Source organism: Rhizobium sp. ERR 942 (assembly GCF_007828395.1).
Lineage (GTDB): Bacteria > Pseudomonadota > Alphaproteobacteria > Rhizobiales > Rhizobiaceae > Rhizobium > Rhizobium dioscoreae.
Genome location: NZ_VIUA01000015.1, coordinates 1 through 53,999 on the forward strand (window position 1 = coordinate 1; position 53,999 = coordinate 53,999).

Annotated in this window: 48 protein-coding genes and 4 pseudogenes; 16 read left to right on the forward strand and 36 right to left on the reverse strand. The window is 57.0% G+C overall.

Annotation, left to right across the window (positions count from 1 at the left end):
• Nucleotides 1-170 precede the first annotated feature (170 nt).
• A complete protein-coding gene (locus FBZ97_RS33030) occupies nt 171-908 on the forward strand; it encodes a hypothetical protein (protein WP_145324425.1) in 738 nt (245 codons plus the stop codon).
• A 6-nt stretch (nt 909-914) separates the two neighbouring features.
• On the opposite strand, the gene FBZ97_RS33035 is transcribed toward FBZ97_RS33030, so the two are convergent.
• Nucleotides 915-2,336, reverse strand: a complete 1,422-nt coding sequence (locus FBZ97_RS33035) for an ISNCY family transposase (RefSeq protein WP_145324423.1) — start codon at nt 2,334-2,336, stop codon at nt 915-917.
• A 227-nt stretch (nt 2,337-2,563) separates the two neighbouring features.
• On the reverse strand, nt 2,564-2,743 hold the full coding sequence (locus FBZ97_RS33040; RefSeq protein ID WP_145324421.1) for a hypothetical protein: 180 nt from the start codon (nt 2,741-2,743) through the stop codon (nt 2,564-2,566).
• Between the two features lie 238 nt (nt 2,744-2,981).
• Here FBZ97_RS33040 and FBZ97_RS33045 point away from each other — a divergent pair, with 238 nt between their 5' ends.
• Both FBZ97_RS33045 and FBZ97_RS33050 read left to right on the forward strand, forming a co-directional pair.
• Entirely contained in the window at nt 2,982-3,296 is a 315-nt protein-coding gene (locus FBZ97_RS33045) for a helix-turn-helix domain-containing protein (protein ID WP_246661935.1), read from the forward strand.
• A gap of 47 nt (nt 3,297-3,343) precedes the next feature.
• Nucleotides 3,344-3,583, forward strand: coding sequence for a hypothetical protein (locus tag FBZ97_RS33050; RefSeq protein WP_197044240.1), 240 nt, complete (start codon nt 3,344-3,346; stop codon nt 3,581-3,583).
• Between the two features lie 13 nt (nt 3,584-3,596).
• On the opposite strand, the gene FBZ97_RS33055 is transcribed toward FBZ97_RS33050, so the two are convergent.
• The gene (locus tag FBZ97_RS33055) at nt 3,597-4,682 is read right to left on the reverse strand and encodes a zinc-binding dehydrogenase (RefSeq protein WP_145324417.1); all 1,086 of its coding nucleotides are present in this window, start codon (nt 4,680-4,682) and stop codon (nt 3,597-3,599) included.
• A 103-nt stretch (nt 4,683-4,785) separates the two neighbouring features.
• Between FBZ97_RS33055 and FBZ97_RS33060 the strand changes: the two genes are divergently transcribed.
• Complete coding sequence (locus FBZ97_RS33060) at nt 4,786-5,556, forward strand: helix-turn-helix transcriptional regulator (RefSeq protein ID WP_145324415.1); 771 nt, start codon at nt 4,786-4,788, stop codon at nt 5,554-5,556.
• Nucleotides 5,557-6,245: 689 nt separating this feature from the next.
• On the opposite strand, the gene FBZ97_RS33070 is transcribed toward FBZ97_RS33060, so the two are convergent.
• Entirely contained in the window at nt 6,246-7,172 is a 927-nt protein-coding gene (locus FBZ97_RS33070) for an alpha/beta hydrolase (protein ID WP_145324413.1), read from the reverse strand.
• A gap of 127 nt (nt 7,173-7,299) precedes the next feature.
• Here FBZ97_RS33070 and FBZ97_RS33075 point away from each other — a divergent pair, with 127 nt between their 5' ends.
• Together FBZ97_RS33075 and FBZ97_RS33080 are read left to right on the forward strand one after the other, a co-directional pair.
• Nucleotides 7,300-8,199 (forward strand): LysR family transcriptional regulator, encoded by a 900-nt coding sequence (locus FBZ97_RS33075; protein WP_145324411.1) that lies wholly within the window; start codon nt 7,300-7,302, stop codon nt 8,197-8,199.
• 223 nt (nt 8,200-8,422) lie between these two features.
• Nucleotides 8,423-8,617 (forward strand): annotated as a pseudogene (locus tag FBZ97_RS33080) (IS6 family transposase); the annotation flags it as partial.
• A gap of 527 nt (nt 8,618-9,144) precedes the next feature.
• Here FBZ97_RS33080 and FBZ97_RS33085 read toward each other — a convergent pair.
• From FBZ97_RS33085 to FBZ97_RS33100, 4 genes are all read right to left on the reverse strand, one after another.
• The gene (locus FBZ97_RS33085) at nt 9,145-10,926 is read right to left on the reverse strand and encodes a methyl-accepting chemotaxis protein (RefSeq protein ID WP_348642397.1); all 1,782 of its coding nucleotides are present in this window, start codon (nt 10,924-10,926) and stop codon (nt 9,145-9,147) included.
• Nucleotides 10,927-11,374: 448 nt separating this feature from the next.
• Nucleotides 11,375-11,722, reverse strand: coding sequence for a metalloregulator ArsR/SmtB family transcription factor (locus FBZ97_RS33090; RefSeq protein WP_186449590.1), 348 nt, complete (start codon nt 11,720-11,722; stop codon nt 11,375-11,377).
• A gap of 230 nt (nt 11,723-11,952) precedes the next feature.
• Nucleotides 11,953-12,429: a chemotaxis protein CheW gene (locus FBZ97_RS33095; RefSeq protein ID WP_145324407.1), complete on the reverse strand. Its 477-nt coding sequence runs from the start codon at nt 12,427-12,429 to the stop codon at nt 11,953-11,955.
• Nucleotides 12,429-14,369, reverse strand: a complete 1,941-nt coding sequence (locus FBZ97_RS33100) for a methyl-accepting chemotaxis protein (RefSeq protein ID WP_186449593.1) — start codon at nt 14,367-14,369, stop codon at nt 12,429-12,431. Before FBZ97_RS33100 ends, FBZ97_RS33095 begins: the two co-directional genes overlap by 1 nt.
• Nucleotides 14,370-14,813: 444 nt before the next feature.
• Between FBZ97_RS33100 and FBZ97_RS33105 the strand changes: the two genes are divergently transcribed.
• Together FBZ97_RS33105 and FBZ97_RS33110 are read left to right on the forward strand one after the other, a co-directional pair.
• Nucleotides 14,814-15,119 (forward strand): cytochrome P450, encoded by a 306-nt coding sequence (locus FBZ97_RS33105; RefSeq protein ID WP_145324432.1) that lies wholly within the window; start codon nt 14,814-14,816, stop codon nt 15,117-15,119.
• Nucleotides 15,120-15,318: 199 nt separating this feature from the next.
• Nucleotides 15,319-15,609 carry a hypothetical protein gene (locus tag FBZ97_RS33110; protein WP_145324403.1) on the forward strand — a complete coding sequence of 97 codons (291 nt, stop codon included), beginning with the start codon at nt 15,319-15,321 and terminating at the stop codon, nt 15,607-15,609.
• Nucleotides 15,610-15,811: 202 nt separating this feature from the next.
• On the opposite strand, the pseudogene FBZ97_RS34950 reads toward FBZ97_RS33110, so the two are convergent.
• The 3 genes and pseudogenes from FBZ97_RS34950 to FBZ97_RS33125 all read right to left on the reverse strand — a co-directional run.
• Nucleotides 15,812-16,017, reverse strand: a pseudogene (locus FBZ97_RS34950) (flavin reductase family protein); the annotation flags it as partial.
• 41 nt (nt 16,018-16,058) lie between these two features.
• The gene (locus tag FBZ97_RS33120) at nt 16,059-16,814 is read right to left on the reverse strand and encodes an SDR family oxidoreductase (protein ID WP_145324401.1); all 756 of its coding nucleotides are present in this window, start codon (nt 16,812-16,814) and stop codon (nt 16,059-16,061) included.
• A gap of 170 nt (nt 16,815-16,984) precedes the next feature.
• Nucleotides 16,985-17,587 (reverse strand): TetR/AcrR family transcriptional regulator, encoded by a 603-nt coding sequence (locus FBZ97_RS33125; protein ID WP_145324399.1) that lies wholly within the window; start codon nt 17,585-17,587, stop codon nt 16,985-16,987.
• Nucleotides 17,588-17,708: 121 nt separating this feature from the next.
• Here FBZ97_RS33125 and FBZ97_RS33130 point away from each other — a divergent pair, with 121 nt between their 5' ends.
• Entirely contained in the window at nt 17,709-18,749 is a 1,041-nt protein-coding gene (locus tag FBZ97_RS33130) for an aldo/keto reductase (protein WP_145324397.1), read from the forward strand.
• Between the two features lie 601 nt (nt 18,750-19,350).
• On the opposite strand, the gene FBZ97_RS33135 is transcribed toward FBZ97_RS33130, so the two are convergent.
• Entirely contained in the window at nt 19,351-19,626 is a 276-nt protein-coding gene (locus FBZ97_RS33135) for a hypothetical protein (protein ID WP_145324395.1), read from the reverse strand.
• 417 nt (nt 19,627-20,043) lie between these two features.
• Between FBZ97_RS33135 and FBZ97_RS33140 the strand changes: the two genes are divergently transcribed.
• From FBZ97_RS33140 to FBZ97_RS33145, 3 genes are all read left to right on the forward strand, one after another.
• A complete protein-coding gene (locus FBZ97_RS33140; protein WP_145324393.1) occupies nt 20,044-20,484 on the forward strand; it encodes a response regulator in 441 nt (146 codons plus the stop codon).
• A gap of 837 nt (nt 20,485-21,321) precedes the next feature.
• Nucleotides 21,322-21,489 carry a hypothetical protein gene (locus tag FBZ97_RS34580; protein ID WP_156090778.1) on the forward strand — a complete coding sequence of 56 codons (168 nt, stop codon included), beginning with the start codon at nt 21,322-21,324 and terminating at the stop codon, nt 21,487-21,489.
• A 320-nt stretch (nt 21,490-21,809) separates the two neighbouring features.
• Nucleotides 21,810-22,211 (forward strand): PRC-barrel domain-containing protein, encoded by a 402-nt coding sequence (locus FBZ97_RS33145; RefSeq protein ID WP_145324392.1) that lies wholly within the window; start codon nt 21,810-21,812, stop codon nt 22,209-22,211.
• 456 nt (nt 22,212-22,667) lie between these two features.
• Here the strand turns inward: FBZ97_RS33145 and FBZ97_RS33150 are convergent, their stop codons facing one another.
• The 5 genes from FBZ97_RS33150 to FBZ97_RS33170 form a co-directional block, all read right to left on the reverse strand.
• Nucleotides 22,668-23,726, reverse strand: a complete 1,059-nt coding sequence (locus tag FBZ97_RS33150; protein WP_145324390.1) for a response regulator — start codon at nt 23,724-23,726, stop codon at nt 22,668-22,670.
• Between the two features lie 8 nt (nt 23,727-23,734).
• Entirely contained in the window at nt 23,735-24,298 is a 564-nt protein-coding gene (locus FBZ97_RS33155; RefSeq protein ID WP_145324388.1) for a chemotaxis protein CheB, read from the reverse strand.
• Nucleotides 24,298-25,095 carry a CheR family methyltransferase gene (locus FBZ97_RS33160; protein ID WP_145324386.1) on the reverse strand — a complete coding sequence of 266 codons (798 nt, stop codon included), beginning with the start codon at nt 25,093-25,095 and terminating at the stop codon, nt 24,298-24,300. The genes FBZ97_RS33155 and FBZ97_RS33160 overlap by 1 nt, the downstream gene beginning before the upstream one ends.
• 38 nt (nt 25,096-25,133) lie before the next feature.
• A complete protein-coding gene (locus FBZ97_RS33165; protein ID WP_145324384.1) occupies nt 25,134-28,568 on the reverse strand; it encodes a response regulator in 3,435 nt (1,144 codons plus the stop codon).
• Between the two features lie 1,214 nt (nt 28,569-29,782).
• Complete coding sequence (locus FBZ97_RS33170; RefSeq protein WP_145324382.1) at nt 29,783-30,745, reverse strand: glycosyltransferase family 2 protein; 963 nt, start codon at nt 30,743-30,745, stop codon at nt 29,783-29,785.
• A 241-nt stretch (nt 30,746-30,986) separates the two neighbouring features.
• Between FBZ97_RS33170 and FBZ97_RS33175 the strand changes: the two genes are divergently transcribed.
• On the forward strand, nt 30,987-32,486 hold the full coding sequence (locus FBZ97_RS33175) for a hypothetical protein (protein WP_145324380.1): 1,500 nt from the start codon (nt 30,987-30,989) through the stop codon (nt 32,484-32,486).
• Nucleotides 32,487-32,538: 52 nt separating this feature from the next.
• Here the strand turns inward: FBZ97_RS33175 and FBZ97_RS33180 are convergent.
• Nucleotides 32,539-33,155: pseudogene (locus FBZ97_RS33180) on the reverse strand (GAF domain-containing protein); the annotation flags it as partial.
• Here FBZ97_RS33180 and FBZ97_RS33185 point away from each other — a divergent pair.
• The gene (locus FBZ97_RS33185; protein ID WP_246661936.1) at nt 33,127-34,353 is read left to right on the forward strand and encodes an AraC family transcriptional regulator; all 1,227 of its coding nucleotides are present in this window, start codon (nt 33,127-33,129) and stop codon (nt 34,351-34,353) included. The pseudogene FBZ97_RS33180 and the gene FBZ97_RS33185 overlap by 29 nt on opposite strands.
• A 33-nt stretch (nt 34,354-34,386) precedes the next feature.
• Here FBZ97_RS33185 and FBZ97_RS33190 read toward each other — a convergent pair whose 3' ends face one another.
• The 16 genes from FBZ97_RS33190 to FBZ97_RS33265 form a co-directional block, all read right to left on the reverse strand.
• Complete coding sequence (locus tag FBZ97_RS33190; protein ID WP_145324376.1) at nt 34,387-34,569, reverse strand: hypothetical protein; 183 nt, start codon at nt 34,567-34,569, stop codon at nt 34,387-34,389.
• Nucleotides 34,570-34,849: 280 nt separating this feature from the next.
• On the reverse strand, nt 34,850-35,830 hold the full coding sequence (locus FBZ97_RS33195; RefSeq protein ID WP_145324374.1) for an alpha/beta hydrolase: 981 nt from the start codon (nt 35,828-35,830) through the stop codon (nt 34,850-34,852).
• Nucleotides 35,831-35,967: 137 nt separating this feature from the next.
• Complete coding sequence (locus FBZ97_RS33200; RefSeq protein ID WP_145324372.1) at nt 35,968-37,425, reverse strand: alginate export family protein; 1,458 nt, start codon at nt 37,423-37,425, stop codon at nt 35,968-35,970.
• Nucleotides 37,426-37,427: 2 nt separating this feature from the next.
• Nucleotides 37,428-38,324, reverse strand: coding sequence for a glyoxalase (locus tag FBZ97_RS33205; RefSeq protein ID WP_246661937.1), 897 nt, complete (start codon nt 38,322-38,324; stop codon nt 37,428-37,430).
• A 2-nt stretch (nt 38,325-38,326) separates the two neighbouring features.
• On the reverse strand, nt 38,327-38,773 hold the full coding sequence (locus FBZ97_RS33210; protein WP_145324370.1) for a DoxX family protein: 447 nt from the start codon (nt 38,771-38,773) through the stop codon (nt 38,327-38,329).
• Nucleotides 38,774-38,784: 11 nt separating this feature from the next.
• On the reverse strand, nt 38,785-40,671 hold the full coding sequence (locus FBZ97_RS33215) for an amidohydrolase (protein WP_186449591.1): 1,887 nt from the start codon (nt 40,669-40,671) through the stop codon (nt 38,785-38,787).
• A 25-nt stretch (nt 40,672-40,696) separates the two neighbouring features.
• Nucleotides 40,697-40,963 carry a XapX domain-containing protein gene (locus FBZ97_RS33220; RefSeq protein ID WP_113420376.1) on the reverse strand — a complete coding sequence of 89 codons (267 nt, stop codon included), beginning with the start codon at nt 40,961-40,963 and terminating at the stop codon, nt 40,697-40,699.
• 30 nt (nt 40,964-40,993) lie between these two features.
• A complete protein-coding gene (locus FBZ97_RS33225) occupies nt 40,994-41,701 on the reverse strand; it encodes an alpha/beta hydrolase (RefSeq protein ID WP_145324366.1) in 708 nt (235 codons plus the stop codon).
• Nucleotides 41,702-41,824: 123 nt separating this feature from the next.
• Nucleotides 41,825-42,481 carry a hydrolase gene (locus tag FBZ97_RS33230; protein WP_145324364.1) on the reverse strand — a complete coding sequence of 219 codons (657 nt, stop codon included), beginning with the start codon at nt 42,479-42,481 and terminating at the stop codon, nt 41,825-41,827.
• A 241-nt stretch (nt 42,482-42,722) separates the two neighbouring features.
• Nucleotides 42,723-43,523, reverse strand: a complete 801-nt coding sequence (locus FBZ97_RS33235) for an AraC family transcriptional regulator (protein ID WP_083258178.1) — start codon at nt 43,521-43,523, stop codon at nt 42,723-42,725.
• Between the two features lie 178 nt (nt 43,524-43,701).
• Nucleotides 43,702-44,430 carry an AraC family transcriptional regulator gene (locus FBZ97_RS33240; protein ID WP_246661938.1) on the reverse strand — a complete coding sequence of 243 codons (729 nt, stop codon included), beginning with the start codon at nt 44,428-44,430 and terminating at the stop codon, nt 43,702-43,704.
• Nucleotides 44,431-45,618: 1,188 nt separating this feature from the next.
• Complete coding sequence (locus FBZ97_RS33245; RefSeq protein ID WP_113420342.1) at nt 45,619-46,245, reverse strand: isochorismatase family protein; 627 nt, start codon at nt 46,243-46,245, stop codon at nt 45,619-45,621.
• 309 nt (nt 46,246-46,554) lie between these two features.
• Complete coding sequence (locus tag FBZ97_RS33250; protein ID WP_145324360.1) at nt 46,555-46,968, reverse strand: hypothetical protein; 414 nt, start codon at nt 46,966-46,968, stop codon at nt 46,555-46,557.
• Complete coding sequence (locus FBZ97_RS33255) at nt 46,965-47,633, reverse strand: M17 family peptidase N-terminal domain-containing protein (RefSeq protein WP_113420340.1); 669 nt, start codon at nt 47,631-47,633, stop codon at nt 46,965-46,967. Before FBZ97_RS33255 ends, FBZ97_RS33250 begins: the two co-directional genes overlap by 4 nt.
• Before the next feature lie 152 nt (nt 47,634-47,785).
• Nucleotides 47,786-49,012 carry a low temperature requirement protein A gene (locus tag FBZ97_RS33260; protein WP_281406143.1) on the reverse strand — a complete coding sequence of 409 codons (1,227 nt, stop codon included), beginning with the start codon at nt 49,010-49,012 and terminating at the stop codon, nt 47,786-47,788.
• Between the two features lie 6 nt (nt 49,013-49,018).
• Complete coding sequence (locus tag FBZ97_RS33265; RefSeq protein WP_145324356.1) at nt 49,019-49,690, reverse strand: DUF1275 family protein; 672 nt, start codon at nt 49,688-49,690, stop codon at nt 49,019-49,021.
• A gap of 882 nt (nt 49,691-50,572) precedes the next feature.
• On the opposite strand from FBZ97_RS33265, the gene FBZ97_RS33270 reads away from it, so the two are divergent.
• Nucleotides 50,573-50,836, forward strand: a complete 264-nt coding sequence (locus tag FBZ97_RS33270; protein WP_113420337.1) for a hypothetical protein — start codon at nt 50,573-50,575, stop codon at nt 50,834-50,836.
• Between the two features lie 520 nt (nt 50,837-51,356).
• Here the strand turns inward: FBZ97_RS33270 and FBZ97_RS35105 are convergent.
• Together FBZ97_RS35105 and FBZ97_RS33280 are read right to left on the reverse strand one after the other, a co-directional pair.
• Nucleotides 51,357-51,491 carry a hypothetical protein gene (locus FBZ97_RS35105; protein ID WP_281406144.1) on the reverse strand — a complete coding sequence of 45 codons (135 nt, stop codon included), beginning with the start codon at nt 51,489-51,491 and terminating at the stop codon, nt 51,357-51,359.
• 143 nt (nt 51,492-51,634) lie between these two features.
• Nucleotides 51,635-51,810, reverse strand: a pseudogene (locus tag FBZ97_RS33280) (IS5/IS1182 family transposase); the annotation flags it as partial.
• A 391-nt stretch (nt 51,811-52,201) separates the two neighbouring features.
• On the opposite strand from FBZ97_RS33280, the gene FBZ97_RS33285 reads away from it, so the two are divergent.
• Complete coding sequence (locus tag FBZ97_RS33285) at nt 52,202-53,629, forward strand: diguanylate cyclase (RefSeq protein WP_145324354.1); 1,428 nt, start codon at nt 52,202-52,204, stop codon at nt 53,627-53,629.
• Nucleotides 53,630-53,999 lie beyond the last annotated feature (370 nt).

The following is a 53,999-nucleotide window of genomic DNA, read 5'->3' on the forward strand; positions in this document are numbered from 1 at the left end:
GCAAGGTGGCTCAGACCATGGGTTCGATACAAAATCGAAAAGGCAAGCTATGAAACTATGATTGAACTTGACGGCGAAATCCTCATGTGAGCTTTCTCAGTAGCAATTCTTCTATCGCCGGCTGATACTCGTTTGCACCGCATGGGGCGAGTAGGGATCAAAGCGCAACGATGCTTCCGGAAATCAAGTTGCAGGGTGACGTCGATGTCGCCGCGCTGTCGCCACTTATTCGCGGCATGCTTCTTGCGGTTGCCTATGCTGACGGTGAGGGTGGCATAGGATTGACGGCGACCGGCGCCATGAACCGCAGGTTCGTGCATTGGGCCGCCGTGAACTTCCTCTGGCCAGGGTTCACAGCCGAAGACCTCTACAGCATGAACAAAGTGCTGAACGAAAGCGACATGCCGCCGCTCTGGGTCGTGCGCGACATGACCCGTCATCTGAAGCTGCTTCGCCGGAAAAAGGATGTGCTGCTGCCAACCAGACGTGGCCGCGAGTGCCTGATGAGTCCGCAAGCCTTCTTCGATCGCGTCGCCACGGATTATCTCTATTCCTATGTCCACGCCACCGAGCGCAAAGAAGAGGTCCAAGCTCGGTTACGTTGGTGGCGCATGTTCCTCAATCTTCTCAATATCAAGGCGAGAGAGGGCTGCACGCCATTGGAGGTCGTGAAGATCCTCTATCCGGACATGGCACCTCTGTCCGACACCGAAATGACCCTGGAAGCCTGGGAGCTAAAATCCGATCTCCAATATGGTGTCCTTCGGCGCCTGTGCTGGCTGGGCCTGCTTTATGAGGCACGAGAAGGGCTCACGCTTCTTCAAGACGGAGCCTTCCACAAGACGCCGCTTTGGTCCGCCTGCCTGCAGCTGGAATCAGATACACAAAGCGACATCGGCGTGCACTGACGATCTTTATTCCGCCGTTGGTTGCCGCAACAACGCTTTCTCTCGCCGCGCAATCACCGCCGGATCGTTCATGTAATCTGTCCTCGGCTTGCGGCCTCGCTTCTGATAGCCGTTGGCTGTGCTGCCGTCCCGAATGCCGAACATATGATCCGTCTGTCCGGTGCGGCGAGGGCCGCTCTTGCTCCGCTGCTGTTGTCGTCCAGCCTGCATCTCGGCGACGATTGAGAGCATGTCGTCCAGACGCTTGTTGTCGACGACTTCCGGCCGATGGACCGACCGCAGCTTGTCAAAGGTTCTGTAGGGTAGGGCAAAGCTCTCGTGCATGATCTCGAGGCGACCGTCCGGATAATCGCAAACAATCACCTTTTGGCCGGCCAAGGGTCTGGAAACGTCGGTCGGATCGAGAATGAATAGCACCTTGTCGTAGCGTAGCGTCAAAGCCTGCGACAGCGTGCGGACTTCCTTGCGGCACATGGCGCCATCAAGGTTCTCGTGATCGGCCAACGGCCGGTGCATGTCCTTCGGATTGCGCGGCTGTTTGCCGAAACGTGCGTTGAAATCCGTAATGAACTCAGCCGCATAGCCGTTGGCTTCCTCGATCGTGTCGATGCCGCGAAGCCGCATCTCCTTGACCAGCCGATCCTGCAATGTCTGGTTCGCACGTTCCACACGGCCTTTGGCCTGCGGGGTATTGGCACAGATGATGTCGATGTTCAGCTCATAAAGCGCCCGGCCGAATTGTGTCAGGCCGCTCGTCCGGTCCTTCTCCGACGCATGGGTCGAACGAAAGACGCCGTGCTTGTCACTGTAGAAGGCCAGCGGTTTGCCCCATTGCTGCAGATAAGCCTTCGTCGCATGCAGATAGTCGAACGTATTCTCCGAGCCAGCAAAGCGAAGATGTAAGAGCTTTCCAGTGGCATCGTCGATATAGACGAGTAGGGCGCATTTGGGGCCGCGGTTCTCGAACCAACAATGATGAGACCCATCGATCTGCACCAGTTCGCCAAAGCAATCACGTCGGCCGCGTGGCTGGAAAATCCGTTTTTTGCGTTCTCTGCGCGAGACCCAGATACCAGCCTCCGTCATCCATTGTCGCAGCGTCTCCTTGGCGACAGAGATCCGATGCAGCTCGATCAGCTTCTCACGTGCCAGCGTCGGACCGAAATCCAGATAGCGTTCGCGGATCAGATCCAGCGCCGCATTGCGAAACGCCTCGCTATGGCGCCGGTTGCTCGGGCGCGATCGCTTCTTGGAAACAAGGCCAGCCGGACCATCCCGGTCATAGGCCTGCAGCAGCCGATGGACCTGACTTCGACTGAGGTCGAGCTGTTCGGCAGCCTGGGCAACGCCCAGGCGTTCGTCGCGGATCTTCTGGATGAGTTCGAGGCGATGCAATTCTTTCTGCGACATGGTGATCATAAAGGCCATGACGACTCCGACCGCTCATGGTCTCGACCAGGCTGAAGGTCGTCATCCTTGCTCCCGACGTTGGCTTTGACCAGTGCGTCGAGAGGCAAGACTGTCGCATCTCTAACTGGCCCAACTGTCGCATTACTAAATAGCCGCTACAGGCCTTGGTGTGGTAATCCAGTTTATGGAACTTTCGGCCCACTGACACCGACGCAATCGACAACCGACACTCCGAGTCTCGTTGGTCAAATTTTGGTGGTCCCCATATCACGCAGAAGCTTCACCAACATGCGTCCCGCGTCCTTTCGGTAATCCTGGTGGATTTTCTGCGCCACTTCCGGCTGCGCCGTCGCGATGGCCTCCACCAAAGCCTGGTGCTCCCGGTTGGAATTGACCGGCTTTGGCCGCATTCTGAGCGTCAGCATGCGGGCCCGGTGTTACTGCTCCCAAAGCTGCGAGACCATGTTGATCAACCGCCGGTTTCGGCTGTATTAGACAAGGCGGGGATGGAATATCTCATCGGCTGCCGCCCAACCAATGAGCTCATTCCGCTCGAGCGCACGTCCATAGCATGCACGGCCTCGTCGAGCGTTTTCTTCTCCTGGTTGTGCATGCCTCGCTCGGCACGATATAGGCGGCCTCCCCTTCCAAGGCCGTCAGCACTTGGTAAATCTCTACAAATGGACGGTATTGATCGTCCGCGTGCTTGGGCGTGGGCCATGGCGCTTGAATACGCTTCGCCGCGAAGTGGGTGAGATCAGCCAGAAGGCGCTTGTCTCCACTCTGCGCGATCTGAAAGAGAACGGGCTCGTTTCGCGGACGGTCACGCCAGTCGACCCGCCCCAGGTCGAATACGCGCTCACCGACCTTGGTCGCGATTTCCTGCGTCCGATCCGGGGACTTGCAGAGTGGGTGCTTGAGAACGGCGCCCGTATCGAGGCGGCTCGCGCTGAGTACGCCACCCGCGCTTCAGGTTGAATGATGCGACAGGCGTCACGCCGCCACTAACAGCATCGAAGGCAATTATGATGGCGGAGCTAGCCGCCGTCGCCTCAGACGTGATGGGACGTGAGGTGCGACACATCACCATTTCCGATGAGGAATGGAGCCGAGCGAAGATCGCAGCAGGTATGCCCGCCATTTATGCCGAGATGCTGTTGGGCACGTTCCTGGCGACTTCGCCACCACCACCGATCCCGCGCTGGAGACGCTGCTCGGGCGCACGCACGGCGATGCGCGACGTGCTCAGCGCGTCTGGACTATGAAATCCATGGCAGGCTACGGCGCCGGTCGCAAGACAGTGAGTTTGAAGGGACCGGCGTTGGCCGCCGCGTGCGCGACGGCTTTATTTGCGTCCTCAAGGGCGAATTCCGTCACAGCATAGTGATCGAGATCGAGAAGGCCGCCGCGGATGAGGCCGACCATTCCCGTGACGGCTTCCGGCCGGTACATCCATTGGCCCAGGAGCGCGATGTTGTTGCGCATGATCCAGGGATAGGGAAGGGCAAGATCTTCGCCGCCCAACATGCCGACGCCCCCCATCAGCACGGCGCGGCCATACGGCCTGACCGTCATGATCGCCGCGCGTGCGACACTCGCCGGGACGGAGGGAGGCAGAAAGTCGAGCACTGCGTCGATCGGAGCTGGGGAAGTCCGCCTCATTGCCTCGCTGTCGCGATTCGCATTGCCGGAGAGTTGCATCGGCACGAGCCGATCACCGAACCGGCGCTTCAGATCGTCGAGGATAGCTTCGTTCCGACCCGGAGCGATTACCGAGCGGGCGCCCATCGCCAGTGCCACGGCGACGGTGGCACTGCCGAAGTTGCCCGTAGCGCCGCTTACCAGCAGCGTCTCGCCCGCCTTGAAATCCATCGCGAGCAGGCCGCCATAGGCGATCAGCAGCGTGTTGATCGCGCACCAGCGGCCAGCTTCGGCGGGATCAAGCTCGCCGATAGGAATGGCGTTTTCGGTCGGTATGCGGATGCGCTCAGCGAAGGGACCGTCCCGGAAATACTCCTGGAGTTTCTCCCCGCCATCTCCCCGGGCGCTCCAGCCCTGAAGCGTGATATCGGGCATCACGGCATTGTCGCGTGAGCGCACGGTCGGGTCGCAGAACACCCAATCGCCGATCTTCAATCGCGTGGCATCCGGCCCGACTTCTTTCACTCTCCCGATCGCCCCGCAGCCAGGCACGACCGGCGTCGGGAGCAGATATTTTCGTGCGCCACTAAACACCTCGTCGGCATAGGACAGGACCGGCGCCGCCGCCACATCTACGATGACCTCACCCGTGCCGAGCTCCGGATCGGCGACGTCCTCGATCACCAGCGGTGATCCGAATTCTTTCAAAATTGCTGCTTTCATGACGGGTCTCCACATTGTGGTGTTGACAGACTGCGTCTTCGAAGAAACTTGACCAGAGCTGGTATGATACTAGTATCCATGGCTACTACGCTGGAGATGCGGCATGGAGGCCAATCAGGAACTGGCAGATTTTCTGCGCTCGCGCCGGTCGCGGCTCCGGCCCGACGGTATTGCGCTTGCCGCCCATCGTCGCCGACGAACGCCGGGACTTCGGCGCGAGGATGTGGCCCAGCGCGCCGGTATCAGCGTCGAATGGTATGTGAAGCTGGAGCAGGGCCGCGCCGTCTCGCCGTCAGACGAGACACTCGATGCCTTGGGTCGTGCCCTCGAGCTCGATGCAGTCGAGCAGGCGCATCTGCGTTCGCTCGTGAGGAAGGCGAAAGGTCCACCCTTCACCCGCGAGGTCGTGCCGGCATCGATCCGGCGTCTCGTCGAAAGCCTATCGCAACCGGCCTATGTTACGGGCCAGCGGTGGGACATCTTGGCTTGGAACGCTGCGGCCGTAGAACTCTTTGACGATTTCGCGCAAATATCAGTCAAGAGTCGCAACATCCTGCTGTTCGTGCTCACCGATCCGAAGGCGCGACGCCTGTTCGGCACTGGCTGGGCGAAGGAGGCCAAGCGCATGGTGTCGCTCTTTCGCGTGGCGCATGATCTCTGGGCCGGCGACGCAGCCTTCGCTGCACTGGTAGAGCGGCTGCGAACGGGGTGCCCCGAGTTTGATAGCTGGTGGCGGCCCCACGATGTCGGCGCGCCGCTGTCCGGCGCCAAGATACTGTATCATCCGGTGCGTGGGCCACTGCAATTTGAATATGCCACCTTCCAGGCCAATGACGATCCGCGGCTGAAGCTGGCCATCTATCTCGAACGCTGACCGCCATGGCATCGGCATGCGGGCTGGTCGGACAGCTTCATATTCCATCGCCGGCATCCCAACGATCGCCGTGAGGGGCCTGCGAGATAGACTTCGAATGGTGATCCTTTTTTCCGTTACGCTCGCGACTGGACGAGAACGGGGAGCTGACACTGGACGAGCCGTGCCTGGAGCTCGCCGGACGCGGTGTCATCGTGCATCGCTCCAATGTCGCTCGTCTTCTGCATCGGCTTGGGCTCAGTCATAAAAAAAGCCTGCGGGCAAGCGAGCATCAGCGTCCACAGATCGCGCGGGCGCGTGAGTTGTGGATCGGACGGCGCCGGCGCTTCTTCAACAAGGCATTGGCGCGCCTCATCTTTATCGATGAGACATCGACCAATACGCAGCTGTCCAAGCGCTCAGGATGATCGCAAAGGGGCCGACGCTGATGAAGATGGCACTATGTCTACGCCATAACACCTGTAACGCGCTATGGCTCGGTTGTACCGGCAGCCTCGCCGATGACGCCGCCGACCAGCCGGCCTGGAAGGACGGTCGGCCCATCCTGCGCGGCGATCGCTTCGCGGGTAGCGGTGACATCGTCGCCGAGCGAGGTCCGCGGTGATGACCCTGTCCCAGTCGGAGGCGTCCACAAAAGTGCTATAAATGAGCACGGCAGTCCGAGCCGGTTGGCCTGAAGCGGCGAGGCCTTAGCTCCGGTGAGCGACGATGAAGCTCGCAGCGTCGTCGAGGGCACGCCGGGCGCTGGGCAAGGCGTTCACCGACGACTGGAAGACGTGGTGCAGGCCCTCGAACACGTCGAGCCGCACCTCGCCGCCGCGCATGGCCGCGGCCTTCGCATATCGGCGCGAGTCGTCCAGCAGGAGCTCATCCTCGCCGACTTGGATAAGGATAGGCGGCAGGTTCTGGGGAATCTCATAGAGCGGCGAGGCGCGGCCATCCGTCGGGACCGCGCCCGCCAGGTAAGCGTCGGCACCGCTCCGCAGGATCTCCCGCGTGAGGATGGGATCTTGGGTTTGTGGATCGATGAACGACGGGCCGGTGAAAGCTAGGTCGAGCCAGGGCGAGAAGGCCACCACCGAAGCAACGTTCGGCGCGTCCGGCCCGCAGAGGGTCAAGGCCGCCATTATCAGCGCGCCGCCGGCGGAATCGCCAGCTAAGGACACTTCGGTGACGCCCTGAGCGGCGAGCCAGCGCAGCGCAGCCGCCGCGGCGTTCGGAGCCGCGGGAAAAGGATGTTCGGGCGCCAGTGGGTAGTCGAGGACAAAGACGGCGACGCCCGCGCGGACCGCGAGCTGGCTTGCCAGGCCACGATAGGCGTGCGCCGACCCCAACATGTACACCCCTCCGTGGATGAGCAGGATGACCCGGTTCGCCGGTGCATTGGCCGGACGCACCCACACACCCGAAACGCTGTCCTGTTCTACGTGTTCTGTCACGACGTCGTCTTCGATCGGCGTCCAGCCGTGCATGGCGGCGTAGGTCTCGCGCGGAGTGCCGGTGGAGGTGTGGAAGTGGTCAACGATTTTCGCCACGACGCCTTTTTCCAGCTCACGTTCGGCGGCAGAAATCGGATGGCGGATCTGGGTGAAGTTGGGGTGGTCGGCGTTGGTCATGGATCTGATCTCTGGAGGGGGCGCGTGAGCCGTGTGAATGAACACAGTCCTTTTATCAATTCCGGAACATTGCAATAAGGAGGACGAAAGAATAGCATCAATTCCCGTCTGGAATTGGTGAGGCGCCATGGACAGGTTGGATGCGATCAGGCTTTTTATTCGGACGGTGGAGAACGGCAGCTTTTCGAGCGTGGCGCGCGAGGCGGGCGTCGGCCAACCTGCGGTCAGCAAACAGATCGCTGCGCTTGAGGCCTACTTGGGCGCCCAACTTATGCGTCGCACATCCCGCAAAATGACACTGACCGGCGCTGGCCAAAGCTTTTATGAAGCGGCTGTGCGCCTGATTGAGGACTTTGACGAGATCAAGTCGTCGATAGGCAAGGAGCAGATCGCTTCGTTGGGTCTGGTTCGAGTGACAGCGGCACCGGTCTTCGGCCGGCTCTACATTACGCCGAAGCTCCCGGATTTCTTTGCTATCTATCCCGGGATTTCTGTGGAGCTTTCAGCCACGGATCGCACCGTAAATCTGGTGGAGGAAGGTGTGGATCTGGCGATCCGAATAGGCGACCTCACCGACTCGTCGATGACCGCGCGCCGTGTCGCCTCAACGCCGATCTTGACCCTCGCGACGCCGGCCTATCTGGATGCGCGGGGGGCACCCACGATGCCCGACGATCTCCAGCAGCATTCGTGCATCGTTTTCGACGTGAGGCAGGAGCCCCGCCTCTGGACCTTCACCAAGGAGGGCCGCACCTCGTTCCATCATCCAGTAGGGCGTTTCAGAACTGCCGATCCCGAGCAACTGCGAGCTGCGGTTTTCGCCCACTTGGGGCTTACCCAGGCGCCGCGCTACCTATTCGCCGATGCGATCCTTGCGGGCAAAGTACAAGTTGTGCTGGAGGACTACGACCAAGGAATTTTGGCCATCAGCGCAGTCCATCCGGCCGGTCGGCGGTTGCCGACAAGAACACGGGCCTTCATCGAATTCCTAGCGGATGGATTCGCGAACGATCCGGCCTTCGCATGAGCCTAAACGTGACGTGCTGCAGGTGAAAATCCAGGGCCAAGCCGCCGGGCTGTTTTCTATCGCAGCTCTGACGGCCAGCACCACGGTCGCCAGCGGGCCGCACAGCAGCATTCGGTAGCCGTCGAAGGCCAGGGGTAGAATGGAGGTCATACCCGACCGAGAAGCCGACGCGGTGGCGTCGCCTTAAGCGTCTAGTTGGGATCGAGTTGATATTCGGATTGTCATGACCGAAGCCTCGCCCACCCGCTACCGACGCCACTGCTTTCCCACTGAGATCATTGCCTATGCGGTATGGCTCTATTTTCTGTTCCCGCTCAGTCTCCGCGATGTCGAAGATCTGTTGATGGCTGAGCGCGGCATCGACGTCTCATTCCAGACAGTCTCCGAATGGGCGGCGAAATTCGGCTCAAAATTCTCATCGCCAGCTTCGCGCCAACGCAATCAGCATCTGGCGGGAAATCGCTTTGTCGATTCACGCCTGAATTTCAGGCCGAGGATACTAACGCGTCCCAAGCCCGGTTAAGGCGACGCCACCTATCCGACTGACGTGGGCTCAGCATCGCGTTGGGCGAGATTTTTAGGTCTGGCTCATTCGCCCGCGGGGCTCGGCGGGGAGTTCACGGAAGCGGATCGATTGCCCTGGATTGCGCCTTCACAACGTTCAGCACGGCGGACGCCGTTCTTCCTGCGCGCATTCTGGAACCTCAAATCCTGTTCAGCATACTGACGAGACTATCGAGAAACTTGGCGACTTCCCTTAGTCGATAACCCCGTTGCGCGTCGACCGTTGTTGCTGGAAGGCTATCGGTTTGGCGGGCCTTCATCTATGCATCCGCCTCGCTACGAGTTGCCGAGCGCGCCGACGCTGAGCTTCGCGTGGCGGAGGCGGCTGGTAAGCGGAAAGCGCGTGGCCGTAAAGCCGCCGTCTCAGGACGAGCGAGTTTGTCAGAAATCCTCCCATCCCTGGGGCTGAAGGGCTGCATTGCCCGCACTAGCACGGCGGCGAGTTCGCGCTTGGCGCCCAGGCGCGGTATCTTGACGCCACGATATGGCCGGAGCGGCCGTAGCCACGGACGGCCGGGAGTTATCCCGCAGTTGAAATTGCGCCACCATTTCCCGCAGCTTCGCCGTCTCCTTGGCGAGCGTCGCGCTGGCGGCGGTCGATTCCTCGACCATTGCAGCGTTTTGTTGCGTGGTCTGGTCCATCTGGTTGACGGCGGTGTTCACTTCCGCGAGACCCGTCGCCTGCTCTTTCGCCGAGCTGGCGATTGCCTGCATATGGTCGTTGATGGACACGATCTGCTGCTGGATGATCTTGAGCGCCGACCCGGTTTCGCTGACAAGTTTCACACCCTTTGCAACTTCTTCCGACGAATTGCGAATGAGTTCCTTGATTTCCTTGGCCGCCTGCGCCGAGCGCTGGGCTAGCTCACGAACTTCCTGTGCAACAACCGCAAAGCCTTTGCCCGCATCACCTGCACGCGCGGCCTCAACACCAGCATTCAAAGCCAGCAGATTGGTCTGGAATGCAATCTCATCGATAACCGCGATGATATTTGAGACCTGGCTCGAGGAACGCTCGATTCCGGCCATCGCCTCGACCGCTTCGGCGACGATCCTGCCGGAGCGGGCTGCGCTCTCGTCGGCGGTCTGAGTTGCAGACCGAGCTTCTTCGGCGCGGCGCGACGCATTGGTGACGTTGGCGGTGATTTCGTCGAGCGCGGCGGCGGTTTCCTCAAGGGAGGCAGCCTGCTGTTCCGTTCGCCGGGATAGATCGTTCGCGCTGTGACTGATTTCGCGAGAATTGCTTTCGAGAAGATCGCTCGATTGTGAAACGCCACTCAAGGTGCCGTTCAGCTGTGCAAGCGCGGCATTGAGGTTACTCCGCAAAAGCTCGAAATCGGGTGCAAACGGGTTCGTCAGCTCAAATGAAAGATCCCCCGCCGCCATCCTGGTCAAGGCATCGCCGATGGTGTCGACCGCATGAACACGTTCCGTCACCACGGTTGCGAATTTCACGACTTTAGCCACGCGTCCTTTCTCGTCCAGCACCGGATTATAGGATGCATTGATCACCACCCGCTTTCCGCGCTTGCCTAGACGTACGAATTCAGCCGCTTGTACCTTGCCGGCGCGCAATTGGGTCCAGAAATCCTGGTACTCCTGCGAGGCTGCATAATCGGGATCGACAAACATGCGATGATGCTGACCCTTGATCTCATCGAAATGGTAATCAAGGGCGTCGAGGAAGTTCTGGTTGGCCGACAGGACTTCCCCATCGGGCGTAAAGGCAATTATGGCCTGCACACGACTGATTGCCTCCATCTGAGCCTGATAATCAAGATTCTGCAGGCGCGCCCTTGCGTCTGCCCATTCGACCACAAATCCGGCAACGGCTTGGCCCTGCTTTAGCGGCGTTACGATAAGATCAAAGCTGTGGTGCCCCACCGAGATGGTGGCGCGATGCTGGATTGTGAGCTTTGACAGCATGCCGCGCTGGTGGGACGGGTTCTTATGAAAGATATCGATGTTGGATCCGACAAGCTTGTCGACGTCGAACCGCGGCAACTCCTTCTTGAGATCGCTCTCGGCCTGCTTCAGCAGCTGGCGGGTCGCATCGTTCATATAAGTGATGTTGAGCTTGGCGTCGGCGATCATGATATTGGCGCTGATTGTATCGAGCGCTCGCAGCTTCGCCTTCTCATTATTGTCGAAGAATCCCAGCACGAAAATAGCTCCCCTTCATAAAATCTAGTGGCGGAAATTGGTAAGGCGACAATGTCGAGCGGATTCTCGATCGAGAAAATTGTTATAAGCCAGTAAAACTCTAGTCTTCCTTGGATAAAAAATTGTTAAAGGCGCACAAGCGCGGGATGTAATATGGATAATATTTATTATTTAGTGCTGACACTTAATTGCATACAGCGCAAAGATGCCGCAATGCATTAAAGGCGCTGCTATCGGGCCGAAAGACTTCCGCAAATTATGGTTGTCTGACGTTGGCCAAAGTTTCTCGGGCTCGGCCTTGCCCAGAGGAGAAGCTAAGATCCGTTTCCGCCGGATCCCAGGGCGCTTGGCAACGACGATGCCCACAACCAAACGGCATTTCGCAGCGGCTCTCAATTCCCTGCGCAACTCTCACCGGCCATCAGAACAGGAGATCACCTGTTAGGCGTCATTTTCGATCTAGATTGCTCGAATGGCGGCCAATGGGAGCTCCTCCACCGGCACCATGAATGTCCCCTAGTGCCACAAGCAGCCTTTCCGCATCCTGTGATGCAAGACGATAAAAGATCATCTGATGCACCCTGCGCGTTTTCACGACGCCCTGCTCGCGGAGCCGTGCCAAGTGTTGCGAGATGACCGACTGACTCAAGCCACAAATCTCGCAAAGCTCACCGACGTTAACTTCCCGCGTGCGAATGGCGTTCAGAATTAGAAGGCGAGCTGGATGCGAAAACGCACTCAGGAGGCCAGCATGCATTTCGGCACGTGCCTTCCCCCCATTTCTCGTAGAATACATGGCTGAGCCTCCACGGCAAAACAGGAGAAATACATACAAGATTTCGTCTTGCCCCGCTACGGCAAAGGCGCAGCGGCGAATTGGTCGTTAACGGAGCGTGACGGGCGTTCGTAATCATCAAGCAATTCACGTCCGACATGATCAGTATGATACGCCGGCAATTCTTAGATAGCGGGGCTTATAGGCTGCCGACCGCATATACGACATCGCGGCCGGCCTTACGCCCAAGTCTAGGCGACATCCTCCCATGCCTCGGCCGCGTTTGAGGCGAAGATCCCATCGAGATTGAGGAAGCAGATCATGTCTTTGCCTCGAGCGAAAATACCCTCTGCGCAGCCGGATGTCGAAAGTCCGGCTGCTATTGGCACAGGCTGGAGGTCGGATGTCGATACCGTCAAAATATCGGAGACTCGGTCGACCATAAGGCCAATGGTCCTACCCCGGACATGGGTGACGACAATGGCACTGCGTTCGGTCGTTTGTGCCGGCGGCATCCCGAGCTTGACCGCAAGGTCCACGATCGGAATGACTGAGCCGCGCAGGTTCATCACGCCCATGACCTCCGGTGGAGTATGAGGTAGCGGCGTAACGGGCCCCCAGCCGCGAATTTCTCGTATGGAGACGGTACGCACGCAGAACTGCTGATCATGCAGCATGAACGCGATAATCTCCAGAAGCTGGTCATCGGATCTGAGTGAGGTGTCCATTAGAATTCCTCCCATTCTCTGCTTTTAGCATCGATGGCTGCATTGCCGGAGAAAGCCGAAGCTATCTTGCGTCCGAGCGCCTTGACAGGAGAGCCGATCGGCTTGTCATGCGGGGAGGCCATGCGGACAGATATTGCCTGTTGAGGAGTCGCCTCACCGAGGCTGAACTGGCCAAGCAATTGATTGAGCGATATGACCTCCTTTGCCAAGCTGTGGCTTGCGGCTGTCGTCTCTTCGACCATTGCGGCGTTCTTCTGTGTATCCTGGTCCATCTGATTGACAGCCGTGTTGATCTGCTGAAGCCCGGAAGACTGCTCCTGGGCCGATTCCACGATCGCCGACACGTGGCGATTGATTTCCTGTACCTCGGCCACGATCGTCTCAAGAGCCTTGCCGGTATCGCCGACCAGCTGCACACCCTGCTGAACCTGAGCATTGGAGGTGGTAATCAATGCCTTGATTTCCTTCGCCGCATGGGCGGATCGTTGGGCAAGTTCGCGGACCTCTTGCGCGACGACGGCAAAGCCCTTTCCGGCGTCACCTGCCCGCGCCGCCTCGACACCGGCATTCAACGCGAGAAGATTTGTCTGGAAAGCGATTTCGTCAATGACGCCGATGATGTTGGAAATTTCTCCAGACGATGTCTCGATCTGCTCCATGGCGGCAACGGCGCGGCGTACAACCTCCCCTGATTGCTCCGCTCCGGTCTTGGCGCGTGACACAAGCTGTCCCGCATCTTGGGCGCGCTGCGCGGAATTCTTGACGGTGGTTGTAATCTCCTCTAGCGCGGCGGCGGTCTGTTCTAGAGCCGCCGCCTGCTGCTCTGTTCGCTTGGCGAGATCGTCGGCGGCTGATTTTATTTCGTTGGCGCCGGCATCGATGCCGCGAGCGTTCTGGGCAACATTGCTCAACGCCACCTGCAGCTTGTCCGCTGAATTATTGAAGTCGTTGCGAACGCCATCGAGCGACGCCGCGAAGGGCTGGTGGATACGGTAGGAAACATCCCCCACCGAAAGTTTCGATAGACCGGAGGCGAGGTTATCGACGGCAAACTGCACGTCCGCGGCTTCTTGGGCCTTTTGTTTTTCCCGCTCGATGCGCTCGCGCTCGCTCATCGAGCGGTTGGCTTCAGTCTCCCGTTCCAAACGAACCCGCTCGATGGCATTCTCGCGGAACACTTCCACCGCTGCCGCCATCTCGCCTACCTCGTCTCCGCGCTCGATGTGGGGTATTTGGCTGTCGCGATCCCCCTCAGCGAGCCTCCGCATGGCAGTATTGATGTTCTTGATCGGCTTTACCACGAAGAAATAGATGAGCCACAAAGCTGTAAGCGACAACACGATCGTTAAGCCACAGCTGACATAATTGCTAAAGGCGGTGGTTTGTGCAGCTTGCTTGGCGTCCGTATTGCGCTTTTCAAGTAACCCTTGCTCGTCTGCCGCCATTTCAGTAACTTTGGCACGGATCGCGTCCATGTACTGCTTGCCAGCTCCTGATGCCTCCAGTGCGCGAGCCTGATCCTGCGAACCGGCGCTACGCATAAGAGCGATTTCTTTTTCCAAGACCTTTCCAGTCCAATCGGACACGAAGCCGTCCAGAGCGACAAGTCGGGACTGCTGAAGAGGATTGTCAGCGGTCAAAGCCTTAACGTCGCTTAGAGCCTGGCGATAGCTTGCTTGACCTGCCTTTTGAGGAGCCAGAAATGCATCGTCCCCAGCGATGAGATAGCCTCTGAGGCCAGTCTCCTGATTGACCATCGATGCCGTGATGCGATCCAGCGTCGACAGTACTTGGTAGGTATGTTCAGTAATGCCGACGGCTGCATTCTGTCGCGCCAAACCGCTCAGATTGATAGCGCAGGCAGCGATACTCAGCAGGATAAGCACGATGAACGCAACAGATATTTTAGTGACGATTTTGAGATTATTGAAGGCGGACAAGGTCAATCCTCTCGGTCCAGCGAAAGTCGAGCAAAGAACCGCCTTCATCGCGGCGCCGTGAGGTGAGCGGCCAGTGTTCCAGAGGATAAGAAGTGCATACGTCTAGCTTGCCGAAGGCGGAAAGCCTCCATGCTCGATTACTCACTACTACCCAATTTTGAGCTCGTGTATCTAAATTCGAACGTCTGGCTGACAGGGAGTTCTTTGCCATCATGGAAAGACCCTGTGGCTCGAATAGTCGAATAACTTCCTTTATTTTTTGATAATACCAAGAAATGTTTTTGTATTATAGGTTTTTATCGCGCAATGATCGAATATATTCGAAAGATACACTGAGAAGTATATATTAGATATTGGATAGATACACGCGCCGTTACTTATCGAGTAGTCCGCGGCCTATAGCCCCTGCTAAAGCCTGGGTCCTGAACGCGCGGCGATTATACCATCCCGGCCGGAACGGTGCTGATCGTACCGATCTACGCGGTGTATCACCAAACTTCTCTGTGGTCGGACCGCGAGGCGTTCAATTCGGATCGGTTCACTCCGGAGGCGGCCAAGGCTGGGCATCGATATGCATGCATGCCATTTGGAGCCGGGCCGAGGGTGTGCGTCGGCAATGCCTTCGCGGTTATGGAAGCCGTCGCCATTTTCGCTGTGCTGCTCCAGAAGGTCCGGCTTGGGGCGATTGCGCCTCAACCACCGAAGCCCATCATGAAAGTACATTGCGGCCCAATAGAGCGCTGCTCATGAAGCTCATGTTGCGCTAAAGCAGAGCCTCAGCAGGGGCAGCTCGCTTCTGATGCGAAACCAGACTTCGAAATTCACGAATGCCCGCCTCGTCAGGATGGTAAGGCTGGATATCCCGGTCATGGGCGTCCCAGCGCGGAATATATGCACTTCCCGACCCGTAGATGCCCACCTTAGCCAGTTTCCCGACCGGCGCTCAGTCGTGCAGTTCATCTTTCCCGACCAGCCGGCAGGCGAACGTCACTATTGGCTGATCGTGCGGCCGGGCTGCGACACCGACCTATGCCTCAGCGATCCGGGCTTTGCCGTCGACCTGTTCGTCGAAAGCCCGCTGAAAACGCTCACCAGCGTGTGGATGGGTTGGTCGCCGATCAGGCCTGCACTCGAAGGTAGCGAGATCTATGTTTCCGGCGACGCCGCATTGAAGGTCTCGATAGAGCACTGGCTAGTCTTGAGTAGCTTCGCCTCGCATGCGTGCGACGTGGCGGAGTGACTGCTCGCTTGAGTGGACGCCGTCCGAAAACAAGACTGGTTCACCTATTTAATATGAGCGAGCACCAGCGGCCCTTGTTCATAGAGGTTTTCATCAATATCGGCAGAACGCTAATCTTGCGAATTATGCTCTTGAAGAGATATGGACTATCGGCCCGGCTTCCGTTTGCCAGGCGGGAGGTTGGCTGTATCACAGGTATCAATCATAGCTTCGGAGTCAACATGTCGAAACGATCACGGATCGTCGAACATGTATCGCCGCCAAGGCGAGTGGTGGCATCGATACCGGCAGGATCGACATGCAGGTTCTCGTCGACAACTCCATCCCGATAATGAGCGAAGACTAGGTCTCCCGTGATGATCCGACGGGATCTGCTAGTTCGAACGTCGCGTGACGCCGACATTCAAAGTGGCAGGCGATGAACGCACCTGGCGCTCCAGCAAATACCGTCAGATTTGAGCGAAACCGCCATCAGCCTGAATATCTGCCCCTGTGATGAAGCTGGACTGATCGGAAGCGAGAAAGGCGATGACGTTGGCGATCTCGTTCGGGTTGCCGACGCGGCCGGCTGGAACATGCTGAGACAGCGCCGCGAGGTAGGCGTCAGCCGAAACTTGCGCTGGGGCGCCGCCCTTAAGACCGGGCGTCTCGATCGGCCCGGGGCTAACGACGTTCACGCGAATACCACGCGGCCTAAGGTCGAGAATCCAGTTCCGAGCAAGAGCGCGAATGGCGGCTTTGGTCGCGGCATAAACGCTGCTGCCCCCAGGCAGGCCCTTGTTCGCGACAACCGACGACGTCAGCACAATCGACGCACCGTTGTTTAACAGTGGCAATGCCTGTTGGACGGTGAAGATCGTCCCTTTCACGTTCACCGACAGCAAACGATCAACCATGCCCACGGAGATTTCGCCGAGTGTCGCCTTTTCCAAGATGCCGGCGTTTGCGACGAGGATATCTAGCTTTCCCTTAGACGCTCGGATCTCCTCATAGAGACGATCAAGATCGCCCACATGGGACGAGTCGGCTTGGATAGCGGTAACCCCAGTGCCGATTTCGGCGACTGCTTTGTCGAGCTCGGCCTGGCGCCGGCCGCTGATGAACACGAATGCGCCTTCAGCAACCAGGCGCCTCGCAGCGGCCAACCCGATACCGGAACTGCCGCCCGTCACAAGCGCGACCTTGCCTTGCAAATTCTGAGCCATGATTTCACTTCTCCATATGGTGGCAGGTGCGTGTTCGAGAGTGGTGAGTGTCAGTCATTCGAGCTCCTTCCGATTGGTGTGTTCAGCGCAAGAACCATCGGTCGCGCGCTGATAATCAGCGCCCGCTGTCAGTGCTGGGCGTGAATGCGGCTGCGCGCTCGCGCAGAGGGTTATTTAGATCGCGTCTTTACGACCTCGTAGGCGTCAGCGAAGGCGGCTCGAACAACTTCAAGCACCTCATCCGATAGCGAAGGGTCTGCCTTGGCCACAGCTCTCGAAATGGCGAGAGCGCCGATCTCAGCGGCAGTAGCGGCGAGCGCAAGTCTTCGCCGGTCGCCCTCGGGGATCGAAGCTTCGAGAGACGCTTCGTTCATTGAGGCCCAAGCCAGGAATGCACTGGTGAAACTCTCGCTGACGGCCTCGTCATGGTGGCTGATTTCACTGACGGACGCGGCCATTGGACAACCGTCAGACACCTTCTCGCGCATATAGGGAGAAAGGTATCCGTCGAGCAGTTCCTCGAACGCCAACTGTCGGTCGCCGATCCATTCACGCGTGGCCTCCATGTTGGCGGCGAAGCCATGTGAAAACGCCGCGGCGGCGAGCTCATCCTTCGACTTGAAATGCGCGTAGAGCGCGCCGTGCGTGAGCCCCGCTTCCTTGGCGACCTCTGCGACGCCCACTCCATCGATCCCCCGCTCCCGAAAAAGACGGCTGGCCGCGCAGAGAAGCGCGTCGCGGTTCTCCGCCGCCCTCTCCTTCGAAACACGCATGAAAAACTCTCCGGTTCAAACTGTCGAATTTTTTAGTTGCGATCACAATTAAAGTCAAGTAGTGCTGCCAATCGCGATACATTGCGATCGCAATTAAAAGATCCCAACAGGAGAAACAGGCATGCGTTACAAACTTTTCGGCCAGCACACGGGTCTGCGCGTTTCCGAGCTGGTGCTCGGCACCGGCATGTTCGGCACGGGCTGGGGCTATGGTCAGGAGCGCGGCGAGTCCCGTCGCATCCTTGACGCCTATGCAGATGCAGGCGGCAACTTCATCGATACGGCCGGGGTCTATCAGGGCGGTCAATCGGAAGAAATCATCGGCGACGCGCTAGTCGGCCGCCGCGACGATTTCGTCGTCGCCACCAAGTACACGATGCCCGCCGGCGCCAAGGGCGGCATTCTCGTCACCGGCAATAGCCGCAAGGCGATGGTCGTTTCGGTTGAGGACAGCCTGAAGCGGTTGAAGAGCGACTACATCGACATCCTGTTCGTCCACATGTCGGACGGGGTCACCCCGGCGGAAGAGATCGTGCGCGGTTTCGACGATCTCGTGCGGGGCGGCAAGGTTCTCTATGCTGGTCTGTCGAACTTCCCCGCGTGGCGCGCCGCGCGCGCCGTTACCATCGCCGAGTTGCGTGGCGCGGCTCCGATTGCCGGCCTCCAGTTCGAGCACAGCCTGGTAGTCCGCTCGAGTGAGCAGGAGCTGCTTGCTGCGGGCCAATCGCTCGGCCTCGGCATGGTCTCATGGTCACCCTTGGGTGGCGGCCTTCTTACTGGCAAGTACCGCCACGGCGAGACCGGCCGTAAGGAAGGAATGGGCGGCAACGTCTTCCAGCAGGAGAATTCGCCGCAGCGCACGGCGATCCTCGACACCCTGATCGAAGTCGCGGATGAGTTGGGCGTTGCGCCGGGCGAAGCCGCAATCGCGTGGGTCGCTGCCAAGGGCACGCTGCCGATCATCGGTCCCCGCACCATCGAGCAGCTCAACTCCAACCTGGCCGCCACGAAGGTCAACCTGTCGGGCGAGCAGATCGCCCGCCTGGATCAGGTCAGCGCGATCTCGACGGCCTTCCCCTACAACGTCCTCGAAGGCGCTCGTGCGGGCTATACCGGCGGCAAGATCGAAGAGTTCACCGCTCCGGCCATTTCCGCCGCCTGATCGGAACCGGCGATGAACCGAGGTCCTCGACTATGCCTCCTCAGGCGAAGGCCGGTACTCCCGGACGTGTGCCTTTGATCGCATGGCGAGGACCGCCCCGCCGGCCGGCGGGCTCCCTACGATTGCCGCGCTTCGCCCCCAGGGAGTTCGAAGAAGTCACGCAATGCGGCCAGGTGGCATTCGGCGCGTAGATCAGCTCGTTGCCGCAGCTCCTGAAGGGGCGCGACAAGTGCGGTGGATCAGAATTTCAAATCCTAAAAGTGGGACCTCGTCCGTTGCACCGGTGGGAGGCCCCACGTCGGACCGGGACATCGAATGGGTAATGCTGAGCATCATTCTTTTGCTCTTGAAGAGATTAGAACCCACGACCCTGTTCTTACAAGAGCCATCCGATTGAAATTTCCCAGTAACGGACATCGGCTTTGCCTCGATGCAACGACCGATTTGCGGCCGGAGGCCGTTTGTCCGTTAACAGGAATATAGTCTGCCGACTTGCAAAGACAAAGGCCCCCCGCAGCGGAGTGAGCATTGCATTCAGCACTAGGCTTATTCGTCCGCTTGGTCTTGCCCGTTTTTGAACCGGATTTTCCGTCACCAAATCCTACCGTCCAGAACCTCCCCTAAGGGCCGAAATCAGCGCCTCGACGCGTGTGGTGATGGCTCGATTGCAGCTATCATCGACCATGGCGAGATCTTCGCGCAAGATGATGAGCATCTGGTTTATTTCCAGAAGGCTTCTGACGATCTTGCCGTCAACGTCTCGACCCACCTCCTGAACGAGTTCGGCAATGGTGGTCGTCAAAAAATCAACCCATGCGAGTCGTTGCGCCGCCGTCGAACGCGTAAATCCCGGTATTAGATCATCTCGCGCCAGCATCAATCCGCCTCCTGCTGCAGCATTGTCACCAGCTCACGGCACCGTCAATTCACGATTTTGGGTTTATCGGTACCCTCCTTACTGTGATGATGCGCGAAATTGCTGCCCTCATGTGCATCGACTTTGTGAAGCGAACCAAACATGACGGTCAATTCGCGAAATTAAAAGCCAATTTGCGAAACTTATGCGCCCTTGCTCTCAATCGAAGGCACTTGGTCACTATTATAACAGTTTCATGACAGTCATGGAACGCCCACAAATGTTCAGCGGCCCCGTCCGATTCCTCATGCCCTGCGAAGGTGCGAGGATGGACATATCAGGGCAATGCGCTATCCTCTTCTTATCGCCAGCAGACGAATCCGTAGGCGCTGGCGGCTGAGGGCTAAGGGCTCCCGCCTGCATGTGCAGGACTCGCTCATGGTCGATGATTCCGCCGAGAAATCTCAGAAAATCATCAGCGGAGACGGGCGTCAGCTGCTTGTTCTTATCGCTGAAGATGAGTTCCTTATAAAAGCAGATCTCGAAGATATCGTCAGGGATGCTGGCTTCGAGCATCTCGCCCTCTCGAATGCGGACGAGGCTATCCTTGCCTTGGAGGACGACTCGGCTCGCTTTTGCGCCTTGATAACCGATATCAGGATGCCAGGAGAGGCAAACGGTTGGGATTTGGCGCGGCGAGCTCGGGAACTGCAGCCAGTCATGCCTGTGATCTATATGACTGGCGACAGCGCCCAAGACTGGACAGCCCAGGGCGTTCCCAATAGCGTTTTGCTTCAGAAGCCTTTTGTCCACGCGCAACTCGTCACAGCATTGACCACTCTTCTTAACGATGCTGCCACGAGTCGGATCGGGCGATAGGGTGCGAGCATTAAGGATTGGGTGTTGATTATCGCACGAAATTTAACCCACTTTTTCATTTCGGACGGATCCGCTCACGCTGGAAGAAAATGTTTTCGATCAACATCATAAATGCAATCAGTCGGTACAACGCGAAATGAAAAAGCGGCGCAAATCAAGCTGAAATTCAACAGCAAGCGATTCTGAGGCGAATGTTCGGGAGATGGCGAACGGCGGTCAGCAGATACTCCCGTATCAGAACGTGTCTTTCGATCCCGACGCGCTCGGCACACGTCGACGCGCATTTGACGCTATCCTCACCGGCGATCAACCGCGAAGATGGAAAGGCTGAAGAAATCGGGGCCTTCATAGTCAAGCTTTATCGGCAGGGCGTCTACGATAAACAAAAACTCGTCGAAATCGGGATGACCGCCGCGACCGATCTAGAAGGATAATTGGGTGCGCCTGCCTGTCTAAGTATTACGAGGCCTTGGAGGTACGGGGATATCAGCGTCGTCATCCGTAATTTCCAAGTCGTCGTCCGCATATTCCAAGTTGAGTAGCCGTGCCATATCCTCGGCAACACCTTCGCCAAGCCCAGCAAGAACAACGTCACTGTAAGCTACAACTTGGCCGGTATTGACGTCGATCACAGACCAAGACCAAGCGACTTCACGCCTGGCGCAATATCTTGCGGGAGTCATGTTCGACCTCCGAAATCCACAGCGGTTAAACTCTCACATTGTGCTGAGGTTCCGAGGCGATAAGCAAGGGACGCTGCATTCCGGGAGCGCTTGGGGGCGGAGAGCTTTTTCACACTAAAGCAGAAAATGTCGTGCCGATTGGAGGGGGCAGGAAATGGCCTCTGCCGAAGGTCGCAATCTTTTCGGCACGATGGACAGGAAGACTGGCGAAGAGCTCGCCGCCCGGCCCAGCCTATGTGATGCCCTGGGCGACGAATTGTCCGGCCTCAGCGGCAAAGGTACGCTCTATTGTTGGTCAATCAGCGGCGAATACTGCGCGTGAATATATCCAGCTAGTAGGCAATTCTCCGTCCAAGGTCTTTGAGCAGCGGAACGGAGCTAATCTCTGCGTCATCCACCGGAACTTGCCATCGCGCGGCACTCCTCAAGTATCTCGCTAAAATTACTAACGCACCTTCCGGCACGAACGAATTTTGCAACAAAGCCCCATTGCGGCACCGGCTCCGTCGAACAGATGCGAGCAGATTCTACCAGTGAATGAAGTCACTGTAAAAAAATGCTCCATCCGTGAAACCTTTTGGCGTCGAAGTCATTATAGTCACGTTGAATAACTCAACATAGTCATACATTTAGGAGATTTATATGCGTCGCCTACTTCTCGCCCTCGCTGCAACCATTGCGCTTGCGACGACCGCAAGCGCCCAAACCGCCACGGCTACGACGACAATCGCCGACATGTTCCTGACTGCCAAGCCGACCGATGTGTTGAGCTATAACCTTATCGGCCTGAACATTCAAAACGGTGAAAAGGAGAACGTCGGCGAGATCAAGGACTTAATCATTTCTGACGGGCAGCTTGCCGGCTATATCGTGTCGGTCGGGGGCTTTCTTGGTATGGGAGAACGCTATGTGATCGTCGCCCCGTCATCCGTCAAAGTGACCTACAACGAAAGCGACAAAAAGTGGACGGCGGCGATGAAGGCTACAAAGGATGAGCTCAAGAACGCTCCGGAATTCAAATACGAAGGCCGGTGGGCAAAATAGTGAAATAAGCGGAAATTGAATGATTGGGGCTCGAGGCTTCCTCGGCGCCCCAGTTCTATGGGTTCATGGCATTCGTAGAGAACGTTGAGCTGCTGGCCACCTTGTGGCCACACACTCTCAAAGGTTGCTGGCGAGTGGGATGGAGCGAATCGGGATTGGTCGCGGTCTCCTGTAACTCGCCCAAAGCCGGCGATAACAGCGTTAAGCATCCGCTACCGAAGCCTGATTGGTGAATACGGCGCCGCCACTATCGGAAGTGGCGACGTGATGACCGATGTGGAGGTTTCGCTAACAGCGTCGACCTAACGCTGAGGCGCAACCGCCACAACAGCCAAAGTCGATCCTTTCACATCAGCTTTTCATTCAGCTAGCACTGGCCTCACCGGCTGGATATTGCGCAGTGCGCATTGCGCGCGTTCTCGGAGCGACGTTAAGTTTGACCATCCTGTTCGTAAATTACATTGAGAGCCCCGCGATCGGAACCTCGACGGAAAATCTTAGCCCGTCGTCGTGCCAATCCTTCATCATGGAGCCATTGAGCGCCGTGAGAGCAGCCTTTTCCAGCGTTGTGCCGAAGCCCTCTCGCGCCGAGCGGTTGGGGCGGCCCGACGAAACGGTCTCGCCCCAAAGGAGGCGAAGCATGCTGTCTGAGACAGACAGGTCCACGGTGAGTGCTCCAGTTGGCGTGGATAGCGCGCCATATTTGGCGGAATTTGTAACCAACTCATGCATGAGAAGCGCAAAAGATGTCAGAGCGTTCCCCTCTAATGGGTGATCTGAACCCTGAATGATGATCTTCGCGCCCTGCTCGTGCTCATATGGCGCGAGAATTGCGCGTAGTAGCGTCTTGACCGTGGTTGCAGCGGCTCGGAGCTCGCCGTTGGCGGAGAGATCAGGCAAGGTCAGCTCATGGGCACGCGCCAGCGCCTGGAGGCGCGACCTCAACTCATTTGCCAACTCCGCCGCGCTCGTCGCTGACTTGGCGCTTAAAGAAATCAGGCCGGCCGCGAGGCTGAAGAGATTTTTGATGCGATGGTTTATCTCACGCAGCAAGAGGTCCTTGTCTCGCGCTGCACTTTTGAGTGCTTCCGCCTGCGCCGCAAGTGCATCGCGCTGCACGGCGAGTTGCTGCCTCTGGCGATAAAGTTCATGAAAGACCGCTGCTTTGCTTCGCAAGACGTCAGGCTCGATCGGCTTTTGTATGAAGTCGACGGCACCCGCTTCGTAGCCGCGAAAGCGGGGGCGAGCATCACCCGAACCAGCCGTGACAAAGATGATCGGGATGTGGCGAGTACGCTCGTTTCCACGCAGCAACTCGGCAAGCTCGAAACCACTTAAGCCGGGCATGTGAACGTCAACCAATGCGAGAGCCACGTCATGCTTCAATAGTAATTCCAGTGCCTGGTCGCCCGATCGCGCTTTCAGCAAGAGAACGTCGTCACGGCGCAAGAGAACCTCTAGGGCCAAGAGATTTTCCTCAAGATCATCAACAAGAAGAAAAGGAACCTGATTCATGAATAGCCTCAAATCTTCCCGAGAAATTCGCGGATCGCCGAAAGTTGCATAATGTAAGCTTCGGGCACCATCGAGATGGCCGCCATCGGCATAGCGGCAGCAGCTGCATTGTCTGGGTTTTGGACAATCGCCGTTCCGCCGGCGTCAACAACCGCTCGAAGCCCTTTTGCACCATCGGGATTAGCACCGGTCAGCACGATCGCGATCAAGCGCGAACCGTAGGCGTCCGCGGCACTTTCAAACAGAACGTCGATGGAGGGACGAGAAAACAAGATCGGCTCTTCATTAGAGAGCGCGAGACTGCCTTCGGTTTCGATGAGAAGGTGATAGTCCGGCGGGGCGAAATATATTGTGCCTCCCACTAGCGGTTGCTTGTCTTCTGCCTCCGTTACGGAAAGGACGCATTTCGCCCGAAAGAGATCCGCCATTATGCTGCGCCGGTCTGGCGGAACATGAACCACCACCACGATTGGCAGAGAGAACGTCTCGGGGATAAAGGGAAGAATGACCGAGAGCGCCTCCACACCGCCGGCAGATGCACCGATCACTACCGCCTCGTAGCGTCCCGACATCAATCGACCCTCCTTTGGTAGATCTTTTCGTCACGCACGAATTCATGAAAGGCGGAAGCATTCTCTGAGAAGCGAATGGTCTCCCTACTTCCCAGTCCCAGAAATCCTTTTCGGACCAGAGAGTCTCTGAACAGAGCGATAGCCCGATTCTGAAGCACCCGATCGAAATAGATCATGACGTTCCGGCAGGAGATGAAATGCATTTCTCCGAAGACGGCATCCGTCACCAGACTATGATCGGAAAACACAACATTCCGCCGCAGGCTTTTATCGAACGACGCCCTGCCATATGCCGCCTGATAATAGTCCGACAGCGAGGATTTTCCGCCGGATTGTCGATGACATTCCGTAAAGTGTTGAAGGCGGTCGAGGGGGTAGACCCCCGCCTCCGCGGTGTGAAGCGCTTCTTGATTGATATCGGTCGCGTAAAAGATCGTGCGATCTTCAAGCCCCTCTTCACGAAACAGAATGGTAAATGAATACAGTTCCTCACCCGTGCTGCATCCGGCAATCCAGACCTTCAACGAAGGATAGGTTCGCAGATGCGGCACGACCTTTTCTCGGATGGCCTTGAAATAGCCGGGGTCCCTGAACATTTCACTCACTTGCACCGTAAGATAGCGCAGGAGCGTTGTGACCATGCCTGGGTCATGCAGCAAACTTTCCTGCAGCGCGGAAAAGCTCGCAAACCCCAGGTGCTGACGGGCTTGTTTCAGCCGGCGTCTGACAGATGCCATCGCATAATTGCGGAAATCGTAATGATATTTGAGAAACAGCGCCTCCAGAAGGAGACGCATTTCGATTTCCTCGATATTTTCAGGGGTTAGTGTCCGGCTCACTTCGGCATCCAGACGCGAACGAGCGACAGGAGCTTCTCCACGTCGAGAGGCTTGGCCATATAGTCATTGGCACCAGCCTCAATACAGCGTTGCTGATCATCCGGCATGGCTTTGGCCGTCAGGGTTATGATCGGCATTTTTTTCCATGCCGGATTCTTCCTGATCTCCCGTGTGGCGTTAAGCCCATCCATGACCGGCATCATCACATCCATGAGAACCAGATCTATGGCCGCATCGGGCGAAGCGGAGGCCGTCTCCAGCGCCTCTATCGCTTCGCGGCCGTTGCGCGCTATCTGGACGATTGCGCCCCTTGGTTCAAGTATGTTGGAAAGAGCATACACATTGCGCACATCGTCCTCGACGAGGAGAATCCGTCGACCCTCCAGTGCGGCGTCCCGGTGACGAGCTTTCCGGATCATTTTCTGCCGTTCAGCTGGCAACTCTGAAACGATCTGATGGAGGAAAAGGCTGACTTCATCGAGAAGGCGCTCTGGTGATTTCGCACCCTTTATTATGATGGATTTGGAGTAACGGCGCAGCCTCTGTTCGTCATCATCGGACAATTCTCTGCCGGTATAGACAATGACAGGAGGAAACGCATACGCGCTCTGCTGGCTCAATGTTTCAAGGAGAGAATAGCCCGATGCGTCGGGAAGCGTCAGGTCCAACACCATGCAATCGAAAGTCTGTTGCTTGAGTAGGTTCAGACAATCAGCTGCTGTACTGGCGGTGACTGTTTCGACATCCGGTGAAGCCAGAAGTTTGGCAACCGCCTCGCGCTGCACGACATCGTCCTCGACAATCAGGACGCGGTGGAGACGTCGGGACAGCCTTGCTTCGATTTTCTGTAGGACTTCCATCAATTGATCACGACTGACGGGCTTGAACGCGTAGCCCGCCGCGCCGAGCCAATAGGCGGCTTCGGTATGGTCGCCGCCGGATATGACATGGATCGGAATGTGGCGGGTTTGCACATCGTTTTTCAGGCGATCGAGAACTGCCAGCCCAGATTGATCCGGTAGGCCCACATCCAAGACGATTGCGCTGGGTAGAAACTCTTTTGCAAGGATCAACGCTTCTTCGGCCGTGCCTGCGACGATAGACTGAAATCCCATCTCCCGTGACAGGTCACGCACGATCGACGCGAAATTCGCGTCGTCCTCAATGACAAGGAGAACCCGCTTCGTGTCGGTTAATATCTCCCGGTCATCATCGATCTTGTGAAACGGGCTGCTGGGCAGCGATCGATTGCTTTCCGGCACGTGTCCCTTCGTTACGGATGTAGTTTGGACAATAGTTTCATCCGGCGCGGCCCTCGAAGGATCAAAGATCGGCGGAAGCGTGACCGTAAATGTGCTACCCCGCCCCGGCTGACTTTCGACCGCAATCGTCCCGCCCAGAAGCCGGATCAATTGCCTTGAAATCGACAGTCCCAGACCAGTGCCGCCATACTTGCGGCTAATGGTGCCGTCGGCTTGATGAAAGGCTTCGAAGACACTCTGCTGCTGTTCTTGTGCGATACCAATACCCGTATCGGTAACCGAAAACGCGACGCTACCCTCTTCGTTTCCAGAAATGGATAGCGTAATCGTTCCCGCGTCCGTAAATTTGATCGCATTCGACAGCAGGTTCTTGAGGACTTGCTCCAGACGCTGTGCATCGGTTTCAATGGTTGTCGGAGTATCCTGGGCAACCGCGATCTTGAATTCGAGACGCTTGTCGCCGGCCAAAGGCTCGAAAACCTGATGCAGATTGCCGACCAGCCTCTCAAGCGACACAACTTGCGGATTGATATCTACGTGGCCGGCTTCAATTTTCGAAAGGTCGAGAATATCGTTGATCAGGTTGAGCAAATCGTTTCCGGAAGACTGGATCGTCTTGGCGAACTTTACCTGTTCCTCGGTCAGATTATCATCGGGATTGTCGGCCAGCAGCTTTGCCAGAATAAGCGACGAATTCAGGGGAGTCCGTAGTTCGTGCGACATATTGGCAAGGAAATCGGATTTGTACCGGCTCGCTTTTTCGAGTTCGCGAGCTTTGAGTTGGACGGATGCGTTGATCCGTTCGAGATCATCTCGTTGGGCCTCCAACTGCCGGGCTTGCTGTTCCAGTTGCAGGTTAGTCTGCTCAAGCTCGACCTGCTGCTGCTCAAGGCGGGCCTGAGACTCCTGCAAAGCCCTACCCTGCTCCTCCAGTTCCTCATTCGAGACGCGAAGCTCTTCACTTTGTGCCTGCAGTTCGGCCGACTGGCGCTGCGTTTCCTCGAGAAGATCTTGAAGCTCACTCCGGTAGTTAGCCGATCGAACCGCAATTGCTATCGCCTCGGACGTTTCCTCCAAAAGCGTAATGATCTTTTCGTCGATTGGGCGTAAGAAGCCGAGTTCGATCACTGTGTTGACGACATTGTCGATTTTGCCGGGCACGATAACAAGATGCCTCGGTTTGTCCTTTCCAAGAGCTGAGCCGAAGACAAAATAGCCGTCTGGAACGTCATCGACGATCAACGCCCGCCCTTCGGCGGCAACCTGTCCAAGAAGCCCTTCACGTACCGAAAAGGCCGTGGGTAGGCTTGCGCTTGAGGGGATGCCGTAGGTTGCAACCCTCTGAAAACTGCCGCCATTGCTTGTAAACACCGCACCGGCAACGGTCCCGACATAGCGCCCCAGAAACTCCAGCAGATTATTGCCTAGCTGGTCAATCGACTGATCGCCTATCATCGCGGATGCCAGTCCTACCTCGCCGGATTGAAGCCATTCATCGCGGCGGCGCGCCAAAGTCGCGCGACGCATGAGGAAGCCGATGGTTGCAGTCAAGGCGATACCGAGAATACCAGCTAAAATAGTGCTTAAAAACGCTCGCTGCTGCGCACTTGCCATGGCATTTGTACGCTGCGCTCGAGTAGCGGCCTCTTCCTGAGCAATAGCCGCTATCTGGGACCGAATTGCATCCATCGCGTCCTTGCCGCGGCTTGAATTGACGATAGTCAGTGCTGCTTCAAGACCTTGAACACGTCGAAGTTCGATTGTTTCAGCGAGTTCAGATAACTTCACCTCGACCAGCTGTTTCAACATCGCCACTCTCTTCGTCTGCTCGGCATTGATATGCGTCAATTCGGCGACTTGGGCGAGCTTCTCAGGTATGACGAGGAGAGCGGCTTTATAGGGCTGGAGATAGTTCTCGCTGTTCGTCAGGAGAAAGCCCCGCTGACCGGTTTCGGCGTTTTGTGTCTGAGACAGCAATTCGTCGAGGGCCACGATGACGTCATGAGAGCGGCGAATACCGTCGCTACCTTCCTCAATGGCAAGAAGATTGAGGTATGCAACAACGCTGCTGGCAATGAAGAAAACAATGGCGCTGACGAGGGCGATCGCAACAGCTGGATCGAGACCCAAAGTTCTATTCGAGGCTTGGGACTGAAACTTCTGTTTCATTAAATTTTTCACCATGACTGCCTGAAGGAGAAGGGTCTACAAACACGTACTGATTGCATTGGAGATGCCATATCAGATGGGGACAGGGAAGCGTATCAATTTTTGGGCATTAGCATATCAAGTCGTACCGATCTCCTTACTTTTTTAATCAGACCCCGTTTTTGCTTCAGGCAATCCAGTCAGCAGCGAGAGGTTTATAGCTATCATTAATTTGTCCTCTTCGCGCCGTTCGAGAGTAACATGCGTCAACTGAACCGCAAAAATCGGAACAACATCGCTACCAAGGCATTTTGTGCTGCCCGCTGAATTTAACGGGGAACAATTTTGGTAGCTGCGGGCCAGCTTGATCTCAAGACATTCTCAAAAGGCCGCGATTTTCGAAATATCTGATGCAGCGAATATCGCGGTGCTGCTTGATCGGATGCTCTTTGGAAGGCGCCGTTCGCAACATGCAGTCCAGTTACTGGCTTGGCGACAGCCACCTCGACTTTAGACGACTGGTTTCTCGATCTAGCCTCGCTTGCCTCCGACGGGGCGGTGTGTTCTTGCCGTTGATGATAGATCCTTTTATGGTATCAGCGGACGAGCCCCTTGTCGGTCGGGCTTTTAAATTACAACCGAAAACAGAGAGCGCCTGCAGAACGCTTCAATCTCACGTTCAAATTGATCGAAGGCATCGTAGACCCAAGGCTCGTAACGCTCCGTGACGGCACTGCGGCTGCGCGATGTGAGCATCCTGAAAAGCTGCAAGTCCATAAATCGCATCGCCTTCAACCAAAACGGAGATCAGCCCTCATAACACTACTAATCCGTTGGCTGTCCATCCATTAGAAACTCGAAAACCAAAGGTCCAGCCAAGTGTTGCCAATTTGCCGACCGACAATCTCAGAAAACTACCCCGCAGGGTGCGCCAGGACTGCTGCCCATGGTCGCTACTGCCTTCTCCCGTCACCGTCCCGTTCAGTTGGTCCGTGCGCCCCTCACCGACGGCGTTCGCAGCGGCGAGAACCGCAGAAACCGTTGTGGCGCTGTTCGTCCCGCGCGGTAAGTTCAGGATGACGTTCGAACTATCGGAATCGGGCCGGTTTGATGGCAAGACCGTCCCAGATATCGATGCCTAACATGGAATTGGCAGGAGTAGTCTCCTGCCATGCGTGAAGCCGATGATAACGGTACGGGACAATTTTGTGGATCGCGAACTGCGGCACAGACCGTTAGGCGGCGAGATAAGCCATGCGCTTCATCTCCTGTCGCGCCTTGGTGACGACGTCGAGAATGAGACCTGCAAAAATAGTGAGGAAGCCGGTGATGATGAGGCCGACGCTTAGAACGGCGGTCGGCAATCGCGGCACTAAGCCCGTTTGGACATAGGTGACAAGCAACGGGACTGAAAGGCCGAATGCCAGAAGGCAAAGGAGCAGGCCTATCGTGCCGAAGAACTTTAGAGGTCGCTCGTCCTTTATCAGGCGTGCGATCAGCATGAGAATGCGCCAGCCATCGCGGAATGTGCTGAGCTTGCTGAAGGAGCCCGGAGGTCGCTCCTTGTAGGGTGCACTGATCTCTGCGATCGGCATGCGCATTTCAAGCGCGTGCACCGTCAGCTCCGTTTCCGTTTCGAAGCCGCTCGACATTGCTGGGAAGGATTTGACGAAGCGGCGCGACAAGACCTTATAGCCGGAGAGCATGTCGCTCGATTGACGTCCGAAGAAGAAGCGCACCATGTTCGTCAGCATCTTGTTGCCGAAGCGATGACCGAGGCGATAAGCCTCCGTCACGGTGGAAATCCGGGCAATATTGACGAAATCGATACTGTCCTTGATCACACACTCGATTGCACGCGGCGCTGCCGCAGCCGAATACGTATCATCGCCGTCGACCAGGATGTAGCAGTCGGCATCGATATCGGCGAACATGCGGCGCACGACCTGCCCCTTTCCCTGCCGATATTCGGAACGGACAACCGCGCCGGCGCGCTGAGCTTCTGCGATCGTGCGATCGGTCGAATTGTTGTCATAAACATAGATCGTTGCCGTGGGCAGCGCGAGCCGGAAATCGCCAACGACACTCGCGATCGTTGCTTCTTCATTATAGCAGGGAATCAAAACCGCCAGGCGCGGTTGAACGTACCGGCCGACAAAAGGACCGCCGGAAAGATCGACATTCTGCAAATTGCTCATTAGAAACGTTCCGATATTGATGTATTCAATAACGAACGGCGTAGGATAAAAGCCAATACTGGTCAAATCTTTGCGGGAATTAATATTAACAGCGATACACCAGAATCTTTGATCTGCTTTTATTTTTATTAAAATTTGCTGAGGTAATTTACCTTACTTATCTGATTAAACTTCGAAGTCTTGCGCTCTTTGCAGAGCTTGATATTCACATGGCCATCTTCATTCCGGCGAGAACTTTGTCATGTCGCGCTTTCATCATCGCCTTTTGATCTTCTTCGTCATCCTCCTTGCGTGCGGTATCTTCACCGCCTTACGCTTTCCGGGCGAGATGAATCCCGACAGTCAAAGCCAGTTCGAAAAGGCCATGATCGGTGTCTACAATGACTGGCATCCACCTATCATGGCGCGCCTATGGTCTTTCTTCATGCTATTCAGTGGCGGCGTTTGGACGATGTTCGTCTTTCAGATGCTGTGCTGGGCACTCGCTTTTGCCATCCTGGCTCTGGCGCTGGAGCGCCGCGGGCATCAGGTTGCGGCTTGGGCTGTTGTTGTAGTCGCCCTGTTCCCGCCGTTCCTCATGCATATTGTCAATATTCACAAGGATGTCGGCCTGATTGCCACGCTGATGCTTGCTGTCGCTCTGATTGCCCAATATCGTCTGCAAGGTAAAAAGATACCCCTTCTTGTCCGCGTGGTTGTCGCAGCCCTGCTTTTGTATGCGGGTTTGGTGCGTAGCAATAGCTGGTTTGCCGTCATGCCTATACTTGTCTGGATACTATGGCCCAGTCTGTTGAAACGACCGATCGGTGTGGCGCTTGCCTGCGGTATTGTCGCGGTTGCCCTGGTGCCTGTCAGCAGCCTTATCAATCAAAGTGTGCTTGATGCCCGGCCGGCCGGTGCGCTGCGTACTCTTCAGATTTTCGATCTCGCCGGTGTCGTCAAGTTCTCTCGTGATACGACGGTTGCTCAAGACAAGGTTACGTTGGCGCAGATCGATGAATGTTATTCGCCCGTGATTGCCGACATCTTCTATCATGGCGCACGCTGCGGCTTCCTCTGGGATGCAATCGCCGGCTCAGCCGACACGCCCGCAGGTCTCGCGACCGAGCAGCCGAATACAAGGCAAAGCCCGTCGGTTAGTCTGACACCGCTTTGGATAGCGGCGATCCGGAAGCATCCGCTTGCCTATGCCGAGCACCGGCTTGGCCATTTCAATGCCGCCATGCAGTTCCTGATCCCCGGTCATGAAGCGTCCGTTCCGGCAATTCATGCGGTTGTCGCCGGCAAGCCGGCTGAACGCCTCGAACCGCTGCGTGGCGTCCGGAAAATACTTGATCTCATGCGTTTCGGCCCTTGGGCGACGCCGGCTGTCTGGCTGGCTCTGGGGCTTGCGCTGCTACTGCTTTCGCACGATGCAGCGCGACGCATGGATGAGGTGGATACGCTTTCGTTGGCCCTCACACTATCAGGCGCCTCCTACATCGGCGCGTTTCTACTGATCGGCATTGCGAACGATTCCCGCTACGGCTTGGCTGGAGGGGTTGCCATCGTCACCGCGGCTGCAATGCAGTTACGGCGCGCGAGGCCGGTCGCGTCGAGTCGGCCTGTGCGCATCGGGATTGCGATTGCTCTGCTGATCTTCATTGTCGCCGCCATGACGTTCTATCGGACGAGCGTGCCCGATGCTCTCTATCTCGCAAGCAATTGGACGATCCGGCCCGTGCCATCGATGATCAGCTAATTGTTTCCAGTCCCGCGATTCCAGGATGGTTGGCTAACTCTCGCAAAGAGATGGCCTGCGAAAGCCTGACGTTGTCGATCGCCACCGCGGCTTCCGCTGCCAGACCCGCCAGTCCTCTCTCGGATCGTTCATCGAACATCCCTATCTTGGCATGGCCGAAATATAACCCGCCCAAGACCTCTCCGGTTCGTGAAACGACAGGAACGGCCAAATAACTACGCACCGGAAGATGGCCCTCCGACAACCCTGTGCGAGGTGCATTCTTGCCATAGCGCGGGTCTTTGGTGATGTCGTTGGAGCGGACGACGCCCTCGCCGCAGAAGGTCGGGCCGAAGACGTCTTTGTTACGCGGCATCGGATATTCGAGAACGCCTCAATTGGCGCGTCCGACAAAGTATAAAGCGTATAGCTCTCACCCTGATCATCAAGCACATTGTAAAAGAATGCTGCGAGCTCAGCGCCCTTCAGATCAACCCCGGCATCGGTGACGATCTGCACCAGCCTGTGGAGGTCGGTCTCTACCGCCAGAGCCGAGCCGGGTCGATTGAGGATTTCGACAGCGCGACGTTCCTCGGCGGCTTCTATCTCCGCTGCCTTGGCTCGCGTGCGATCGCGAAGGATTTTTACGAAACCGGTTATCTTGCCGCCCACATTGCGTATCGGCGTCATTTCCCACACCGCCCAGAGCCGGCCGCTGCCCTTCCTGATCCGCCACCCTTCCGTGCCGCCACCACGGCCATGGGTATCATCGTTGAACGTCTGGCTTTATGGCCCAATTGATAATGATAACCGCTCATTTCCACCCTATGGGTTCCAAGTGTATGGACGCCCAGCGCGGTATTGTGGATATGTGAGAGCACTCTGTCGCGCTAATTGGCACGCTTTGACTTCCATGGTTTTCTGTGACCAGAATGATGCAAATACCTCATGTCAGGTCCACCCGAAGTCAAAACGGAACATGATGTCGTCACCATACAATCACGATCGGGGCTCAGGAAAAAAGATGGACACGTTCGGCTGCCAGTTGGCGCAGCTCGATCGCGACCGGCAGATTTCCGGCGGCAGTGTTGACTTCTATCATAAATCGTCGAACAGCCCCAGATTCGCTCAGGTTGCAACACCTGCAAGCGACCGCGGATATGTAATCGGACTTTCACTTGCTAACGGCCACCGGCGCCGCATTTTTGGCGCCCACTCTTCCTCCATTCATGATTTTCAGGAAAATTCGGTCTATCTCCGCAACTTCGCCGACCCTTACAAGGCGGACATGAGCGGCAGTTTCGATTTTGCTCTGATGGAGATTTCAAGCCGAGGTCTGAGCGACTTGGCCGATGGCGCCGATATGAAGGCGCTGTCGGAACTTAGCTGCAAGACCGCCGAGCCCGACGTCATTTTAGGCGGGATCGTCCGGGCGCTGTTTTCAGTCCCCGATGTCGATAAGAACCCATTGCTCCGCGATCAATTGAGTACGGCAGTCGGCGTCCATCTCGTTCACAACTACGGGAATGGCCGATCCCGCTTCTGCTCCAAGCGGGAAAGACTGTCGCGAGCGGAGGAGGATCGTGCCAAGGATTTTCTGCGCAATCATCTGAAGGGCGACGTCTCGATCGATGCGCTTGCCGCTACCTGCAATTTGTCTCGCGTTGCCTTTATCCGCGCCTTCCGGCAGAGCACCGGCCAGACACCACATGAATGGCTACTCGATCGGCGGATCGAGCAGGCGTGCGCATTGCTTTCCGCGTCGCGAATGTCGCTGGGCGACATTTCCACCACATGTGGCTTTGCGGACTTGTCTCAGTTCACGCGCACCTTCACGCATCTCATTGGACAACCGCCAGGTACATGGCGCAGGGCAAGGCTCTCCTGACAGCAATGTCCCGCCGCGGTTGACAAAGATGGATCAGCCGCTCGCCATCGAGCCCGGCGCGCTGACAATGGGCGAGGCCGGAGGAGGATCTTCACGGACATCCGCCGGTTTGAGCGACCTCCCATAAGAAAGCTCGCTTTCGAGATCCACCTTTTCCGGCAGGCTCGCAATTCCGTCTCGCGTATCGGTATCGATATGCTTGATGGGCGCCGTCATGGTTCCGATGATCCTCTGTTCGATTTGTCGGCGAACAAGCATCCGTCATTTGCGGCTCGCGTCAATCTCCCTCGGGCGTTTCAATCCGCGCGACGAAGGCAAGAGGCCAAGCAGTCCGAAGCGACAGAACACCAGGCCGGCGAGACCGTGAAAGCGCCGATCATTTGCATCGCCTTCATCCGGAGATACGGAGGAGTATGATACTGTGAGGATACTGGACGACCTGCGGCAGGCCGAAGCATGCTGCCGGCCGTCCAGTCATCTGATGGGAATTGTCGCGTTATCCCCTGATGAAGGCCAGCAGATCCCGATTGATGACATCGGCATAGGTCGTCAGCATGCCATGCGGATAGCCCTTGTAGATCTTGAGAGTGCCGTTCTTCAGAAGCTTCACGGAAAGTTCGGCTGAATCGGCAATTGGTACCACCTGATCGTCGTCTCCATGCATGACGAGCGTTGGCACGGTTATCGCTTTCAGGTCGTCCGTCTGATCTGTTTCGGAGAAGGCCTTGATGCCATCATAGTGCGCCTTGGCACTTCCCATCATCCCTTGACGCCACCAATTCTGGATAACGCCGGGATAGACCTTCGCATCCGGCCGATTGAAGCCATAGAATGGGCCGGTAGGAAAGTCGAGGAAAAGCTGCGCTCTGTTGTCGGCAAGTGCCTTACGGATGCCATCGAACACTTCGATCGGCAGACCGCCGGGATTGGCATCCGTCTTCAGCATCAGCGGCGGTACGGCGCTGACGAGAACGGCCTTTGCGACGCGTCCCTGCGGCTGACCGAATTTTGCGACATACCGCGCGACCTCGCCGCCACCCGTTGAGTGACCGATATGAACGGCATTCTTGAGACTAAGATGCTCGGCTACGGCCGAGGCGTCAGCAGCGTAATGATCCATATCGTGACCGTCGCTGACCTGGGTCGAACGACCATGGCCGCGGCGATCATGGGCGATGACGCGATAACCGTGCTGGACGAAAAACAGCATCTGGGCGTCCCAGTCGTCCGAAGACAGCGGCCAGCCGTGATGGAAGACGATCGGCTGGGCCTCTTTTGGACCCCAATCCTTGCAGTAGATCTGGACGCCGTCCTTGGTCTCGATAAAATTATGGGTCATAGGGGGTAATTCCTCTTCCTTTGTTGAGGCGGTTTCAGGAAAGGCACGTGATGGCATGGCCATTGCTGCCGACTGCGTCGCGCCGGCGAGCAATGCCTGCCTTCTAGAGAGCATCATAACCAATGGCTCGTCCGACATTCGCGATCCTCTTCGATCGAGCGATTAGGTCTAGCCTGCCCCCACCCACTTGCTCTTGTCCAATGGGCGCGCCGTTTGGATAAGGCGGCGCTCTCGTGCAGCCATTCTTCGCAGTTCATGAGACGGCGGGGGAGGCGTTACCAAGCAAACCCGAGTTGCGCCCCGACATAGTTTCCATCGCGGCCGCCAGCATTTTTGATGGCGTTACCGGCTTCAAAGTGAACGGCTTCAATCGCACCGGAGAGGTTTGGTGTGAAGGCGTAGTCGAGCCTGACCTGCGCATATGCTCCCGACCACGCGCCTCCCCGCCCCGCCGTTCCTGGAAGCGGTTGATTCGGCTGAATATAGATTGCGTCCTGCGCTGTCTGGCGCCATTGCAGGCCGAGTGCGCCGGTCAGAGTCATCCTGTCAGTCGGCTTGACGGTAAGCGAGGGCTTAAGATGGATGATGTTGGCGTAACCGGTATAGCCCGCAAGCGCAAAGTAGTAGCCGTTCGGGAAGAGCGGATTGAAGGTGCCGACGACGTGATCGCCAGCGCGGTGATCACCCGAGGCGATATCGAACTGCAGCCCGATGCGTGGCGTCCAGGCAACGTCATCAAGCGTATAGCCGGCGCGAGCTCCAAATGCCCATGCACGAATGTCCTTGTCGCCGACGCTGCCAAGCTGACCCATCCCTTCGATATCCCAATCAATTTCATCATGCTTGCCAGCAAAGCGACTGTCGAAGATATGTCGATCCTCTTCCCCGGAAGCATCCAGATAATGGGCGTTTTGCCGCTGATAAAGTGAATAGTAGGCACTCAGCTCGTTGCCGCCAAGGACGAGCCGTTCGACGCGCAGGGTGCTGAAGCGGAAATCTCCGCTGGAGGTATCGTCAAACGGCTCGGCGTCGCGATATTGAACGGGCTGACTGACAAAGCCGATGAAGCGCCATGACGCGGTCTCCCAGTCGGCCCAGATCGCATCGAAAGACTGGCGCACATTCGGTCCGTCACGCGAGGAAACGAAGCGCTGGAGGTCGAAGGCAAAGTCCTGGCGGCCGATACGCGCCTTGAAGGTACCCGCGTCGAAGTCGTGGCTGTAACCAAGGAAAGCAAGCCTCAGATCGAGCTGATCGGAATCCGCCGAGCCGATATTCTTCTTGCCGAAGGCACGATCGTCCTCGAACTGCGTGAAGACCTGCCAATCCTTGAAGAGATTGAGGTCGATGTGGAGCTGGGCACGCTGGATGAGATAATTGTCACGCCTGACGCCGCCAATGCCGAAGCCTGGTGCGCTGTTGCTTTCAAAGCGCTCGCGTACCGTCGCTCCAAAAGAGACGTAGGTGTCCGGATCGGACCCCGATAGCGGGATATATTTGAGGCGATCCAGCGGCTGGGTCCTCAGCGCGGGGTCGGCCAATACCGACCAATCCTCCTGCCAACGATTGGAACTGATCGCCGGCCGCTTCGATTGCGCCGGCCTGTCGCCGGCCACTGCTGCGAGCGGCGTCAGATAAAGGATGACGATTGTCGCGAGACAGGAAAGCCATTGGTAATCGATGCCGACACATTTGGCCGACCAGAGAAATCCTGTCGCGGAAGTTCGTATCATGATCACGGCGCCGTCGTATGGATTTCGGCGACATAACCGCCGGGGAATTCGACCATTGCCGCCTTGCGCTTGTCGGACGTGTAGGGGTCGACGAGAACCGTTGCTCCGCTCGCCTTCGCCTTGTCGAGCGTCGCGGCAAGATCCGATACCTCATAGCCGGTGGTCTCATGGCCATAAGGATACGGCAGATGACCGTCAGTCGCGAGAAGCGTCATCTTTCCGAAGACGGATTCAATCCGAAGCCGGCGGAATGTGTCGTTGGGGCGCCCGATCTCGATACCGGAAGCCTTCTTGTCGTCTGACACCACCCGACCCTGGGAAAAGGCCAGGAATGCTTTGACGAACTTGTCGACGGCGTCGGGAGATACATAGATGCGGTTCTCGGGGATCTTGTCGAAGGCCGTGTAACTTGGCTTGGCCGTATGCCAGTAGAGTTGCATGTTAACGCCGCCCGGCCATTGGATGACGGCATCGCGACCGATCGGATCGGGAAAGACATCGACGACGACCGATGCGCCGGCCGCACGCGCGGTCGCAACAGCCTTGTCCAGATCGGTTACCAGATAGCCGGTCCGCTCGGCCCCAAAGGGATAGGGGATCGGCGTCTTGAAACCAAAAAGCGACACGGTTCCGACCGGCGTCTGAAGAAGTTGCGATGTCGTGCTGCTTGGCGTCGGCGTCACGGTAGCGACGACCTGTTTCGTGCTGCTGCCACCGAACGTGGCGAGAAAGCTTGCGACGAAACTGTCGACCTTGCCGGGATCGACGTAGACGTGGGTCGTGTCGTATTGCGCACCCACGCCAAGCTGTGGATGGGCGGTGCGAGCGAGCGCAGAGCCTGCCGGCGTGAAGGCAAGGGAAGCCAGTAGGCCGATCGTGTAAGCGTAGCGCGTAAGCATTCTTAAACCTCCGTGATATTTGCAATGTCCCGGTTAAGATCGAGCCAGGCTACCAGGAGAAACCCGCCGACGAGGCCCAGATGTTCGAAAAACGAATTGGCCGCCATGAAACGCTCCATGCCAGGAGGCAACTCCCAGAACCGGAGCGCGAGGAAGGTCGCGAGAAAGGTGAAGGCCCCAAGTGCAAGCGCCGCCAGCCAACGAAAAATGCCGATCAAGATCATGGCCGAGGCGGCCAGTTCAAGAACGATCACGATCACCGCAAAGACGGGCGCTGGCGCAACGCCAAAATGACCCATTTCACCGACCGCGCCGTTGAAATCGGTAAGCTTGTTGAGTCCACCTTGGAGATAGGCGGCGCAGAGTCCGAGATAGGCGAGGAAGCGCATCGCGGACGATCCGAACACCGGGCGTGCGACGGAAGAAAGCTTCGACCGGAGCGTTTGCATGGTCACCACCCTCACACGGCCCAGCATGAGCAACCAAGGGCTCCAAAGAAGCCCCTGAGATCGGAGATCGGCAGCTTCGAGGTCCAGGCGCCCGCATGATCATGGCCGTGCATGGCGCAATCATTGTCGCAACCACAGGATGCGATCGTGGTTCGACGCAGCGAGTTTCGTCCGGCCCGTTCAGGCTCGTCCCAGGCAGCATAGCCCCCGAAGGTGCGCACCGGAGACCAGTCGGGCATAGCGGGCGGGACAGTGTTTTTATCCAGCGTCTTGAAGACGCCGGCGCCATAAACGATCCTGCCGCCTACCATCGTCAGATCGGACGTGAGGAAAGAGATCTCATCCTCGGCACAGGCAAAGAAGTCCTTGCTCGGCACGATGAGGTCTGCGAACTGGCCTTTCTCGATACGGCCTTTCTTACCTTCCTCGTTGGAAAACCAGGCAACCTTCTCCGTCCACATCCTGAGCGCCGTCTCGCGATCAAGGCAGTTTGCGCGCGGATAGAGTTGCATGCCACCAACGGTCTTACCGGTCACCATCCAGGAAAGCGAGACCCACGGGTTGTAAGAAGCGACGCGGGTGGCGTCGGTCCCGGCGGAGACATGCACCCCCTTGTCCAGCATCCGAGCGATCGGTGGCGTGGCTTCGGCTGCGCCATGACCATAGCGCTCGACGAAATACTCGCCCTGATAGGCCATGCGATGCTGGGTGGCGATGCCGCCGCCAAGGGCGGCAATACGATCGATCGACTGATCGGAGATCGTCTCGGCATGATCGAAGAACCAGTTCAGACCCGCAAGCGGAATATCCTGATTGACCCGCTCGAACACATCGAGAGCGCGTGAAATCGTCTCGTCGTAGGTGGCATGCAGCCGCCAGGGCCAGCGATTTTCGGCAAGGACCCGCACCACCTCCTCCAGCTCTCCTTCCATCTCTGGCGGCATGTCAGGACGTGGCTGGCGAAAATCCTCGAAATCGGCGGCGGAAAAGACCAGCATCTCGCCTGCGCCATTATGACGAAAATAGTCGTCGCCCTGCTTGTATTTTACCGACGCCGTCCAGTTGAGGAAATCCTCCTTCTCCTGCTTCGGCTTCTGGGTGAAGAGATTGTAGGCCAGGCGCACCGTCATCTGCCCCTCATTGGCGAGCTTTTGGATGACGGCATAGTCGTCGGGATAATTCTGGAAGCCGCCGCCGGCATCGATAACGCCTGTCACGCCAAGGCGGTTGAGCTCGCGCATGAAGTGGCGCGTCGAATTCAGCTGATAGTCGAATGGCAGCTTCGGCCCTTTTGCCAGCGTCGAATAGAGAATGCCCGCATTGGGTTTGGCAAGCAGCAGGCCTGTCGGATTGCCTGCAGCATCGCGGATGATTTCGCCGCCCGGCGGATTGGGCGTATCTCTCGTATAGCCAACGGCACGCAGTGCGGCAGCGTTCAACAGGGCACGGTCGTAGAGATGCAGAAGGAAGACTGGCGTCTGCGGCGCGACCGCGTTGATCTCGTCGATTGTAGGCAGACGCTTTTCGACAAATTGATGCTCGGTAAAGCCGCCGACGACGCGGACCCATTGCGGTGGCGGCGTTATATCAACCTGGCGCTTCAGCATGTCCATGGCATCCGCCAGCGAGCGTATGCCGTCCCAACGCAGCTCCATATTGAAGTTCAAGCCGCCGCGAACCACGTGCGTGTGATTGTCGATCAGGCCGGGCAGCACGCGCTTGCCTTTGAGGTCGATAGCTTTAGTATCAGGGCCGGCATGAGCCATGATCTCGGCATCGTTGCCGACCGCCAGAAATTTGCCGTCCTTGATTGCAACGGCACTCGCGGTCGGATTGGATCGGTCAAGCGTGGTGATCAAGCCGTGATGCAGGACCAGGTCAGCAATCGCATTTTCCATTGTCGTCGTTCTCGATTGAAGAAGTTCAGGCCTTATCGGAAGCGGCATCGGTGGGCTTTCCACCCTTCGGCAGGTGGCCGAAGACATGCGGCTTGATCTGCTGCATCCACGAGACGGCGGCCGGTTCCTTGTTGATGAGTGTCTTGGCGAAGGGAATGATCTGCTCGCCGACGAGGATGCCGAGGAGACCGACAAGAGCAATGACGGGCGGTGCGGGCGAACGCACGTTCAGCAGGCTGTAGACGACACCGACGAGCAAACCGGCTGCGAGGGAATAGAAGTAGAGTTTCATGGGAATTGTCCTTTTCAATTCGTCTGCGCACTAGGCGGCGCTTGCCTCGGCAACCGCCTCCAGGATGGCGGAGGCAATGGCCTCGGGTTGCGAGAGCAACGACATGTGGCCGGCTTTGAGTTCGATCGTGCGAGCATTCAGCTTCTTCGCCAGTTCGCGCTGCAGCTCCACGCTAACCGCCTGGTCCTCGGTTGAAATCACGTACCAGTTCTTACGGTCCATCCACGCAGCTCTACTCACTTTGTCGGAGAACGTGTCCGCACCGAGCGGCGGCTGGGTAGCGGCGAGAAGGCGCGCATCCTGTTCGGGAAGATCCTGCGCGACAGCATTGACCCAGCCATTCACGCTCATCCTATAGCGGCCGCTGCGATCGGAGCTTACGTCCGCGAGAGCCGGTGGCGCGGGGTAGGCTGCAACCTGATCGCCAGTCGACTGGCCTACATCCGGTGCGAAAGCCGCCACGAAGACCAGAGCTTTGACCTTCGGATCGTCACCCGCCTCCGTAATGACGGTCCCTCCCCAGCTATGGCCCGCGAGAACGACAGGTCCGTCGATCTCGTTCAGCACGTGACGAGTCGCCTCGACATCATCCAACAGAGACGATGTCGGATTCTGAACGGCGACAACGGGGACACCACGTTTCTGCAAGAGCGGAATGACGGATCTCAAACTCGATGCATCTGCCCATGCCCCATGCACGAGGACAACGGTCGGCTTTTTCGACGGTGAAGCGGTCATGATCAGCCTCCGTGTATACGAGGGGAAAAAGCGATCGGAACGCGGCGCAAAGGCTGGGTGCGCCGCGCGAGAATTCAAGGAGCGGGCCGAGGCATTGCTCGACTGCGAACGGCTGAATGTGCCTCAATGGCCTTCGGACGCGCCGAACATGGTCTTTGCGTAAATGATGCCGAGGCCGTAGGCGCCACCGAACTTCTTCGCGATACCGGTGGTCATATCGTAGGTCTCGGTGCGTGACCAATCGCGCTGAAGCTCAAGCAGATACTGGAGCGAGGTCATCGGCTGCGCGCCGGCCTGGACCATGCGATCCATCGCGCGATTATGAGCTTCTTCGGACACGTCACCGCAGGCGTCGGCCAATACGAAGACTTCAAAGCCCTGCTCGAGGGCCGACAGTGCGGGGCCGACGATGCAGACGCCGGTCCACAGGCCGGAAAGCACGATACGCTGCTTGCCGATGCGGTTCACCTCCGCGATGACCGCAGCGTCTTCCCAGGTGTTCATCGACGTGCGGTCGAACAGCTTCTGACCCGGGAAGGCGTCGGTAATTTCCGAGAACATCGGACCGGAAAAGCTCTTTTCGGCAACCGTGGTCAGAATGGTGGAAACGCCAAAACCCTTGGCGCCATTGGCGACGAGCGCGGCATTGGTACGCAGGTTGACCGCATCGATGTTCTTGGTCGCAAAAGACATCTGCGACTGAAAATCGATCATGATAAGCGTGTGGTCTGTGGGTGTGAGAAGTTTCGAACCCGGCGTCGGCGTCGCTTTAACAGTCATTTTTTCCCTCAAGATGTGCCTAATGGCAAAGACGCGCATAGAATGAAGGAGAAGCCGACCGTGTTCTTGTCGGTAAGGCGTGTGGTTTGGATGATTTGATTGTTCCCGTACCTGGCGGGATGCCTTACCCACTAATCCGGCGAACTTTCAGGGCGACACCTCGAGCGACACTAGACGCGGTCAGAAAGCGGCACTCACGCCGACCGTGTCACGTTGCGCGAATACCTATATTTTGAATGGATTATGACCGACCACCGACCCAGTTATGACGACGCCAGTTCCCCGGCGGCTCGCCGACAACCTCGGAAAAGATTCTCGTCATGTGGCTCTGATCCGCAAAACCGCAGGTAACCGCAATTTCCGCGATAGGCGCGGTTGACATCAACAGATCCTTGGCCTTCGCCACCCTGTACTCGATGAGCCAGCGGTAGGGTGTCTTGCCAAAGGTCTCCTTGAATGCCTTGATGAAGTAACTGCGTGACAGACCGCATGTTTCAGCAAGCTCGGTAATGGAAACCTGGCCGCCAACATGGGTTGCCAAGAACTCCGTCGCTCGCTTTTCCTGCCATGGCGCAAGGGTACCCTTCCTGCGGACAGGGAACTGAACGCCGCCATAGGTTTGCGCCAAATGCGTCAGAACCGCGAGGCTGACTTGCTCCAGAAACAACTGACTTGCCTGCCGCGGGTTCTCCAGAGACGGCAGAAGCGCCTGGGCGAGGCCGAGAATGACGTCGTCCTTGGTGCCCGGTGGACACGTCAGACAAGAAAACTCCGGCCTTCCCATCTCGACCGCGAAGCTTCGAATGTGCGAGAAGGGTATCTGGAAACGGACGTTGTCAAAAGGCGAGAGATGATGGCATCGCCATTCCTCTCGCAAATCGGTAATCGCGAGGGTGCCTTTTGGGTGCCCGCCCTCGAAGATCAGCGTGCCTCCCCTCCAAAGCTTGTGGTGACGGAAGTCCATCAACTGCGTAATGACGTGAAAGGCCTCTTCACGATCGTTGGGCGGACTGGGCGGGAGATCATCGTCGTCATAATGCATGCGCGTGATGCTTAATGCCGAGGCTGCGATCGTGGATCGACGCGCAGCATGTGCAGATTCAGGCGAATTCTGAGCCGGTCGCCAATCCAAATCATCCCCCAACTGCACCAACATTATCGACACCGCACCTATATCGCACGTTGTCGGTAAATTACACCGGCTTTTTTTCTAAAAGCACTCAGTGCATCCAGGCACCGCGCCACGCTGCCGGTGTCATGCCGGTTTCTCGCGAGAAAACCTTTGTGAAATAGCTCTGGTCGGCAAATCCACAATGTGCCGCTATTGCCTTTACCGGCAAAAAATGCTGCGACAGCATCTCTTTAGCGCGATCGATGCGCATGCGCGTCAGCCATTGATGCGGTGTGAAGCCCGTGGCTTTCTTGAATTCCTGAGAAAAGTGATGCGCCGACAATCCGGTTGTGGAGGCGATCGCCGCAACGGAAAGCTCGTCGGCCAGATTCTCGAGCATGAATTCCTTTGCTGCTTTTTCCTGACAGACCGACAGCGAGCTCTCCGAAACGCCGTTGCGAAGTGTCTCGTCGCGATAGTCATGCAGCAGATGTGCGCACACGGCCGTTGCCATATGTTGAAGGAGGGCGGGCGCCGACAAGCTGTCTGTCTCGAACAGCGGCATCAATGCGATGCCGAGATTCCCAAGGACGACATCGGGCTCACCTCGTCTGCACCTCAGTCGGTGCAGCTTGGTGGTGCACGACATTTCGGCGACTTCGTTGAAAAGCGCCTTCGGCAAAACGAATGCCAGTGCGTGCAAGCTGCTCTGCAACTCGATTGACGCGCCCTTCTGTAGGTCGACCAGGCAGACCGAACCGCGCCCGTAGCGGCGCGCCTGTGTCTGTGAACCATCCGGCCTGATGTCGCAATGCCTCGCATCTTTCAGATAAAGCATCAGGAAATAAGCTTCGCATGCGGGCAGGTCGACCCGCAGCGCATTTTGCGCCGCAAGCTCCTTTCTGATTCTCGTGACGGAGAATGCCGCCGACTTTATCGGAACGGTCGTCAGGCATGGCGCTTCGGGAGATTCGAAACACAAGCCAACCCATCCGATCTCCTGGCAGCACATCGTCAAGTACTCCTCCCCAGCCTGCCTCTTGCCGCAATTCCGCTCGTCATTTAAACCAAGGCGCACTCAACCATAGTCGACCCGCTGCGGCCAGGCAACGCCGATGACCGTTGCCACGCAACTGAGATAGGTAGCGCTATCCCGCAAGATCGTCATCTGCTGTCGTCATCGCGAAACCGCGTCGCCCACCAAACTCGGCGGCGCGCATAACACTTATCGGTAAACTCAAGTCGATGGTGGATATCGGCACACGCGTTGCTTGTCCAATTGTTGCCGTCTTTGCACTTGCCATGATCGATTCAATCTGATCTCAGATCCCTACCACGGTGGCTCTGCACACGTTTCATGGATGACATTTTCGTCGATACGACGACACGCCGCGCCGTACGATGCAAATCTACCCTCTATTGTCATGGGAGACGTTCAGCCAGAAATGAGCGGCCGGTGGGGAAAATAGACCATGCCGCCGATCAGATAAATTTTCCCGTGAAATCGCGTATTGACTTGTCTATAGCTCCGCATGGCAGATCTTAGTCACATCCGATATGACCCCGGCTAATCGGAGGCGATTCTGAGAACATGAGGACACCTGTTCACCGCTAAGTTGAAGATCTTCAATTTCGCTAAGACCGGGCTTGCGTGTTGCGCATATCCGATGCGTATTTCCAGAGGCTTTTGCAAGCCAGGAGTCCTCGCTCTCTCGATGGACAAGGCGTACATGAACAATGCCGTCGATCGGCGAGACGGCTGCGGCAATGCTTGTCATGCGCGTCTGCATGGGCAAAGCAACGGGTGCAGCAAGCAGGGGTTGGCCGGTGCCGGTAGACGAGCCGATCACGATTTCATTCGACGGAGAATCTTCCTCGCGCGGAACTCTCTCTCCGAAATCGACAGGTCGGTCGCTTAGGGCATGACGATAGACCACAAGGGTCAGATAAGGACGGAAAGACTATCCGGGAACATGCCGTTGTGTGTGGCAAACTGACGGCGGAGCCTGGGCCGGATCCGATAGTTCTAAATAGGGTGGATCATATCCCGAGCGTATGCCAGACCAATGCCGTAACCGCCAGCGTGAGCCTCGACGATCGCTCTGGCATCATTGTAGGTCTCTTTTCTTGTCCAATCGCGCTGGAGTTCGAGCAGTACCTGCAACCACGATGTCAGTGTCGCGCCTGCCGCTTCCATCCTGCGAAGCGCCAGAGAGTGACTCTCCAAAGTAATCCCACCACAGGTGTCTGCCACTACCGACACCGCATAGCCTTCCGCTAGAGCGGAAAGAACAGCGAAGGAAACACATGCCTCTGTCAGCAAGCCGGAGACGAGCAACGTGCGCCGGCCGGTTTTCTCGATTGCCGCCTTAACAGCATCGTCCTCCCACGCATTCATATTGCGCCTCTCGATCGAGACAGCGTCCGGAAGCACGGTCTTGACCGCTGGCATGAGCGGGCCGCTGTAGACCTTCGAGGCGGAGGTCGAAACGATCAACGGAAGCCTGAAGGCATTCGTGATTTTTGCCAGGGCGACAACGTTGCTGAGAAGAAGTTGCCGATCCGTCGATCCGACACCAAAGGCGAGGCCTGCCTGCTGATCGATCATGAGCACGGTCGGTTGTGCCGGTGTCAGGAGTGGAAGTTCTGTCATCGAAGTTCTCGGGGCTCGACTGATTGCTCTCTATGTCGTTCGTTACCCTCTTTTCCGGGGTTCGGCTTGAACGGAATGGGCGAGTTTTTTTCAAACAATCTCGATTCCACGCCCACGGAGCGATGGAGATGGCGCAAGGGCTCGACAGCACAGGACGAATTCACGGTGCACTCCTCGTATCTCCATTCCCCTCGGCGGTCGAATTCGTAAAGCGTTCATCCGCCATGCGAATAGTGAAGACAATTCGTCCCACGCTGCGGATCCACTGACACATCGAGGTAGGGTGTGCCCCGCTTCTTCGCGCAACAATCAAGGGAGTGGCTTTCCATCATTGCCAAAACGTTCGATCGTGCTTGAACCGTCCGCCGCGACGGTGGCATCCACCCGGCGCTTGCCGGTGATGTCGATGAGAACGACACCCGAGCCTCCGGCGTTGTTCAGGAACAGATAGGAAGACGCACCGCCGGGGCGATCAAATTTTACATGCGCGCCCTTATCATCGATTTCCAGAGCGGCGGTCGGCAAGGCGGGATCCGGATTGGAGAGGGTAAGGCGTGGCCGGTCCGCAGCATCGAGCGTTACGGATGCCCCGGCCCTGCCGTCCTTGCGCAGGATCTGGATCGTTGGTCCGCTGCCCTTCGCAGACAGTACCAGTCGCGTCTGTCCCTGTTCATCCACGATACGAATCTCCTGTGTCATCACTGGCGGTGGCAAGTCAGTCATTGTTCTTCCCTCTTATCGGACGGAGGTTCATTTTCACCTGTTACAGGCACGTCTGCTGCGACGATCTGAAAGCTGTCTCGGAAAGACTCCCTGGTCATGTCAATGCGCGAAGCGCCGACATCGAAGACCACGCGACATAGTACCGGCGCGTTTGCGAGTCCGCATTCGGCAATCCGCAGCTGCGCCTCGATTGTATCGATAACAGCTTTCACCATACCGCGCGTAATGTCGACCGTGCGCTCGAGGTTCAGACCGGAGTCCAGCAGACTGGGCGCGAAGGCCATACTACGATCGCCGCGTTGAACCGCTGTGCGCACGGCCACCGACACGGCATGCGCTGTTATGTCGGCCGTCCATGCAGACGGAGTGCCGAGACCGACGATCAACAGCGACTTTGCTTGAACTCCTGTCGGAGGGGTGCTGACGAGAAGCGTCTCCATGAATTTCGCTTTGAAGCTACCGCTGCGGCGCAGCGCCGTCAGGCGTCCGCCAAGAGCCTGGTCAAGATGCAGCAGTCCGCCCTTGATGCCCGTGCTGTCCAGTTCATGAGTGAACATACAAGCGGCAGACAAATCGACCTGCGCATGGCCTGTGTACCAAGGTGCGACTTCCAGCGAGACGCCACGCCAATTCCCAAATGATTCTAATTCTACTGACGAAGACATCCTGGTTCCCGTTGTGTCCCAAGCCATGAAGCCGAATGTGCCGCGCCGGCGCCCACCGGTATCGAATTTCTCAAACCCACCGTTGGTCTCATTGATTCTCGAGAGCTCGGCAGAGCGCGAGCTTCAAACGCCACGAGATGCATCCGAGCCGTCTATCTGTTCGTTCCGGGATCCGGCTGCAGCAGACGTGCGCGAGCAAGCACCGTTGAGACCAACACCGCCGCGATCAGCTCGAGCGGGCGTACGACAATCGTGCTGCCAACAAGAACTGCGCCGCCCGCGATGACAAGGAGCCATCGATACGCACCCTTGGCGATAAGGCGATCGCGAACCAGCCAAAGCGAGACTAGATAAATCGCGATCGGAACGGCAACGAAAAGGGTCGCAACGTGAGGAGAAATTTCAGAATCCCTGCCGATGCCGGTTTCGAAAATCACAAAGCCGGCAGCTGTTGCCGCCCCGGCAGCAAAAAGCGGATAATGACCATAGGACCAGAGCAGAACCGTTCCAAGGCTGCGATCGAGCAATTGTCGGTTTCTGTCGAAGTATAGCCGCCACATGGAAAATGCGATCACCGAGCAAAGCACTGCCAACCAGAAATGTGAAGGATCAGGCGCCGATGCTCCTGAGATGATGGAGACAACACTGGCAAAACATTCACCCAAGACGATGATGTTGAACGAGTTGTAGCGATCGACAATGTGCCCGTGATGCCAGTTCGTCTGGGATCTGCTTTGCACAAGCACCGGAAGCAGCAGTTCACCAACGGCTCCCAGCCCAAAGAATGGAAGGTATAGAGGCTCGTGAGGTGACAGGATGACAATCAGGACATTCCAATAGATCTGGAGCGCACCTATTCCTGCTGCATAGTACAAAGCCATCGAGCGCTGATCCCGATCACCATTCGCCGCACCGAACCAAAGCACCATCATTGCAAGGCGCATGATGCTGAAGCCAATCATCGCAAGCCAGATCGGTTGATCGACAAATACACCTTGGATTCCAGCGGCGAGTGTGAGCGATCCAAACATGATGATCATCGACAACGCGCGAAACGACGTAGACTGATCGTCATAGGCGGAGGCAAACCATGTATAGTTCATCCAGGCCAACCATGCCATGAAGAAGCTGCACAGGAAACTAACCGTTCCAAGCAGGAAATTTCCGCTCTCGGCTTGCTGCGCATAACCGTGCGCGGCAGCCGATACCGCCACTACCGTGGCGAGATCAAACATCAATTCCAGCGAGCTCGAGCCTCGGTGTGCCTCATTCCGATCGCGCTGCTCCAGGCGAAATACGGGCGAGCCACAACCCGTTGGGCGCCATTTGCGGCAATACCACCTTCCTCGACACCGATGTGCTCTCTCTTCATCCAGCACGCCAGATTACCAGGTTTTTCGCGAGTTCGACGAATAAAACAGCGCGACGACTATTAACATACCAGCGGGTACCAACATACCAGCAACCCCCACGGTCGCTTGCGCAAAGGCGCCTCCGGCACATCCAAGAACGAAACCGACGACGAGAAGAATTGACGTCAGCGACTGCCCCCACTCTTCCGGTCTTTCCTTGTAACCGATGAGGCGGCGTGCGGCCGCAACAGCCAGCCCCGCAACATTTCCGGTCATGAGCGAAAACGGCGGACCCAAGCCGCTGTCGAGGCGCTCAATCGCCGTCAACATGCCCATCGCGACGACAGCAAGGAGGGCACAAGCCGAGGTCGGCCCAAGGTTCAAAATGGCAAGAACAGCTGCAGTGGCGAAAGCAAAGGCAGCGATGAACATGGTCCAGACCGTCGCCTTTTGCAGGGGCCTGAGCCAGACGACCAAAATCGCGGCGAGCGCGGCTCCCAGCATGAAGAGTGGAAACGTCATGATCTGAAGACCACGCAGCCACCCTTTTTCATGTCCGGCCAGACCCAATCCAATCAATATGACGTTGCCGGTTACCAATCCGACGAAAAGGCCTCCGAGGTGGATAAAAAATAAGGCGTCCGCGAATCCCGAAACGAAGGCGAGTGTCAGCGAATTGCCTTTGCCGCGAAGTATGTTCTGCATTACCGGCTGTTGTACCTTTCGTGGATTGGTTTACCTCACCAGCAACGAGATAATTGAACTTGTTCATCCGCATCAGCGCCTAGACAGCTGCGCCACGCACGAGAGCGTTCGGGACGGCGGGAGTATTTCAAGCAAACCCGTACTCGCCAACCTCGCGATCGCAAGGGCAACAAGGATAGGCACAATAGTCTCATCACCATAGTTTCCGGATAGCTCCACGCATCCTTGAGTCGACCAAACCCGATTTGAGCCGGGAATTATTGAAGAAAACAACGCTTCTTTGAACAAGTTCACTGTGATCGCCTCGGATCTGGTTTCGTACCTTCCCCGCGGCAGCTATTCTGCGTGGCACCAGTCATCGTGATAGGAGCAAAGGCTTCGCTCTATCCTACAACCTCCGACTGGGCTGATTTTGCATGGATCGCCGGACTTACAGAAGGATAGCTTTCCTCTCGACAGCTTTGGATTGGAGCTAATTCAAGCCGGAGCCTGGAAGACAGCGATCCCGGGAGACCGGATTTTTCCAGCTCAAATGACCAATGATATTAGTCACCCGATCAACCATTGTTGCCGAGGCCCGGCAATACTTTCGCTTTGGGCACCGTGGAAGGCGTTTCGCAACCTGGTCACTTCGGCACTGATGGAAACTTGCGCTCTTGAAAGGATCTGAACCTGCTCGCCCATTCAGGCTTTGAGAACATTCAAGCCTACTGGGGAGGTGACGCAAAACTAACCCCTACCCGGCTGTCCAACTGCGTGGCGCGGTATAAAGGCTCACAAGTCATGTTGAAAATTTTGATTACAGCCACTCGATCGTCTTCAATCCTTTGACATTGGCCCTGGCGGCTCCCATCTCTCTGCCGCTTGCTTTCGGGAGAGACAATGAAAGACTTTGTCAATGCGACGTTCGGGTCCCTTGAACTCGACATCATCAGTCAGGCACTCGAAGAGTGGCGAATTTCAATTGGTATCGAGCGTGCCGCGCCGGAGTACGAAATCGCGGCCGCCACCGTTGTCACTTTGTTCAGAGAGGGCAACCGCACGCTTCCGGAGCTTCAGGCTGCAATTTCGGCCCACCAGTGGCTCTCCCGAGATGCCGTGGAGATGGCGAACGTGTCGGTGCATTCCGCAGGTAAGGCCTCATAGGTCGACCAGGTCACCGCCTCAAATCTGCAGGACCGTTCGAGGGAAGGTGCGACTACTTTCGCAGGTCTCTCAAAGGTGCTTTGCTTCTGGAACTCGAAGAGATTACCGAAATGCGCGACGGATACGGGAGATGGCTGTTACGTCAGGCGTGGAGTACAAGACGGCACCTGTTGCTGTTGTGTGTGGCCGGCTCTTTCACAAAGGCTACCGCATCGGTATCACAGTAGTGTCACGAGCGAAGAGAAAATCTGAATGCGCCATGAAGAGCACGGTTAATCCCGCCAAACCGGCGGGCTCAAAGTTATTCCGTTTGGCTGTGGTCAGCAAAAAATGATTAGATGCGAGGGGAATCGAACCGCAATTTTTGTGATGCATCCCACATTATCAATGACTTAGACATCCGATCCGGCATAGACTAATTTATCGAACTTGCGCTGAGGTGTTGAATCGCAGCGTGATTTAACCCGCTGGGTCAGATTCTAGCGATAATCAATATTGTGTGCTCCGCCCGCAAAATTCGTCAGCGCTCCTTGATCGACTCGCTGGCATACTCCTTCAGCGGCGACAGCAGATATTGGATGATCCGTCGCGAACCTGTCTTGATTTCGGCGGTGACCGCCATGCCGGGCTTCAAGGGCTCTGACTTGCCTTCCACCTGCATGCTGTCCGCATTTTTCTTCTCCAGCCGAAGATGAACCGGTGCTGGAAAGCTCTAATGACGTCATGATAGTTCAGCGCACGAAGTTAGCTAGCTATCCTTCTGACATAGCAGGTGCTGAGAGTCTGTCTCGAAATTGCTCATGAGTGGCGTGCGATACATCTGACGAGGATCATGACGGCTGCCGCGTAGAGGAAGGCGGTGGCGGCTTCGATGGTTGCTTCTGCGTCTCTCCACAGCCCCGTCGATTGCGACTGATCCAAGCGAAGAAGCGTTCGACGACCCACCGTCGTGGCTGGCCCGCGAAGCCGATTTGGATCACTATGGGGCACTGGGGAACTTGGGTACATCGGTCGGTATCTTATTTGCGCGTTAATTCATACGACTTGCCCGAAACGTCCGTCTCCATCAATCCCTAGTCTCTCAGTTAGTTTCTCACTAAGAGTTGTCCTTGATTGCGGTATCGCGCCGCTATAGGAGCGCCCTTTCGCGCGGCTCGTTGCGCAAGACCCTTCGAGGTGGTGATAGGCAACCATACCGCTGGGCATCGCCGGGCTGTAGTTCAGGAACTCGTATAATATGTGCTGCCCCAAAGAAAACGAGACGCCGGGAATGCACTTCAACTTTCAGCTCGATAACGTCGCAGTAAGCTCTGAGGTCTAATGTAAACATTACTATTCACAAAGCATTGGGAACGACGAGCAGACATGCGCTTCTTACATATCCGGCTCCTCGGTCCAGCGATCGTCGGCATAGCCTTATTCATTGCTGCAATGGCCACCTTTCCCTACTATGGAGTGAAGCGGATCGATGCTGAGACGCGGAGAACCCAGGAGATGCTTGTTGAACGGAATATCTCGCTGTGGATTTCTGATGTCGAATTTTCTCTGACAGCCTGGACCATTTGGGACGAGGCCATCGCAAAGCTGGATAATTCCTTTGATCAGGAGTGGGCTGACAGAAATATCGGGGCATCCTTGATCGGCACATCGAGAACACGTTCCGCGGTGGTCCTCGATTCCCATGATGCAATTATCTACTCACGGACGGATAACACCGTAAAGGACAAGCCGTTTTTCGCGCGTGGTCCCGCGGCAATGGTCAAGGATGCTTCCGAGCTTCTCACAGCCATCCGCTCCCGCGAGCCACGACCGGCAAAACCAGGCATTCCATCACCGTTGGCGACGAGCCGAATTGAGGTGATGGGAGACGAGGCGGTCCTGCTTACTGTCAGCCTGTTCCAGCCGGATTTTGGGACTTTCAAACCCAAAGGCAACCGCGCGCCCGTGCTCATCACAGCCATGCCGATCGGCGGCACCCTGCAAGATTTCTTCGGTAAGCGCTTTCTGCTCAATAACGCGCAAATCGGTCCCCTTCCCACGGTCTCACCCGATCGCGCTCGTGCCGAAATCGCCGTGGGAACGCAGGGTGAAATTGAAGTTCTATCTTGGCTTCCGCCAACGCCTGCTTCCGACTTCATTTGGCAATCGTTACCTTTGATCTTGACCGTGGGGTTGGTTCTTGTCGCCGGCGCCGCGCTGATGATCCACATGACGCAGACAACAGCCCAGATGCTGATGAACCGGGAACGGCAGATGCGGCATGCCGCAACACATGATTTCCTGACGGGCCTTTCCAACCGCTCACTGCTGGAGGCGGAATTTTCCACCTTGACAAAAAAAGGGCCGTTGATGATCGCTTGCCTCGATCTCGATGGCTTTAAGGCCGTTAACGATACTTGCGGTCATGCTATGGGCGATGAGCTGCTGAAGGTCGTGGCCACGCGGCTGCGAGCAGGTGTCCGCCCGCAGGACAGGATTTTTCGGCTGGGCGGGGACGAGTTCGCTATCATGATGCCGGGCCTCTCTGCGGCAGAGGCTGCGGAAATCTGTCAACAATTGGCAACATCTCTTTCAGCCAAAGTGCTTCTGCTAGGCCAAGAAATCGCCATTGGCGCTTCGTTTGGGATTAGCGAGGTTTCGAGAGGCGAAACAAGCTGCGAGGCTGCCCTCAAAGGCGCTGACGCGGCACTTTATTGCGCAAAATCGATCGCGCGCGGCGCTGTCGTCATAGAGTCGGATATGGACAAATACAAAACCGGCTCTCAGGCGCTAAAAATGGTCGCTCATCGTTGAACATTTGTAGCGGCATTTCGCATTCCTGACTCGAACTTAGACGGTCCTTCGAACTCGTTTGCTATCACCGAACTGCTGGGATAAGAGAATAAAGCGCGGCAATGCTATCTTCCGCAACCGGACAAGACTCAATCCCGCGAAGAAGTTTACATCGACGTCCTCACGCTTCGGAATCCCGGCCAAGGTCTGCTCTTGACTGGACGACCCTTCGCTTGCCGATCATGAGCGTCGGGCTGTCCGATGCTGTCAAACTGTCCGACACGTGCGGGCCACCAGATGCAACTCTCGGGTACAATGTCGTCGCTCGAGAATTGACGAGAGAACTGTTTTCGGCATACTGGATTGGCGCTGCTCCGTTTGCTGTCGGAGC

Coding starts and splice junctions, on each gene's coding strand:
- FBZ97_RS33055 (WP_145324417.1), bottom strand. CDS start 4,682: ATGAAAGCAGCAATTTTGAAAGAATTCGGATCACCGCTGGTGATCGAG.
- FBZ97_RS33075 (WP_145324411.1), top strand. CDS start 7,300: ATGGACAGGTTGGATGCGATCAGGCTTTTTATTCGGACGGTGGAGAAC.
- FBZ97_RS33145 (WP_145324392.1), top strand. CDS start 21,810: ATGCGTCGCCTACTTCTCGCCCTCGCTGCAACCATTGCGCTTGCGACG.
- FBZ97_RS33175 (WP_145324380.1), top strand. CDS start 30,987: ATGTCGCGCTTTCATCATCGCCTTTTGATCTTCTTCGTCATCCTCCTT.
- FBZ97_RS33125 (WP_145324399.1), bottom strand. CDS start 17,587: ATGCGTGTTTCGAAGGAGAGGGCGGCGGAGAACCGCGACGCGCTTCTC.
- FBZ97_RS33225 (WP_145324366.1), bottom strand. CDS start 41,701: ATGACCGCTTCACCGTCGAAAAAGCCGACCGTTGTCCTCGTGCATGGG.
- FBZ97_RS33150 (WP_145324390.1), bottom strand. CDS start 23,726: ATGAATCAGGTTCCTTTTCTTCTTGTTGATGATCTTGAGGAAAATCTC.
- FBZ97_RS33200 (WP_145324372.1), bottom strand. CDS start 37,425: ATGATACGAACTTCCGCGACAGGATTTCTCTGGTCGGCCAAATGTGTC.
- FBZ97_RS33095 (WP_145324407.1), bottom strand. CDS start 12,429: ATGGACACCTCACTCAGATCCGATGACCAGCTTCTGGAGATTATCGCG.
- FBZ97_RS33210 (WP_145324370.1), bottom strand. CDS start 38,773: ATGCAAACGCTCCGGTCGAAGCTTTCTTCCGTCGCACGCCCGGTGTTC.
- FBZ97_RS33250 (WP_145324360.1), bottom strand. CDS start 46,968: ATGACTGACTTGCCACCGCCAGTGATGACACAGGAGATTCGTATCGTG.
- FBZ97_RS33130 (WP_145324397.1), top strand. CDS start 17,709: ATGCGTTACAAACTTTTCGGCCAGCACACGGGTCTGCGCGTTTCCGAG.
- FBZ97_RS33265 (WP_145324356.1), bottom strand. CDS start 49,690: ATGCAGAACATACTTCGCGGCAAAGGCAATTCGCTGACACTCGCCTTC.
- FBZ97_RS33030 (WP_145324425.1), top strand. CDS start 171: ATGCTTCCGGAAATCAAGTTGCAGGGTGACGTCGATGTCGCCGCGCTG.
- FBZ97_RS33230 (WP_145324364.1), bottom strand. CDS start 42,481: ATGACTGTTAAAGCGACGCCGACGCCGGGTTCGAAACTTCTCACACCC.
- FBZ97_RS33285 (WP_145324354.1), top strand. CDS start 52,202: ATGCGCTTCTTACATATCCGGCTCCTCGGTCCAGCGATCGTCGGCATA.
- FBZ97_RS33215 (WP_186449591.1), bottom strand. CDS start 40,671: ATGGAAAATGCGATTGCTGACCTGGTCCTGCATCACGGCTTGATCACC.
- FBZ97_RS33270 (WP_113420337.1), top strand. CDS start 50,573: ATGAAAGACTTTGTCAATGCGACGTTCGGGTCCCTTGAACTCGACATC.
- FBZ97_RS33170 (WP_145324382.1), bottom strand. CDS start 30,745: ATGAGCAATTTGCAGAATGTCGATCTTTCCGGCGGTCCTTTTGTCGGC.
- FBZ97_RS33040 (WP_145324421.1), bottom strand. CDS start 2,743: ATGCTGACGCTCAGAATGCGGCCAAAGCCGGTCAATTCCAACCGGGAG.
- FBZ97_RS33035 (WP_145324423.1), bottom strand. CDS start 2,336: ATGGCCTTTATGATCACCATGTCGCAGAAAGAATTGCATCGCCTCGAA.
- FBZ97_RS33070 (WP_145324413.1), bottom strand. CDS start 7,172: ATGACCAACGCCGACCACCCCAACTTCACCCAGATCCGCCATCCGATT.
- FBZ97_RS33140 (WP_145324393.1), top strand. CDS start 20,044: ATGGTCGATGATTCCGCCGAGAAATCTCAGAAAATCATCAGCGGAGAC.
- FBZ97_RS33195 (WP_145324374.1), bottom strand. CDS start 35,830: ATGTCGGACGAGCCATTGGTTATGATGCTCTCTAGAAGGCAGGCATTG.
- FBZ97_RS33060 (WP_145324415.1), top strand. CDS start 4,786: ATGGAGGCCAATCAGGAACTGGCAGATTTTCTGCGCTCGCGCCGGTCG.
- FBZ97_RS33205 (WP_246661937.1), bottom strand. CDS start 38,324: ATGCTTACGCGCTACGCTTACACGATCGGCCTACTGGCTTCCCTTGCC.
- FBZ97_RS33160 (WP_145324386.1), bottom strand. CDS start 25,095: ATGCGTCTCCTTCTGGAGGCGCTGTTTCTCAAATATCATTACGATTTC.
- FBZ97_RS33135 (WP_145324395.1), bottom strand. CDS start 19,626: ATGCTGGCGCGAGATGATCTAATACCGGGATTTACGCGTTCGACGGCG.
- FBZ97_RS33120 (WP_145324401.1), bottom strand. CDS start 16,814: ATGGCTCAGAATTTGCAAGGCAAGGTCGCGCTTGTGACGGGCGGCAGT.
- FBZ97_RS33240 (WP_246661938.1), bottom strand. CDS start 44,430: ATGCTTTATCTGAAAGATGCGAGGCATTGCGACATCAGGCCGGATGGT.
- FBZ97_RS33165 (WP_145324384.1), bottom strand. CDS start 28,568: ATGAAACAGAAGTTTCAGTCCCAAGCCTCGAATAGAACTTTGGGTCTC.
- FBZ97_RS33245 (WP_113420342.1), bottom strand. CDS start 46,245: ATGACAGAACTTCCACTCCTGACACCGGCACAACCGACCGTGCTCATG.
- FBZ97_RS33190 (WP_145324376.1), bottom strand. CDS start 34,569: ATGACGGCGCCCATCAAGCATATCGATACCGATACGCGAGACGGAATT.
- FBZ97_RS34580 (WP_156090778.1), top strand. CDS start 21,322: ATGGCCTCTGCCGAAGGTCGCAATCTTTTCGGCACGATGGACAGGAAG.
- FBZ97_RS33220 (WP_113420376.1), bottom strand. CDS start 40,963: ATGAAACTCTACTTCTATTCCCTCGCAGCCGGTTTGCTCGTCGGTGTC.
- FBZ97_RS33155 (WP_145324388.1), bottom strand. CDS start 24,298: ATGTCGGGACGCTACGAGGCGGTAGTGATCGGTGCATCTGCCGGCGGT.
- FBZ97_RS33050 (WP_197044240.1), top strand. CDS start 3,344: ATGATGGCGGAGCTAGCCGCCGTCGCCTCAGACGTGATGGGACGTGAG.
- FBZ97_RS33255 (WP_113420340.1), bottom strand. CDS start 47,633: ATGTCTTCGTCAGTAGAATTAGAATCATTTGGGAATTGGCGTGGCGTC.
- FBZ97_RS33235 (WP_083258178.1), bottom strand. CDS start 43,523: ATGCATTATGACGACGATGATCTCCCGCCCAGTCCGCCCAACGATCGT.
- FBZ97_RS33090 (WP_186449590.1), bottom strand. CDS start 11,722: ATGTATTCTACGAGAAATGGGGGGAAGGCACGTGCCGAAATGCATGCT.